The organism is Hymenobacter actinosclerus, assembly GCF_900111515.1.
Lineage (GTDB): Bacteria > Bacteroidota > Bacteroidia > Cytophagales > Hymenobacteraceae > Hymenobacter > Hymenobacter actinosclerus.
The window spans coordinates 972,336-1,028,384 of record NZ_FOHS01000002.1; the positions used below are offsets into that span (position 1 = coordinate 972,336).

General features: G+C 63.3%; 54 protein-coding genes (2 of these 54 running past the window's edge). 40 read left to right on the top strand and 14 right to left on the bottom strand.

Annotation, left to right across the window (positions count from 1 at the left end; genetic code table 11):
• Nucleotides 1-867 carry the 3' portion of a LacI family DNA-binding transcriptional regulator gene (locus BMY67_RS10435; protein ID WP_092771156.1) on the top strand. It extends 171 nt beyond the left edge of the window, so the window shows 867 of its 1,038 coding nt (coding positions 172-1,038); the start codon falls outside the window, past its left edge; it ends in the stop codon at nt 865-867.
• A gap of 135 nt (nt 868-1,002) precedes the next feature.
• On the opposite strand, the gene BMY67_RS10440 is transcribed toward BMY67_RS10435, so the two are convergent.
• Nucleotides 1,003-2,925, bottom strand: a complete 1,923-nt coding sequence (locus BMY67_RS10440) for a glycoside hydrolase family 88/105 protein (protein ID WP_092771158.1) — start codon at nt 2,923-2,925, stop codon at nt 1,003-1,005.
• Between the two features lie 229 nt (nt 2,926-3,154).
• Nucleotides 3,155-5,494: a glycosyl hydrolase family 28 protein gene (locus BMY67_RS10445; protein WP_092771160.1), complete on the bottom strand. Its 2,340-nt coding sequence runs from the start codon at nt 5,492-5,494 to the stop codon at nt 3,155-3,157.
• A gap of 534 nt (nt 5,495-6,028) precedes the next feature.
• Between BMY67_RS10445 and BMY67_RS10455 the strand changes: the two genes are divergently transcribed.
• From BMY67_RS10455 to BMY67_RS10515, 13 genes are all read left to right on the top strand, one after another.
• Complete coding sequence (locus BMY67_RS10455; protein ID WP_092771164.1) at nt 6,029-8,809, top strand: D-alanine--D-alanine ligase family protein; 2,781 nt, start codon at nt 6,029-6,031, stop codon at nt 8,807-8,809.
• Between the two features lie 150 nt (nt 8,810-8,959).
• On the top strand, nt 8,960-9,745 hold the full coding sequence (locus BMY67_RS10460) for a PASTA domain-containing protein (RefSeq protein WP_092771166.1): 786 nt from the start codon (nt 8,960-8,962) through the stop codon (nt 9,743-9,745).
• Between the two features lie 130 nt (nt 9,746-9,875).
• Nucleotides 9,876-11,765: a hypothetical protein gene (locus BMY67_RS10465; RefSeq protein ID WP_092771169.1), complete on the top strand. Its 1,890-nt coding sequence runs from the start codon at nt 9,876-9,878 to the stop codon at nt 11,763-11,765.
• Between the two features lie 110 nt (nt 11,766-11,875).
• On the top strand, nt 11,876-12,175 hold the full coding sequence (locus BMY67_RS10470; protein WP_092771171.1) for a rhodanese-like domain-containing protein: 300 nt from the start codon (nt 11,876-11,878) through the stop codon (nt 12,173-12,175).
• 136 nt (nt 12,176-12,311) lie between these two features.
• Nucleotides 12,312-12,773 carry a MarR family winged helix-turn-helix transcriptional regulator gene (locus tag BMY67_RS10475; protein ID WP_092771173.1) on the top strand — a complete coding sequence of 154 codons (462 nt, stop codon included), beginning with the start codon at nt 12,312-12,314 and terminating at the stop codon, nt 12,771-12,773.
• A gap of 33 nt (nt 12,774-12,806) precedes the next feature.
• Nucleotides 12,807-13,244 carry an organic hydroperoxide resistance protein gene (locus BMY67_RS10480; RefSeq protein ID WP_092771176.1) on the top strand — a complete coding sequence of 146 codons (438 nt, stop codon included), beginning with the start codon at nt 12,807-12,809 and terminating at the stop codon, nt 13,242-13,244.
• 100 nt (nt 13,245-13,344) lie between these two features.
• Entirely contained in the window at nt 13,345-14,343 is a 999-nt protein-coding gene (locus BMY67_RS10485) for an NADP-dependent oxidoreductase (protein WP_092771178.1), read from the top strand.
• A 98-nt stretch (nt 14,344-14,441) separates the two neighbouring features.
• Nucleotides 14,442-15,599 (top strand): iron-containing alcohol dehydrogenase, encoded by a 1,158-nt coding sequence (locus BMY67_RS10490; RefSeq protein WP_092771180.1) that lies wholly within the window; start codon nt 14,442-14,444, stop codon nt 15,597-15,599.
• Nucleotides 15,600-15,622: 23 nt separating this feature from the next.
• Nucleotides 15,623-15,940 (top strand): putative quinol monooxygenase, encoded by a 318-nt coding sequence (locus BMY67_RS10495; RefSeq protein WP_092771182.1) that lies wholly within the window; start codon nt 15,623-15,625, stop codon nt 15,938-15,940.
• A 49-nt stretch (nt 15,941-15,989) separates the two neighbouring features.
• Nucleotides 15,990-16,670, top strand: a complete 681-nt coding sequence (locus tag BMY67_RS10500) for a type 1 glutamine amidotransferase domain-containing protein (protein WP_092771184.1) — start codon at nt 15,990-15,992, stop codon at nt 16,668-16,670.
• Nucleotides 16,671-16,815: 145 nt separating this feature from the next.
• Entirely contained in the window at nt 16,816-17,046 is a 231-nt protein-coding gene (locus tag BMY67_RS10505) for a hypothetical protein (protein WP_092771186.1), read from the top strand.
• A gap of 112 nt (nt 17,047-17,158) precedes the next feature.
• On the top strand, nt 17,159-17,758 hold the full coding sequence (locus tag BMY67_RS10510; protein ID WP_092771188.1) for a sce7726 family protein: 600 nt from the start codon (nt 17,159-17,161) through the stop codon (nt 17,756-17,758).
• Nucleotides 17,759-17,837: 79 nt separating this feature from the next.
• Complete coding sequence (locus BMY67_RS10515) at nt 17,838-18,074, top strand: hexameric tyrosine-coordinated heme protein (protein ID WP_092771190.1); 237 nt, start codon at nt 17,838-17,840, stop codon at nt 18,072-18,074.
• 86 nt (nt 18,075-18,160) lie between these two features.
• Here BMY67_RS10515 and BMY67_RS10520 read toward each other — a convergent pair whose 3' ends face one another.
• On the bottom strand, nt 18,161-18,748 hold the full coding sequence (locus tag BMY67_RS10520; RefSeq protein ID WP_092771192.1) for a Crp/Fnr family transcriptional regulator: 588 nt from the start codon (nt 18,746-18,748) through the stop codon (nt 18,161-18,163).
• Between the two features lie 228 nt (nt 18,749-18,976).
• Between BMY67_RS10520 and BMY67_RS10525 the strand changes: the two genes are divergently transcribed.
• Together BMY67_RS10525 and BMY67_RS10530 are read left to right on the top strand one after the other, a co-directional pair.
• A complete protein-coding gene (locus BMY67_RS10525) occupies nt 18,977-19,288 on the top strand; it encodes a cupin domain-containing protein (RefSeq protein ID WP_177189782.1) in 312 nt (103 codons plus the stop codon).
• Nucleotides 19,289-19,433: 145 nt separating this feature from the next.
• Nucleotides 19,434-19,790, top strand: a complete 357-nt coding sequence (locus BMY67_RS10530) for a hypothetical protein (protein ID WP_143069776.1) — start codon at nt 19,434-19,436, stop codon at nt 19,788-19,790.
• Nucleotides 19,791-20,061: 271 nt separating this feature from the next.
• On the opposite strand, the gene BMY67_RS10535 is transcribed toward BMY67_RS10530, so the two are convergent.
• Together BMY67_RS10535 and BMY67_RS10540 are read right to left on the bottom strand one after the other, a co-directional pair.
• Entirely contained in the window at nt 20,062-20,679 is a 618-nt protein-coding gene (locus tag BMY67_RS10535) for a TlpA family protein disulfide reductase (RefSeq protein ID WP_245744991.1), read from the bottom strand.
• Nucleotides 20,680-20,924: 245 nt separating this feature from the next.
• The gene (locus BMY67_RS10540) at nt 20,925-21,293 is read right to left on the bottom strand and encodes a hypothetical protein (protein WP_092771198.1); all 369 of its coding nucleotides are present in this window, start codon (nt 21,291-21,293) and stop codon (nt 20,925-20,927) included.
• Between the two features lie 441 nt (nt 21,294-21,734).
• Between BMY67_RS10540 and BMY67_RS10545 the strand changes: the two genes are divergently transcribed.
• The 10 genes from BMY67_RS10545 (at nt 21,735) to arsB (ending at nt 29,649) form a co-directional block, all read left to right on the top strand.
• The gene (locus tag BMY67_RS10545; protein WP_245744993.1) at nt 21,735-22,052 is read left to right on the top strand and encodes an ArsR/SmtB family transcription factor; all 318 of its coding nucleotides are present in this window, start codon (nt 21,735-21,737) and stop codon (nt 22,050-22,052) included.
• Between the two features lie 73 nt (nt 22,053-22,125).
• Complete coding sequence (locus tag BMY67_RS10550) at nt 22,126-22,941, top strand: sulfite exporter TauE/SafE family protein (protein ID WP_092771200.1); 816 nt, start codon at nt 22,126-22,128, stop codon at nt 22,939-22,941.
• 94 nt (nt 22,942-23,035) lie between these two features.
• Nucleotides 23,036-24,391: an MBL fold metallo-hydrolase gene (locus BMY67_RS10555; RefSeq protein ID WP_092771202.1), complete on the top strand. Its 1,356-nt coding sequence runs from the start codon at nt 23,036-23,038 to the stop codon at nt 24,389-24,391.
• An 81-nt stretch (nt 24,392-24,472) separates the two neighbouring features.
• Complete coding sequence (locus tag BMY67_RS10560; RefSeq protein WP_143069777.1) at nt 24,473-24,811, top strand: rhodanese-like domain-containing protein; 339 nt, start codon at nt 24,473-24,475, stop codon at nt 24,809-24,811.
• 4 nt (nt 24,812-24,815) lie between these two features.
• The gene (locus tag BMY67_RS10565) at nt 24,816-25,463 is read left to right on the top strand and encodes a class I SAM-dependent methyltransferase (RefSeq protein WP_092771206.1); all 648 of its coding nucleotides are present in this window, start codon (nt 24,816-24,818) and stop codon (nt 25,461-25,463) included.
• A 21-nt stretch (nt 25,464-25,484) separates the two neighbouring features.
• The gene (locus BMY67_RS10570; protein WP_143069778.1) at nt 25,485-26,045 is read left to right on the top strand and encodes a YeeE/YedE family protein; all 561 of its coding nucleotides are present in this window, start codon (nt 25,485-25,487) and stop codon (nt 26,043-26,045) included.
• A gap of 12 nt (nt 26,046-26,057) precedes the next feature.
• Nucleotides 26,058-26,681, top strand: coding sequence for a class I SAM-dependent methyltransferase (locus tag BMY67_RS10575; RefSeq protein ID WP_092771208.1), 624 nt, complete (start codon nt 26,058-26,060; stop codon nt 26,679-26,681).
• Between the two features lie 21 nt (nt 26,682-26,702).
• Entirely contained in the window at nt 26,703-27,113 is a 411-nt protein-coding gene (locus tag BMY67_RS10580; protein WP_092771210.1) for a DUF6691 family protein, read from the top strand.
• 44 nt (nt 27,114-27,157) lie between these two features.
• On the top strand, nt 27,158-28,219 hold the full coding sequence (locus BMY67_RS10585) for a c-type cytochrome (RefSeq protein WP_092771212.1): 1,062 nt from the start codon (nt 27,158-27,160) through the stop codon (nt 28,217-28,219).
• Nucleotides 28,220-28,527: 308 nt separating this feature from the next.
• Entirely contained in the window at nt 28,528-29,649 is a 1,122-nt protein-coding gene (arsB, locus tag BMY67_RS10590; protein WP_092771214.1) for an ACR3 family arsenite efflux transporter, read from the top strand.
• Between the two features lie 6 nt (nt 29,650-29,655).
• On the opposite strand, the gene BMY67_RS10595 is transcribed toward arsB, so the two are convergent.
• Entirely contained in the window at nt 29,656-31,701 is a 2,046-nt protein-coding gene (locus BMY67_RS10595; protein WP_092771216.1) for a HelD family protein, read from the bottom strand.
• A gap of 289 nt (nt 31,702-31,990) precedes the next feature.
• Between BMY67_RS10595 and BMY67_RS19485 the strand changes: the two genes are divergently transcribed.
• Entirely contained in the window at nt 31,991-32,281 is a 291-nt protein-coding gene (locus tag BMY67_RS19485; protein ID WP_092771218.1) for a CsbD family protein, read from the top strand.
• A gap of 146 nt (nt 32,282-32,427) precedes the next feature.
• Here BMY67_RS19485 and chrA read toward each other — a convergent pair whose 3' ends face one another.
• Together chrA and BMY67_RS10610 are read right to left on the bottom strand one after the other, a co-directional pair.
• Nucleotides 32,428-33,624 carry a chromate efflux transporter gene (gene chrA, locus BMY67_RS10605; protein ID WP_092771220.1) on the bottom strand — a complete coding sequence of 399 codons (1,197 nt, stop codon included), beginning with the start codon at nt 33,622-33,624 and terminating at the stop codon, nt 32,428-32,430.
• Between the two features lie 235 nt (nt 33,625-33,859).
• Nucleotides 33,860-35,182, bottom strand: a complete 1,323-nt coding sequence (locus BMY67_RS10610; protein WP_143069779.1) for a hypothetical protein — start codon at nt 35,180-35,182, stop codon at nt 33,860-33,862.
• Between the two features lie 350 nt (nt 35,183-35,532).
• Between BMY67_RS10610 and BMY67_RS10615 the strand changes: the two genes are divergently transcribed.
• From BMY67_RS10615 to BMY67_RS10645, 7 genes are all read left to right on the top strand, one after another.
• On the top strand, nt 35,533-36,075 hold the full coding sequence (locus tag BMY67_RS10615) for a c-type cytochrome (RefSeq protein WP_092771697.1): 543 nt from the start codon (nt 35,533-35,535) through the stop codon (nt 36,073-36,075).
• A gap of 209 nt (nt 36,076-36,284) precedes the next feature.
• Nucleotides 36,285-37,280: a copper-containing nitrite reductase gene (nirK, locus tag BMY67_RS10620; protein ID WP_245744994.1), complete on the top strand. Its 996-nt coding sequence runs from the start codon at nt 36,285-36,287 to the stop codon at nt 37,278-37,280.
• Between the two features lie 52 nt (nt 37,281-37,332).
• Nucleotides 37,333-38,112, top strand: coding sequence for a formylglycine-generating enzyme family protein (locus BMY67_RS10625; protein WP_177189783.1), 780 nt, complete (start codon nt 37,333-37,335; stop codon nt 38,110-38,112).
• Between the two features lie 6 nt (nt 38,113-38,118).
• A complete protein-coding gene (locus tag BMY67_RS10630; RefSeq protein WP_092771228.1) occupies nt 38,119-38,736 on the top strand; it encodes an SCO family protein in 618 nt (205 codons plus the stop codon).
• A 198-nt stretch (nt 38,737-38,934) separates the two neighbouring features.
• The gene (locus BMY67_RS10635; RefSeq protein ID WP_092771229.1) at nt 38,935-39,339 is read left to right on the top strand and encodes a group III truncated hemoglobin; all 405 of its coding nucleotides are present in this window, start codon (nt 38,935-38,937) and stop codon (nt 39,337-39,339) included.
• Nucleotides 39,340-39,574: 235 nt separating this feature from the next.
• Nucleotides 39,575-41,083, top strand: a complete 1,509-nt coding sequence (locus tag BMY67_RS10640; protein WP_092771231.1) for an SDR family oxidoreductase — start codon at nt 39,575-39,577, stop codon at nt 41,081-41,083.
• A gap of 216 nt (nt 41,084-41,299) precedes the next feature.
• Nucleotides 41,300-41,884 carry an MliC family protein gene (locus BMY67_RS10645; protein ID WP_245744996.1) on the top strand — a complete coding sequence of 195 codons (585 nt, stop codon included), beginning with the start codon at nt 41,300-41,302 and terminating at the stop codon, nt 41,882-41,884.
• A 128-nt stretch (nt 41,885-42,012) separates the two neighbouring features.
• Here BMY67_RS10645 and BMY67_RS10650 read toward each other — a convergent pair whose 3' ends face one another.
• The 3 genes from BMY67_RS10650 to BMY67_RS10660 all read right to left on the bottom strand — a co-directional run bounded on the left by BMY67_RS10650 (nt 42,013) and on the right by BMY67_RS10660 (nt 48,225).
• The gene (locus BMY67_RS10650) at nt 42,013-43,923 is read right to left on the bottom strand and encodes an ABC-F family ATP-binding cassette domain-containing protein (protein ID WP_092771233.1); all 1,911 of its coding nucleotides are present in this window, start codon (nt 43,921-43,923) and stop codon (nt 42,013-42,015) included.
• A gap of 287 nt (nt 43,924-44,210) precedes the next feature.
• Nucleotides 44,211-45,860 (bottom strand): amidase, encoded by a 1,650-nt coding sequence (locus BMY67_RS10655; protein WP_092771235.1) that lies wholly within the window; start codon nt 45,858-45,860, stop codon nt 44,211-44,213.
• A 202-nt stretch (nt 45,861-46,062) separates the two neighbouring features.
• Nucleotides 46,063-48,225: an AsmA family protein gene (locus BMY67_RS10660; RefSeq protein ID WP_143069780.1), complete on the bottom strand. Its 2,163-nt coding sequence runs from the start codon at nt 48,223-48,225 to the stop codon at nt 46,063-46,065.
• A gap of 187 nt (nt 48,226-48,412) precedes the next feature.
• Between BMY67_RS10660 and BMY67_RS10665 the strand changes: the two genes are divergently transcribed.
• From BMY67_RS10665 to BMY67_RS10675, 3 genes are all read left to right on the top strand, one after another.
• The gene (locus BMY67_RS10665) at nt 48,413-49,012 is read left to right on the top strand and encodes a 2'-5' RNA ligase family protein (RefSeq protein ID WP_177189784.1); all 600 of its coding nucleotides are present in this window, start codon (nt 48,413-48,415) and stop codon (nt 49,010-49,012) included.
• A 103-nt stretch (nt 49,013-49,115) separates the two neighbouring features.
• Nucleotides 49,116-49,577, top strand: a complete 462-nt coding sequence (locus tag BMY67_RS10670; protein ID WP_092771242.1) for a hypothetical protein — start codon at nt 49,116-49,118, stop codon at nt 49,575-49,577.
• Between the two features lie 176 nt (nt 49,578-49,753).
• Nucleotides 49,754-50,779: an N-acetylmuramoyl-L-alanine amidase family protein gene (locus tag BMY67_RS10675; RefSeq protein ID WP_394333359.1), complete on the top strand. Its 1,026-nt coding sequence runs from the start codon at nt 49,754-49,756 to the stop codon at nt 50,777-50,779.
• A gap of 120 nt (nt 50,780-50,899) precedes the next feature.
• On the opposite strand, the gene BMY67_RS10680 is transcribed toward BMY67_RS10675, so the two are convergent.
• Nucleotides 50,900-51,241, bottom strand: a complete 342-nt coding sequence (locus tag BMY67_RS10680; protein ID WP_092771246.1) for a hypothetical protein — start codon at nt 51,239-51,241, stop codon at nt 50,900-50,902.
• 136 nt (nt 51,242-51,377) lie between these two features.
• Between BMY67_RS10680 and BMY67_RS10685 the strand changes: the two genes are divergently transcribed.
• The 3 genes from BMY67_RS10685 to BMY67_RS10695 all read left to right on the top strand — a co-directional run bounded on the left by BMY67_RS10685 (nt 51,378) and on the right by BMY67_RS10695 (nt 54,443).
• Nucleotides 51,378-52,688 carry a cystathionine gamma-synthase family protein gene (locus tag BMY67_RS10685; protein ID WP_092771248.1) on the top strand — a complete coding sequence of 437 codons (1,311 nt, stop codon included), beginning with the start codon at nt 51,378-51,380 and terminating at the stop codon, nt 52,686-52,688.
• A 122-nt stretch (nt 52,689-52,810) separates the two neighbouring features.
• Complete coding sequence (locus BMY67_RS10690) at nt 52,811-53,374, top strand: hypothetical protein (RefSeq protein WP_143069781.1); 564 nt, start codon at nt 52,811-52,813, stop codon at nt 53,372-53,374.
• A gap of 334 nt (nt 53,375-53,708) precedes the next feature.
• Complete coding sequence (locus BMY67_RS10695; RefSeq protein WP_177189785.1) at nt 53,709-54,443, top strand: DUF3667 domain-containing protein; 735 nt, start codon at nt 53,709-53,711, stop codon at nt 54,441-54,443.
• 79 nt (nt 54,444-54,522) lie between these two features.
• Here the strand turns inward: BMY67_RS10695 and BMY67_RS10700 are convergent, their stop codons facing one another.
• Nucleotides 54,523-55,494, bottom strand: coding sequence for a deoxyhypusine synthase family protein (locus BMY67_RS10700; RefSeq protein ID WP_092771254.1), 972 nt, complete (start codon nt 55,492-55,494; stop codon nt 54,523-54,525).
• A gap of 125 nt (nt 55,495-55,619) precedes the next feature.
• Nucleotides 55,620-56,049: the 3' portion of an ATP-dependent protease subunit HslV gene (hslV, locus tag BMY67_RS10705; RefSeq protein ID WP_092771256.1), read on the bottom strand. The gene runs 107 nt beyond the window's last position; only the last 430 of its 537 coding nucleotides appear in the window; its start codon lies off the right edge, out of view; its stop codon occupies nt 55,620-55,622.

Here is a 56,049-nt window from a genome sequence, read left to right on the forward strand (position 1 = left end):
GGCAGTGCCAGCCGCGCCATCGGCGTGATTCTGCCCCAGATTGCCAACTACTTCTTCTCGCAGGCCATCAACGGCATCGAGGCCATTGCCTACAACCAGGGCTACCACGTCATCATTTTCCAGAGCCAGGAATCGTACGAGCGCGAAATAGCCAACGTCGAGCAGGCCATGTCGCGCAAGGTCGATGGGCTGCTGCTCTCCCTATCCAGCGAAACGTCCGACGTCAGCCACCTGCAGGAGGTGCTCGACCGCAACGTGCCCATTGTGCTCTTCGACCGGGTGTCGGCCGATTTGAACGTAACCAAAGTGGTGGCCGACAACTTCGGCGGGGCCTTTGCTGCCACCGAACACCTGTTGCAGGCCGGGCGCCGACGCATTGCCCACCTTACTATTCAGCCCTGGCTCAGCATCACGCAGGAGCGGCTGGCCGGCTACCGGGCGGCCCTGGAAAAGCACGGCGTCGAGTTCGACGAAACGCTGGTGCGCTACGGCACCTTCGGCCCCGACGAGGTGGGCCCGATGGTGGATGAGCTCATGGGTTTCGACAGCCCGCCCGACGCCTTCTTCACCGCCTCCGACCGCCTGGCCGTGGGCTGCCTCAAGGCCCTGCGCCAGCGCCACCTGCACATCCCGGCCGACGTGTCGCTCATCGGTTTCACCAACCTCAACGTAGCCGAATACCTCGACCCGGCCCTGAGCACCGTGGTGCAGCCGGCCACCCAAATCGGCCAGATAGCCGCCGAGCGCCTCATCGACCAGATTGAGCGCAAGCACCGCGCCAAGCCCATCGAAACCGTCGTCATCCCCACCGAGCTTATCGTGCGCGCCTCCAGCGGTGAGATGGTGAACGGTGAAATAGGGAGATAGTGAAACTATCTGTCATCCTGAGCGGAGCGAAGGACCTTATGGCATTGGAACGGGTCGTTGTTTCGGCCGGTCTAATGTGATAAGGTCCTTCGCTCCGCTCAGGATGACAGATAGTTTCACCCTTTCATCATCTCCCTATTTCGCCTTTAGCAGCCAAGTGGCCAGGTCGCGGGCGGCCTGGAAGTTGTCGAACGAGGCCGGAATCTTGCGGCCGTCGACGTACTCGTTGTACAGCCACGGGTCGCCCACGGCAAACACGCGCCCCTTGCCCACGTTGGCGGAGGCCATGATAACGTGCCCGTTCTGGGTTACCAGCGGCTGGGCCGGGGCCTGCAGGGCCAGCGGGGCCAGCTCCTTGATGTAGGCTGAGCGGGCCGTTTTGAACACTGGGCCGCCGGCCGGCAGCGCCACTCGCCCCTGCTCGAACTGGCTGCCCTTCACCATGTTCAGGTTCAGCGGCTCGAACTCGATGCCGAAGGCCCGGGCCAGCGTGTTGAAGCGCGGGATTTCGCAATTGCTGGTGTCGTTGGCCATCAGCACCAGCGTGCCGCCGGCCTGCACCCATTTCGTAAGCACGGCCACATCGGCGGGCCGCACGAAGCTAGGGGCGGGCGTTTCCTTTTTGGTGTCGGGGTCGACGATGATGTACACATCGACGCCCTTGAGGCTGGCGGCGGTGGGGGCCGTGGGCAGCATCGTGGTGCAGGCGCCCAGGTCGCGCAGCTGCTGGCCCCAGAACCAGAAGCCGCCGTGGGTACGGTCGGCCCAGGTGTAGTGCCAGGTTTCGGGCTGACCCGTGAAGGGGCTGGGGCGCAGCTCGTGGTTGAAATAGTTGTCGAGGACCACGGTTTTGCCCTGACCCGGCGTGTTGGCGGCCACTTCTATCTCTACGCTGGCCAGAATAAACGGCCCCACCCCCTTCAGGTCGTTCTGGCGCAGCGGCTCGGTGAGGTAGTACTCGAAGCTGCCGTCGCGGTAGGGCTTGCCGCCCAGCCCGCCCACGCTCACGGTGCCGTTGAAGGCCAGCGCGCCGTTTTCTTCGGCCACGAACTGCTTCAGCAGGCCATCGTAGCCGCGGCGGGCGGCGGTGGCGTACTGCTTATCGAGGTAGCCCAGGCGTACGCCTTTCTGCAGAAAGTACACGAACATGCTGCTGCCCGAGGCCTCCTGGTAGTTGCCCTTCCGCGTGGCCTGGTCCAGCACCAGCGCCCAGGTGCCGGTGCGGGCGTCCTGGTACTTCACCAGCGCGGGGGCCAGGCGCTGCACACTTTTGATAAGGGCGGCCCGCTGGGGGTGGTTTTGCGGGAAGTAATCCAGCACATCGACCAGGGCCATGGCGTACCAGCCCAGGCCCCGGTCCCAGAAATTGGCCGACTGGCCGGTGGTTTTGTCGGCCCACTGCTGGGTGCGGCTCTCGTCGTAGCCGTGGTAGTAGAGGCCGGTTTTGGGGTCGCGCAGGTTCTGCTCAATCAGGGCAAACTGCTTCGCAATGTCGTCGAAGCCGGCGGGCTGGTTGAACAGCTGGCTGTACTCGGCATAGAAGGGCTCGGCCATGTACAGGCCGTCGAGCCACATCTGATTGGGGTACACCTTTTTGTGCCAGAAGCCGCCCGCCTTGGTGCGGGGCTGCTCCTGCAGCTGCTGGCGCAGCTGCCCGGCCGCCTTGCGGTACTTCTCGGCCTGGGGCACCGACATTTGCGCCAGCGTGAGCAGGGCGTGGCCGGTGGTCAGGTTGTCGAGGTTGTAGTCGTCGCGCTTGTAGGTGCGGATGCTGCCGTCGGGGCGCACGAACTGGTCGAGGTCCTGCTGAATGTAGGTGAAGTAACGGGCGTCGCCGGTGCGCTGCCACACCCGCTCCAGGGCCTTCAGCATCAGGCCCTGCTCGTAGTCCCAGCGGGCCGTTTTGCGGTTGCCGATGAGGATGGAATCGGGATGCCAGCTGATAAAGGCGTCAGCCATGCGTTGCGACATCGGCTGGGCCGCGGCGGGCGTCGGCTGGGCCTGGGCCGCGGTGGCCGTCAGCAGCAGGCCGGCAAAGAGCAAGGAGCGGAAGGACATAGGGCGAGTGGAAGTACTGTTCAGGGATTTCGGGCTTTCGTAGCACCCCACCCCCCGGCCCCCTCCCCTCCGGGAGAGGGGGAGCCTTTGCAGGAGCTGTTAGCTGACAGCTGTTAGCTAATAACCTTCGTTCAGCATGAAAAGCTAGCAGCTAATAGCTAGTAGCTAACAGCTAAATCGTCAGGCTCCCCCTCTCCCGGAGGGGAGGGGGCCGGGGGGTGGGGTGCGACTACCGCTTGCTTACCGTTACCGTTTTTTTGGCCACCTTCTCCCCCATTTCCACCCCTTTTTTGGCGGCTTTCAGGTCGGTGTTGCGCAGCGTCACGGCCTTGCTACGGGCGCCGCTTACGCGCAGCAGCAGCTCGGCGCCGGCCGGGTAGCGCAGGATATCGAAGCTGATGTGCTGGCTGTTCTGCACTTCCAGCACGGGGCTGGTGTCGGCGGGCAGCAGCGTCAGGTTCTGGAAGCGGATGCCGCTGGCCTCCTGGCACACCAGGCCCGTGCGGGCGCTGATGACGGTGTTCTGAATTTCGATGTCCTGCACCGGCATTTCGGGCAGGCCGCGCACCATAATGCCGGTGTTGGCCCCGCGGCAGATGACGTTGTTGATGCGGAAGCGGCGAAACTGGGGCGTGCCCGCGTTCAGGGGCTCGGCCTTGATTTCGGGCAGGCCCTGGGCCTCGCCGTTGGTCTGCACGGGGTCTTTGGCGGCATAGTACATATCGAACAGGATAGCCTCGCCGGCAATGTCGGTCATGTCCACGCCGTCGATGAAAATATCCTCCACCACGCCCCCGCGGCCGCGGGTGGTTTTAAAGCGCAGGCCCACATCGGTGCCGATGAAAGTGCAGTTGCTCACGTACAGGTTGCGCGCCCCGCCCGACATTTCCGAGCCAATCACGAAGCCGCCGTGGGCCTGGTACACTTTCGTGTCGCGGATGATGAAATTCTCGGTAGGAATGCCGCGCCGGCGGCCTTCCTCGTCGCGGCCGCTTTTGATGCAGATGCCGTCGTCGCCCACGTCGAACGTGCAGCCCTCCACCAACCCGTTGCGGCACGATTCGAGGTCGAGCGCGTCGGTGTTCTGGCCGTACCAGGGGTTGCGGGCCGTTACGTTGCGCACGGTAATATCGGTGCACAGCAGCGGATGGATGGTCCAGGCCGGCGAGTTCTGGATGGTGAAATCCTCGAGCAGAATCTGCTTGCAGCGCTGCAGGCTGAGCATGTTGGGCCGCAGAAAATCCTTGAACCCGGCGTACTGGCTGAAGTCGGGCTCCTGGCCGGCTTTCAGCGTCCAGGGTTTGTTTAGCGTCGAGCCCTTGAGCGAGCTGGCCGAGGGGTACCAGGTAGTGCCCTTGGCATCGAGCACGCCGCCCGATTTGACGAGGCGCTGCCACTGGCCGGGGTTGAGCTTTTCCTTCTTCACCATGCGCCAGGCGTCGCCGGCTCCATCAAACGTGCCCTGCCCGGTGATGGCAATGTTTTCGAGGTCGAAGCCCGAAATAGGCGACTGGTTGCGCACGGCGTCCTCGCCTTCCCAGTTGGTTTTTATCAGCTGAAAATCGGAAAGCCGGCTGCTGAACTGCACCAGCGCGCCGCGCTGCACGTGCAGATTGACGTTGCTTTTGAGCTGAATAGGGCCCGTGAGCCAGAGGCCACGGGGCACCAGCACCACGCCGCCGCGCTGGCTGCAGGCCTCAATGGCCTTACGGAAGGCCTCGGTGTTGAGCGTCTGCCCGTCGGCCACCGCGCCGTACTTGGTGATGTTGAAGGTGTCCTTGCGGAATGTGGCCTGCAGCACGACCGGCAAATCGAAGGCGTACTTGCCGGCGAAGGCCAGCGGCTGGAGGTGGCGGGCCAGCGGCAGGTTGAGCTTTTTCACATCCTGGGCCACGAGCTGGGCCACGCGCTCGGCGCCGTAGGCTGAGAAGTGGGTGTTATCGAATTTAGAGTTGTCGGCCCCGTTCTGGTAGCTCCAGAACAGCGGCTTGCTGCCGGCGTCGCCGAGCTGGCTGTACAGCGCCCAGCTGGTTTCGTGCAGGTCGATGAGGGGTACTTTCTGGGCCTGGGCCACCTGCTTCACCACGCCGGGATACTCGCCGTGGTCGTCCTTGCGCTGGCCTTTTTCATCAAAATAGCGGCGCCCGACGGGCGTGAGCAGCACCGGGTTGGCGCCCTTGGCGCGGGCTTCCTGCACGTAGCGGGTCAGGTTCTGGCGGTAGGCCGTTTGGGGCGCGGCGTAGCGGGCGGTGTCCTCCTGCTTGCTGTCGTTGTGGCCAAACTGAATGAACACCCAGTCGCCGGGCTGCAACTGCCCGAGCACCTTGGCCCAGCGGCCCTCGTGGCGGAAGTTGCGGGTGCTGCGCCCGTTCATGGCGTGGTTCTGCACCCGCACGCCCGCATCAAAATACTGCCGGAAATACATGCCCCAGCCGCGCTCGGCCTTGTCGAGGGGCTTGTCCGACATGGTCGAGTCGCCGACGAGAAAAATGGTGGGCTTGCGCTCATCGGCGGCCGGCCGGAAGGCCAGTAGCATGGCGACCAGCAGCAGGAAGCTAAAGTATTTCATAGAGCAGAGAGTGGGTTGGCGGAAGAGCTGAGTGAGGGGCGCAGGGCGCGCTGTATCCCGGCAAAAAAGTATTTTACCAAGATGCCGCCCCAGTTCGCCAGCGGCGGGCATTACCTAAGGATAGTCTATTTGGCGGCACCGGGGCTGCTTTCGGGTCGCATTTTTTGCGCAATCGATGTCGGGAACGTTGCCAGCAACCAGTTCGCCGGCCAGGATTCTTTATTATTATTACAATGGCAGTCCCGGTTTTGGTGGTTTAACTGCTGAATCAGCAAACTCAAATACCGTCTGAAATTGCACTAACCGCCTGAGCAATATCTACCGGCAGCTACAACCGGCCCTCATTCCACCACGCTTGTGCTGCGCTGAAGGGCTGTTACCAGCGTCGGAGTGGCTTAGCACCCGCACCCGCACTGGGTGGCAAGCGAATGCGAGCCCCTGCCCCCCTTTTCAACGCCCTGGTCCGCTATATTATCCGTTTCCTGACAGCCACTCTTTCACCCCATCCCCCCAAAGCCGTACCTTTGCCCTCGTATGAAAATAGGCATCTTCTTTGGCGGCCCGTCGCGGGAGCGGGAAATTAGTTTTGCGGGTGGCCGCACGGTGTACGACAACCTCGATAAGGCCCTGTTTGAGGCTGTGCCGGTGTTTGTCGACAGCAGCGGCAACTTCATTCTGCTCAACTGGGAGTTCATTTACAAGGGCACCATCCGCGACTTTTACCCGCCCGTGTCGGCGCTGCCGGCCAGCCGCGTGCCGGTGCAGCTCTACTTCGAGAGCCTGGGCGAGCTGAGCCCGGAGGAGCAGGACCGCATTATCAGCGAAGTAGGCCGCCGCGTGGAACCACGCGAGCTGGCCACGCTCATCGACTTCGCCTTCCTGGCCCTGCACGGGCCGGGCGGCGAAGACGGGGCCGTTCAGGGCCTGCTGGAGTGGTACGGCATCCCGTATTCGGGTTCCGGAATCCTGCCTTCGGCTTTCGGTATTGATAAGGTGGCCCAGAAGAAGCTGCTCAAAGCCCTGGGCCAGCCTACGCCCGATTTCCGGCTGATTACGGCCGAAGAGTGGGACGCCGCCGACCCCGAAGCCACGCTAAGCTACCTGGTGCGCGAGCTGGGGTTGCCGCTGGTGTTCAAGGCCCCGCGCCAGGGCAGCAGCATCGGCATCAGCATCCTGCGCGAGGCTGACGTAGCTCAGTTCGCGGCGGCCATCGAGCGGAGCCTGTTCCGCAAAACCGTCACGCAAACCGAGTGGCAGGCCCTGAGCGACGCCCAGAAAATCAGCTGGCTCCAGCGCCTGGTCGACATCCGCGAAGGCATCGGCCTGCCGGTTATCCTTGAGTTGCCGGTTGCCAGTGACCAGTTGTCAGTTGCAGATGAACCTTCTTCGACCGCCAACCGGCAACCGGCAACCGGCAATCGGCAACTGATCTACCGGCCCGAGGAGTTGCTGGACGCGCTGAACGAGCGGCTGGCGACGGCCGACAGCGTGCGGCTGACGAGCGTGGAGGGCGAGAGCCAGGTGCTGGTGGAGGGCTTCGTGCAGGGGCGCGAGTTTTCGTGTATCGTGCTCGAAGACCCCAATGGCCAGCCGCTGGCGCTGCCGCCGACCGAGATTGTGAAGGGCGAGGAAATGTTCGACTACCGCTCGAAGTACCTGCCCGGTCTGGCCCGCAAAATCACGCCCATCGACCTGCCCGAGGCTGATATTGAGCGCATCCGCCAGCAGGCCCAGATGATGTTTGCCACCTTCGGCTTCCAGGTGTACGCCCGCCTCGACGGCTTCATCCAGGCGGCCGACGGCACCATCTTCCTCAACGACCCGAACACGACCTCCGGCATGCTGCCGGCCTCGTTCTTCTTCCACCAGGCGGCCGAAATCGGCCTCAACCCCAGCCAGTTCCTCACCTACCTGATTCGCACCTCGCTGGCCGCCCGCCGCCGGGCCGGACTGCGGCCGGTGAAGCTAGCGGCGCAGCTGGCCCGCCTCGATGCGGCCGTGGCCGCGCGGGCCGCGGGCGAGCAGCAGCGCATTAAGGTAGCCGTGATTATGGGTGGCTACTCCTCGGAGCGGCACATTTCGGTGGAGAGCGGGCGCAACATCTACGAGAAGCTCAGCTCCAGCGTCAAGTACGAGCCGGTGCCGGTGTTCCTGACCGGCAGCAGCGCCGAGTTCCGGCTGTACGTGCTGCCCATCAACGTGATGCTCAAGGACAACGCCGACGACATCCGCGAGAAAATCGAGCACCACGAGGCCGGACACGAAACGCACCCCATCCTGGCGCGCATCCGCCAGGAAGCCCACAGCATCACGAGCACTTACGCCGGGCAGACCGCTACGCAGCCGCGCCAGGTGTCGTTCGAGGAGCTGGCCGGCATGGTGGATGAGGTGTTTATTGCCCTGCACGGCCGCCCCGGCGAAGACGGCGCGCTGCAACAGCGGCTCGAAAAGCTGGGCCTGCCCTACAACGGCTCGGGCGTGGCCAGCAGCCAGGTTACCATCAACAAGTTCGACACCAACCGCCGCCTGCGCGAGGCCGGCCTGCGGGTGGCCGGGCACCGCATGGCCGCCCGCACCGAGTGGGAAGCCGACGCCGAAAGCTTCTTCCGGGCGCTGGAAACCCAGTTCCCCTACCCCTTCATCGCCAAGCCCGCCGACGACGGCTGCTCGTCGGCGGTGAAAAAAATCAAGAACCGCGCGGAACTGGAGGCCTTCACCCACCTCATTTTTCGCGACCAGGAAGACCTGCTGCCCGCCGACGCCACCACGCTCAGCCTGGGCTTCAAGGAGGAATTCCCGCGCAAGGAGGCCTTCTTGGTGGAAACCCTGATTGACCGCGACGGCGCGGCGCACTTCCTGGAAGTAACCGGCGGCCTGCTCACGCACTGGGGCCCGGATGGCGAGCTGGAAATCGAGGTGTTCGAAGCCTCGGAGGCCCTGGCCACGGGCGAGGTGCTGAGCCTGGAAGAGAAGTTTCTGGCCGGCGAGGGCCAGAACATCACCCCGGCCCGCTACGCCCCCGACCCCCAGGAGCGCCAGCGCATTTCGGAAGAAGTGAAAAAGGAGCTGCGCCGGGTGGCCGAAATCCTGCAGATTCAGGGCTACGCCCGCATCGACGCCTTCGTGCGGGTGCGCTCGAACGGCGAAGTGGAGGTACTCATCATCGAGGTGAACTCGCTGCCCGGCATGACGCCCGCCACCTGCATCTTCCACCAGACGGCGCTGGCCGGCTACACGCCCTACCAGTTCATCGACCGGATTCTGGAGTTCGGCAAGCAGCGCACCGAGCAGCAGCAGGCGGTAGTGGCGGGCTAAGTGGATGGATAAAACAGGGTGTCATGCTTCGACTCCACTCCGTTGCGCTTAGCATGACACCCTATTTTATCCACTCTACCTCACACCGTACCAATCCTCTACCTTTGCCCTCCTACTTCCTAGCTCCTAACTCCTAGCTTCTCTATAATAATGTCCTTTCTCCGCTCCGATACGCCGGCCGATTTGTTCAAGCACCTGCTCATTATTCTGGTGCTCGTGGGGGCGCTGGTGTTCGGGTTTTTCCAGGTGTATCTGCCTATCACGACCAACCACGGCGAAACCATTGTGGTGCCCAAGGTAACGGGCATGAACCAGGCCGACCTGGAGGACTACCTCGACGAGCGCAACCTGGATTACCTGATCGACGACAGCACCTACAACGCCGGCCTCAAGCCCGGCACGGTGCTGCAACAGGAGCCCAAGGCGGGCGAGCAGGTGAAGGAAGGCCGCAAGCTCTACGTAACGGTGTCGATGAAAAACCCGCCCGTCATCAAGATGCCCAAGCTCACCGACGGCTCGGTGAAAAACGCCCAGATGATTCTCAAAAGCTACGATCTGGTAGTCGGTCAGCTTAAATTCGTGCCCAATATTCAGAAGGATGCCGTGCTGCAGCAGTCGGTGAACGGGAAGGCAATTGCGGCCGGCGACCCCATCACCAAAGGCACCCGCGTGGATCTGGAGGTGGGCGACGGGCTGGGCAACCAGGAATTTCCGGTGCCCAACCTCGTGAACATGCCCGCCGATGAGGCCACTACCCTGCTCGTGGGCCAGGGCCTGCAGGTGGGCGAAATATTCTACCAGCCGGCCCGCAACGGCGAAACCGACGGCACGGTAGTTAAGCAGCGCCCGGTGCCCGGCGCCGGCAGCACCATCCGCATGGGCCAGCTCGTGGATTTGTGGGTGGCCGGCTCCGGCCCCCTGAAGGGAGTAGAGTAGTTTCGTCAGCGGTCAGCTCAAAAAAACAGGGTTCGTTGCACGCCAGCGGACCTTGTTTCGTTTATTGGCGTACTGCTGAGCGCAACAGGTACCCGTTGCGCCGCCCGCAACCCGCTTTTTTTACCAATCTATGAATTACTGCTACCGTTTTCTGCCGGCCCTGGCGCTACTGCTGAGTTCCTTTCCTGGCCAAAGCCAGCAGTTGCGGCCGCTGGGCTCGGAGCCGGCCCATGCGTTGGTGAATGAGGCCGGCCCGGCCCGGCGGGCGGTGGTGCTGCCGCTGCCGTTTTTCGATGATTTCGCGCGCCAGCCCGAGGGCCGGCCCGATGCCCAGCGCTGGGAAACCACGGGCGGGGCGCTGGTGAACAACCGCTACCCGCGCCGCCCGATTTCGCGCAACGTGGCCACCCTCGACGGCCTCGACGGGCAGGGCCGGCCCCGCGGCGCCGTCGGGCGCATCGGCGACGCCGATTCGCTGACCTCGCAGCCCATCGACCTGAGCGGACTGCTGCCCACCGATAAGATTTATCTGAGCTTTTTCTGGCAGGCCGGCACCCGGCGCGGCCGGCCCGAGCCCAGCGGCACCCGCCCCATTGCTCTCTATGTCGAGTTCAAGGACAAAGACAAGAATTGGAACGAGGTATGGCGGCTGAACAGTCCGGGCGATACGACCAACTTCCGCTTCAAGGCCCTGCCCATCGACCAGGCGGCGTACCTGCACGGCGGTTTCCAGTTCCGGATTCGCACCAGCGGCTACCTCTACAACGCCCGCGACGCCTGGAGCGTGGACTATGTGCGCCTCGACCGCAACCGCTCGGCCACCGACTCGACCTTCCGCGACATTGCCACCAGCCAGCCTTTGCCCAGCGCCCTGCGCCGCTATACGGCCATGCCGGTCAACCAGTTCAACGCCAGCCCCACCCGCGAGCTGGCGTCGCGCACCGCCACCACGGCTGTTACCACGGCCAACAACCTCGATGGTGGCCCCGCTCCTACCCCTATTACCTGGCTGGGCCTGCTCGATGTGCTGCCCGATAACACCAGCTCGCGCTTTCTGCGGGGCAACGCCTCGCTCGATGCCGGGGCCCGGCAGTACCCGATAATGGGCGAGGCCAGTGTGGCCGCCGTGCCCGTTACGCCCGCCGCCAAGCAGCTGCGGCAGCGGCTTATCCTTATCACCAACGAAACCGACCCGCGCACGCTCGCCAACGACACCATCAGCCGCCGCACCGATCTGAGCGACTATTTTGCCTACGACGATGGTACGGCCGAGGCCTCGCTGAGCCTGGCGCCCGCCTCCACCGGTCCGCCCAGCTACTACGCCCTGCGCTTCGACCTCAACCAGCCCGACCAGGTGCGGGCCCTGCGCCTGTACCCGGTGCTGACCACGGCGGCCGGCCGCACGCTCACGGCCGCCATCTGGGATTCGGCCGCCGTCCGGACCAACGGCATACTCTTGCCCGGTGCCCAGCCCAAGGCTACCAAAACCTTTACCGTGCCCCTCACGCTGCCGGCTGGTCAGTCTTATATAGAGGTGGTGTTTGACGTGCCGGTGAAAGTGAGCGGCAGCTTCTTTGCCGGCTACGGCCAGGCGCCCACGTCGCAGTTCGTGGAGTTCGGCTACGACCTCAACAATGCCTCGCCCCCTAATTACCTGTACTCCGGCGTGCAGGGGGCCCTGGCGCCCTTCAACCCCGCCACCAACTACAGCCCGGCCGGGGCCCTGATGCTGCGGCCGCTGATGGGGGGCAGCGTGGTAACCGCCTCCGCGCCGGCCGACGTAGCGGCCCGCTACCTCCTGGCCCCTAACCCCACACCCGACGGCCGGGTGCGCGTGCCGGGCCCCTACCGCCAGGCCACCGTGCTCGATGCGCTGGGCCGGGTGGTGTGGCAGCAGCCCGCCGCCGAGGCCGGCCGCCCCGAATTGCAGCTGCCCCTGGCTGCCGGCCTGTATTTCGTGCGCCTGCTACTGCCCGACGGCCAGGTGCTGACGCAACGGCTGGCCGTGGGTGGGCGGTAGTCTCGAAATGGGATAAACGCTTTTTGTCTGGTTTTTTTGCTATTGTTGCGCCTGAACTCTCACCGCCCTCCTTTCCATCCGGGGCTTTCCACTGCTCTTGCTGCTTTGCTATGACCGACATTACGGCCGATGAATTGAAAGACCGCCTGGCCCAGGGTACCGCGCCCGTTATCATTGATGTGCGCGAAACCTGGGAAAACGAAGAAAGCCGCATCGACGGTAGCCGTAACATTCCGCTGGGCGAGCTGCCTGGTAAAGTAGAGGAGCTGGAAGACCTGCGCGACCAGGAAGTAGTTGTGCATTGCAAGGGCGGCAGCCGCTCGGCCACTGCCAAAGCGTTTTTGCAGCAGCAGGGCTTTACCCAGGTCCGCAACCTGATTGGCGGAATCCAGGGCTACCAGAAAGCCTAGCGGCACCACCGCCCTGCTTCTTTGTTGACAGATTATATAGTTGATCAGAAACCACTTACGGCTTCTGGTCAATTCTTTTCTATTAATTAATTGCACACAATTAAAACTTATGCAATTAATTTACGTTCTACTTACCATGGCTGACTCTTCCCACCCTTTGCCGTCCGACACCCCCAACCCGCTGTTGCGGCTGGAAAACCAGCTGTGCTTTCCGCTGTACGCCGCTTCCCGGATGCTCACTAAGGCCTACCAGCCGCTGTTGCTGGAGCTGGGCCTCACCTACCCGCAATACCTGGTGCTGCTGCTGCTTTGGGAACACCAGGAGCTAACGGTAAAGGAGCTGGGCGAGCACCTGCTGCTCGATTCGGGCACGCTTACTCCGTTGCTCAAGCGCATGGAGCAGCGGCAGTGGCTTCGCCGCCGCCGCGCCCCCCACGACGAACGGTCAGTTATTATCAGTCTGGAGCCGGCGGGCGAGGCGTTGCGCGGGCCGGCCTGCCGGATTCCGGAGCAGCTGCTGGACCGCCTGGGCATGCCGGAGGCCGAATTCATTGCGCTGCGCACCCAGCTCAACCACTTACTTACCCGGCTGCAATAGCCTTTTCTTTCTCTCTTTCTTTCTTCAGTACCCATGAAACTCACCAACAAAGTATTCACGGCCCAGGCCAAAGCCAAAGGCGGCCGCGACGGCGCCGTAACCACCAACAACGACGTGCTGAACCTCACGCTGAGCACGCCCAAGGAAATGGGCGGCCCCGGCAAAGCCGGCGCCACCAACCCCGAGCAGCTGTTCGCGGCCGGCTACGCTGCCTGCTTCGAGGGTGCCCTCGGCGTAGCCGCCCGCCAGGCCGGCGTGAAGCTCCAGGACGTGACGGTGGAAGCCCTCATCGGTTTCGGCCAGGCCGAAGACGGCGGCTACGGCATCTCGGCCGACCTGCACGTGAACCTGCCCGGCTTCGAGCAGGCCCAGGCCGAGCAGCTGGTAGAGGCCGCCCACGGCATCTGCCCCTACTCGCGTGCCACCCGTGGCAACATCGAAGTCAACCTGACGACGACCACCGCCGCTTAAGTAGCTGTCAGTTTTTGGTTGTCAGTTGTCAGTTGTCAGGCCAACGGCTCATTGATAACTGACAACTGACAACTAGCAACCGACAACTAAAAACTATCCTATGAAAACCAACACCATTCTGCTCGCCAGCCGCCCCCAGGGCGCGCCCACCGAAGCCCAGTTCCGGTTCGAAACCCGCGAACTGCCCGCGCTGCAAAGCGGCGAAGTGCTCCTGAAAACCCGCTACGTGAGCGTGGACCCCTACATGCGGGGCCGCATGAGCAGCGCCAAATCGTACGTTGAGCCCTTTAAGGTGGGCGAGCCCATAGCGGGCGGCGTAGTGGCGGAAGTAGTGGAAAGCCAGGCTGAGAACCTGCCGGTGGGCCGCCTGGTGGTAGGCAACCTGCCCTGGCAGGAGTTCAGCGTGGCGCAAGCCAAAATGCTCCAGCCCCTGCCGGCCGAGGGCAAAGCGCCCGCCAGCTACTACCTGGGCCTGCTGGGCATGACCGGCCTGACGGCGTACTTCGGTTTGCTCGACATCTGCGAGCCCCAGGAAGGCGAAACGGTGGTAGTGTCCGGCGCGGCCGGGGCCGTGGGCATGGTGGTGGGCCAGCTGGCCAAAATCAAGGGTGCCCGCGTGATTGGCACGGCCGGCACCGACGAGAAAGTGGCCTACCTAAAGGAGCTGGGCTTCGATGAGGCCATCAACTACAAAACCGCCGACGTGCCCAAGGCCCTGGCCGCCGCCGCGCCCAACGGCGTAGACTGCTACTTTGACAACGTGGGCGGCCCCATCACCGACGCCGTGTACGACCTGCTCAACAAGCACGCCCGCATTGCCGTCTGCGGCCAGATTTCAACCTACAACGCCACCGAAGTACCCACGGGTCCGCGGCCCGAGGGCAAGCTGCTCAAAACCAGCAGCAAGCTCCAGGGCTTCATCGTGAGCGACTACCACAGCCGCTGGCCCGAGGGCTCGCGGCAGCTGGCCGAGTGGTACGAGCAGGGCAAGCTGCAATTCGAGGAAACCGTTACCGAGGGCTTCGACCAGATTCCGGCCGCTTTCCTGGGCTTGTTTGAAGGCGACAACACCGGCAAGGCCGTAGTGAAGGTGGCCTAGCGGCTCCTGCTACTGCTTTTCAACTTTTGGCGGCCCCGCGGGGCGGCCCCGGGCATACGCCGCCGGCCCGCACAACGGCGCGCCTTTTCCCCTGACTCATGAAGAATTTTCAGTTCTATAATCCCGTTCGTATTCTCTTTGGCAAGGGCCAGATTGCCGCCCTCACGGCCCGGATTCCGGCCGGCGCGAAAGTGCTTATTACCTACGGCGGCGGAAGCATCAAGCAAAATGGCGTCTACGACCAGGTGAAGGCCGCGCTGGCCGGCTTCGAAACCGTCGAATTCGGCGGCATCGAGGCCAACCCGCACTACGAAACGCTAATGCGGGCCGTGGAGCTGGGCCGGGCCGAGCAGGTCACGTTCCTGCTGGCCGTGGGCGGCGGCTCGGTGCTCGATGGCACCAAGTTCATTGCCGCCGCTATTCCGTTTGAGGGCGCCGAGCCCTGGGACATTCTGGCCAGGAAAGCCAAAGTAGCCCGCGCCGTGCCGTTCGGGTCTGTGCTCACGCTGCCCGCCACGGGTTCCGAAATGAACTCGGGCGCGGTGATTACCCGCGTGGCAACCCAGGAGAAGCTGGCCTTCAGCTCGCCGCTCACCTTCCCGCAATTCTCGGTTCTCGACCCCGAAACCTGCTTTACCCTACCTCCGCGCCAGATTGCCAACGGCATTGCCGACGCCTTTACCCACGTGCTGGAGCAGTACCTCACCTACCCCATCAACACGCCGTTGCAGGACCGCCTGGCTGAGGCCGTACTGCTGACCCTGATTGAGGAAGGCCCCAAGGTGCTGGCAAATCCTACGGATTACGACGCCATGGCCAACTTCATGTGGAGCGCCACCAACGCCCTCAACGGCACGCTGGCGGCCGGCGTAGTTACCGACTGGAGCACGCACTACGTGGCCCACGAGCTGACCGCCCTGCACGGCATCGACCACGCCCGCACCCTGGCCATTGTGCTGCCGCCTATGCTGCGCTACCGCCAGGCCGGCAAGCTCGAAAAGCTGGTGCAGTACGGCCAGCGCGTCTGGAACATCAGCCAGGGCACCGACGAGGAGCGCGCCGAAGCGGCCGTGCAGGCCACGGTGGCTTTCTTCGAGCAGCTGGGCATCAAAACTCGCCTCGCCGACTACGAAGTGGGCGCCGAAACCATTGGGCACATTGTGCGGCGCTTTACCGAGCGCGGCGTGAAAGACCTGGGCGAGCGGCAGGATTTGCAGGTCGCCGACGTGGAAAAAATTCTCACCCTGGCCCTGTAAGCCGCTTTTCTGCTACTGTTTCAATGGACACTTCTTCCTCTACCATCATCTGCGTAGCCGCCGAGTGGCGCGTGCAGCCGGGGCACGCGGCCGAGGTGCTGGCACTCATGCAGCAGGCTGCCGCCGCCGTGCGCCGCCGGGAGCCGGGCAACCTTGTGTACACCGTGCACGTCGACCCCGCCGACGAGGCCCACCTGTTCATGTATGAGCAGTACGCCGGTCCCGAGGCCCTGCAGGCCCACATCGATTCCGAGCATTTCCAGCAGATTGTAGTGGCCCAGATTGTGCCCCTGCTGGCCGAGCGCAGCGTTGCGCGCTACGTCCTGGCCCCCACGCTGTAGGCCGTTTGCCTTACCGCGCTTTATCATTTTCCCTTAAAATCTGATTCCCATGAAAATTCTGATGGTGCTCACCTCGCACGCTGCCCTTGGCAACACCGGCGAAAAAACCGGTTTCTGGCTCGAAGAATTCGCCGCGCCCTACTACGTGTTCAAGGATGCCGGCGCCACCCTCACGCTGGCCTCGCCCCAGGGCGGCCAGCCCCCGCTCGACCCCAAGAGCGACGACCCCAGCGCCCAGACCGACGCCACCAAGCGCTTCAAAGCCGACCACGAGGCCCAGCAGGCTCTGGCCTCGACCGTAAAGCTGGCCTCAGTTTCGGGGGCCGATTACGACGCCGTGTTCTACCCCGGCGGCCACGGCCCGCTCTGGGATTTGGCCGAGGACAAGAAGTCGATTGAGCTGATTGAGAGCATGTACGCCGCCGGCAAGCCCGTGGCCGCCGTGTGCCACGCGCCCGGCGTGCTGCGCCACGTGAAGGCCGCCAACGGCGAGCCGCTGGTAAAAGGCAAATCGGTGGCCGGCTTCACAAACTCGGAAGAGGAAGCCGTGCAGCTGACTAAGGTGGTGCCTTTCCTGGTGGAGGACATGCTGAAAGCCAACGGCGGCAACTATTCGAAAGGCGCCGACTGGGCCCCCTACGTCACCCAGGCCGGCAACCTCATCACGGGTCAGAACCCTGCCTCCTCGGAGCCGGCCGCCGAAGCCCTGCTGAAACTGCTTAAAAAGTAAGCGGCTGCGTTTGCAACCCTACAACGGCCCCGCCCACTCCTACCGGAGTGGGCGGGGCCGTTTTTTTGAACGGCTTCGGCCGGCCGCCGCCGCATAACTGCGCGCATCTTTCTATATTTCCTCCGCGTACCCGTCCTTCTGAGCTATGAGTAAGATTTTAGCGGAAATTGACCAGGCCCTGGCCTCCTTCGATTCCGACAGCGGCCGTCCGGTGGCCATTGAACTGGGCGAGCGAAAGTACACTCAGCTGGTGCTCGATGTGGCCCACCTCTACGAAAACGACGGCCTGACCCACAACACCGGCCGCCCCCTGGCCTACAAGGGCCTCGAAATTCTGCGCGACGATACGCACCGCGACCGGGTGCGGGTTATTTAGTTTGAGCTGCAAGCCGCAAGCCGCAAGCTGATGTTCAACGTTGGCTTGTAGCTTGCGGCTTACAGCTTGCAGCTTGCGGCTTGCGGCTTGTAGCCTGTAGCTCAACCCTAAAATGAACGACGCGGATATCCGCCCTTTGCTGTACCCGCTGCTGACGGGCGGGGTTTTTATTGACGAGCTGCCCACCGGCACTACCCGCGCCGATGTGGTGCACATCACCGAGCAGTTCATGCACGGCTACGAGCTGAAGGGCGACGCCGATACGCTGCAGCGGGTGCCCCGGCAGCTGCCCTGCTACGGCCGGGCCTACGATTTCGTCACCTTCGTCGTCACCGAGAAGCACCTGGCCAGGCTGCTGCCGCTGCTGCCCGAGTGGGTGGGCGTGCTGGTAGCTTCGCCCGCCGGTTTGCACCTGCACCGGCCGGCCCAGTACAACGCCACCGTCGAGCGGCCCGCCGTGGCCGGGCTGCTACGCGTGTCCGAAATCAAGCAGTTTCTGCTGGCCCAGGGCCTGCCGGGTGTGAGCGTGCTGCGCCGCCGCGACATTCTCAGCTTCCTGCGCACCACCCGCCTGGTTTCGCTCTCCGACCTCGCCCACTTCGTGCGCCGCCAGCTGCTGAGCCGCTACGAGGAACGGCTGCTGATGCGGGCCGAACGCAAAGCCGAGCGCGACCGGGTTGCCAGCCGGCGCAAGCGGCGCCCGAAGCACTGATTTTCAAAGTATCTTGACGACGCCCGCGCCCGGCATTCAGCCGCAGCCTGGCCCTTCCCACTCACTTTTTTTCCTGCCCATGGACGCCGTAACCCTGGTTCCGAACAACAGCCTGCTCACCGCTACGCCCGAAGAGGGCCGCCAGCTAGCCGTGCGCATGAGCCGCCTCATTGTAAAAGCCACCCAGCCTGATGCGCAGATTCGCGAGCAGCTGCGCGAGGTGTACGCCAGCGATGCGGCCATGCTACTGGCCGTTACCCACACGGTGGCCATCGAGTTTGCCACCATTGCCGCGGCCAACAATTACTGGCGCTAGAAGCCGGCCCGGCGCCGGACCTGCCTCAGCTTAAGCTCTTCTCAACAAGGCGGAGGGCGCGGAAAGGCGGGCCCGGTGGCGAGGCATCAGAGCACAATTTTCCCGTCGCGCAGCGCCAGTTTGCCCTCCAGCTCCAGTTGCTTGACGGTGCGGATGACGGTTTCGACGCGCAGGCCGGTGAGGTCGGCCAGCTCCTGGCGGGTTAGGGTAACGAGGTAGCTGGGCGGGCTGCCGGCCTGGCGCTTGAAGTAGTCCAGCAGCGTGAGGAGTTGGTGAGCAGCGGGGTAGCTCGACATCTCGCAGGCCTGCATCGACTTGTATTCGAGGCGCTTGGCCAGCGTAGCGAACAGGCGCTGATGAATGTCGAAGTTCTGGCGCAGTAGCTCCAGCAGGGCCGGGTAAGCCAGGCGCAGCAGCACGGTGGGCTGGCTGGCTACCGCCGAGGCGGGGTACGGAAACGCCCCGAACAACGGCGGCTCGCCCAGGCTCTGCCCGGCCTGAAAAATGCCCTGCAAAAACTCGGTACCGTCCTCGATGCGGTTCACCATCCGCATTTCGCCGTGCAGAATCTGATAGTAGAATTGAGCTGGCTCGCCCTCGTCAAACAGGATTTCGCCTTTGGCTAAGCTCTTCTGGGTGGCCCCGAACTGCTCCAGAATTTCAACTTCTATCATCCGGCTTTTAGGTGTTGGAAAGCCTCAAAGCTCGCCACTCCTTGGCAAACAAGCTAATTCATGGGGTTTGACGCCCCCGGGCGCCGGGCGCGCCGCCCAGAAATAGGGGCAGCGTATGCGCCAGGTCATAAAGGGGCGGGGGCGAGGGCGGCAACCTTTGCCTACGCAACGGCCACTGGCCCCCTGCCGGCGGGTTGCCGGCTCCTTTTCCCCCCCAAGCATCAGTTTATGCACGCTCCTATGAAATCCGGCAGCCTTCTCAACGGCCGCCACCAAGCCCTCGGTCCTCAGAAAGGCCACGTGCTGCTCAACAAAGACGGCCAGCGCATTATCTATAAAACCCTCGAAGCCGGCGAAACCATGCCTACGCACCACCACGACGGCGGCGACGTGCTGGTCGTGGTGCTGGCCGGCCGGCTGTCCATCACCCAGGAAGAGCAGACGGTAGATGTGGAAGCCGGCGACTACGTGATTTTCCCGGTGGGGGCGCCGCATTCTCTGGTCTGCCACGAGGCGGCCCGTATTGTTATTTACCGCTAGGCGCGGGGCGGCCAGCCCAGCCCCGGCCGAGGGGCCGACGCTCACCCAGCCGGCCGCTTCGACGAAACCGTAACCAACCTCACGCCCGCCCAGCTGGCCACCATTGTGGCCCGTCAGCGGGCGCACAACTTTCAGCTTACCAACAATGAGCTGGGCGGCACGGCCCCGGTGCGCGATGAGCGCGGCGTGGTGCGGCACGTGGAGCTGCAAGCTGCGCGTGGTGGCCCGCTCCTCCAGCGGCCAGGAGGGCGTGCAGCGCATCCCGTTCGTGGTGCGCAACGGGCCGGCCATTACGGTGCTGGGCCTCAGCCCCGACGATATAGTGTCGGATGTGCTGCCGCTGACGGTAACGGCCTACGGCAGCGAGCGGACCGATTCGTTCGTTATCAAAGCCTCCGAAACACCGCAGAGCGTGCCCGCCTGGGTGTGGGCCAGCATGCTGGTGTTTCTGAGCTGGGGCGCGTACTACCTGTTCACGGCCCTGAGCATGCCTGCCACCTGAGCCGCCCTGTAAGCTGCTTGGGTTAACCAGGCACGCTGTAGCGACGCCATCCTTTTAAGCTAACTCAACAATCAGCGCCGCCACGCTCCCGCAATTGCCGGGACGTGGCGGCGCTGATTGTTACGGCACCAAACTGAATTTTACAGCAATTTTCAGGTTGCTGTACCGGGTGTTGCGTCTCTACATTCCGTACATGAACTCAAAATTTGCCCCAGGGCACGGCCTGACTCTACCCCGGTATTAGCCGGGCGACGCTGCTGGGTGAACGAGGCTAGTTCTTTGCCGGCCGCGTCAGGTTTTCGAGGGCCGCTTTGAACTCGGGCGTGTCGTACTCGGCCATGCCATCGTGGCGGGCTACTACCTGCCCGTTAGGGTCGAGGATGATGGTTGACGGGATGGAGTTCGAGTCGAACGGCGCGGCCAGCGGACCCAGGGGGAAATACGCCGGGAACGTGTAGCCCTGGCGCTTGAGCATGGCCTGGGCCTTGGCCGGATTCTCATCCAGCGAAATCATCACGAAGGCCACCTTTTTAGGGTCCATTTTCTTGTACAGGGCGTGGATGCCAGGCATTTCGGCCACGCAGGGCGGGCACCAGGTGGCCCACAGATTCACGAACACCGCCTTGCCTTTCAGGTCGCTCAGGTTTACGTGTTTGCCATCGAGCGTGAGCAGCGGCAGGTTGTGCGGGTAGGCCGCGCCAGCCGCCGCTACTATGGGCGTAGTGGCGGTTTCGGCCGGCGCTAACTCAGCCGGCGCATCAGCGTTCCACAGGCCCGTAGCCAGCAGTCCGCGCTGCAGCGTGCCCATGACCGGCGTACGTAGCGGGGTGAACAGCACAAGGGCAAAAAGGGCCAGCGGGAGCCACGATATGAGAGTTTTACGATTCATAATCAGGTAATTCAAAAGCGAGACAACAAAGGATTGAAAGGGGGCCGCGGAGCAAACCCCGACCACCGGCCGGGCAAGTTTACCGGGCCGATGCAGCAGAAAAAGGGGCTCAGGGCACTGTCGTGCAGATGCGCCGGGCGCAGTAATACTGGCCCGCAGCTGGGCGGGCGTAAAAAAGCCGGCTACTGCCCCGGCAAATGAGAGCAGCCAACCGGATGTTGCACCCGGCTCCAAATTGCGTTTTCCTACGAGAAACGAACGGGCGGGGCCTTGTTGGGGTGATTGGCGAAGACCTGCGCCGGGCCGCTGGCAGGGCCGCGGGCGGGCGCAATACCGGCTGCATCGGCCGGGAACAGCAGCCCGAAAAACACGGCTGCAAAACTGCCCGGAACCAGATGCAGTGGGGGCAGCTTGGCTTTCACGCTTTGGGCGTAGTCGGCCGGTGGGCTGGCCTGTACGGCTGGCACCTTCTTTTTGCAGAATCCGGGGCGGGCCGGCTCCGGGCGGGTGTTGTAGCTGGTTGCGGTGGCCCTGGCCCGGGCGGGCAGCGGCTGGCAATGCAGGAAAAATCCCGCATAGAGCAGCAACAGCAGATGGGCCAGTAAACGGGGCATAGACAACGGAACCGCAGGCAAAGGTGCGCACATTTTCAGCAACCGGCCGGCAGCAAAGCCACCAGGGGCCGCAACGCAGTGGCAGCCGACCGCACACAAAGCGTGCCGTTACCGGCGCAGCAGGTGGCAAATCAGGCTCCGTCCGGAGTCGCCCCTAACCGCTGTAACGCAGCCCCATTGCTGGGCAGCATTATCAATTAAACGGACGTTTACTACCGTCGCTGGCTACTTATGAGTCTATTAATGAAGCCAATTGGCTGGCGAAGTGATAAGTACTTGCTGTGAGTTAAACAGCCATCTATTCCAGCTTAATGCATTAACTATCAGAGCAAAAGACAACCGCTATTAACTAAAAGCTAATGGCTAAGCCTTGCTTTATGGAACCAAACCATACTGCCACGTTGTATACATGAACAAATGAACATACCTTTGTGGCTTCCTATGAATACTCCCACTGCTCCTGCCGACCTGAACCTGACCACCGAGAAGATGGAGAAGGTGGCCTTCATTCTTAAAACCACGGCCCACCCCACGCGCATCGCCATCGTGCAGCTGCTGGCCCAGCAGGAAAGCCTGTCGGTGACCGATATCAGCGAGAAGCTGCAAGTCGAGCAGAGCCTCCTCTCCCACCACCTGACGGGCATGAAGCTCAAGGGTATTCTGGGCAGCCAGCGCGACGGCAAGAACATTCTCTATTCGCTGAAAATGCGCGAGGTAGTCGACGTGATTCAGTGCCTGGCCGGATGCACTTTTCTGTAAGAGGTCCGGCCTTTTTTTAGGCCGAAATACATGAATACTCCTTCATACCTACATACGTTCTGCCGCTTCCCGCATGCTCCCCTACTTCGGCTATTTCTCCGCCATCTTCATTGGCCTTTCGCTTGGCATTATGGGCGGCGGCGGCTCTATTCTCACCGTCCCGGTGCTGGTGTATCTGATGGGCGTGAGTCCGGTGCTCAGCACGGCGTACTCGCTGTTCGTGGTAGGCTCGACTTCGGTGGTGGGGGCGGCGGGCTACTTCCGCAAGGGCCTGGTTTCGCTGAAAACGGCGGTTATCTTTCTTATTCCGTCGCTGCTGTCGGTGTTTGCGGTGCGCAAGCTGCTCATGCCGGCCATCCCGCACGAGCTGTTCACGCTGGGCCGCCTCGTGTTCACCAAAGACCTGCTGGTGCTCGTGGCGTTTGCCGTGCTGATGGTGGTGGCCGCTACTTCCATGATTCGCAGCAAGCAGGCCGAGGTGGTGCTGGATGAGGACCTGCACCGCCAGCAGGCCTTCAACTATCCGCTCATTCTGGGCATCGGCCTGGTGGTGGGGGGCCTGACGGGCTTCGTGGGCGCGGGCGGCGGTTTCCTCATTATTCCGGCGCTGGTGCTGGGGGCCCGCCTGCCCATGAAACTGGCCGTGGGTACCTCGCTGGCCATCATTTCGCTTAACTCGCTTATAGGCTTTACGGGCGATTTGAGCGCCGGCACGCCCATCGCCTGGGGCTTTCTGCTGGGCTTTCTGGCCTTCGCGCTGGCCGGCATTGTGCTGGGCACCTACCTGGCCCGCTTCATTCCGGGCGCCCGGCTCAAACCGGCTTTCGGCTGGTTCACGCTGGCCATGGGCACCTTTATTCTGCTGCGCGAGCTGGTGTTCACGCCCTAGGCTCCGGCCCGCCCGGGTTATACCAACCTGCTGATCCAGCGCATAAGTCAACCCGCTTTTTTGCGACTTTCTTCATTCCCTAATCACCCCTACCATGAAAATCGAACAGTTTGAAGACAAGGGCCTGGCCCACTTTGCCTACGCCATCCTCAGCGAGTGCGCCCGCGAAATCGTGCTCATCGACCCGGCCCGCGACCCACAGCCCTACTACGACTACGCCCAGAAGCACGACGCCAAAATCGTGAGTGTCATCGAAACCCACCCGCACGCCGACTTCGTAAGCTCGCACCGCGAAATTGCCGAGCACACGGGCGCCACTATCCGCGTCAGCAAGCTATTGGGGGCAGATTATGCGCACGAGACGTTCGATGAAGGCCAGGCGTTTACCAGCGGCAAGCTCACGTTTCGGGCCCTGAACACGCCCGGCCACTCGCCCGATTCCATCACCATCATCCTCAGCCGCGAGGGCCGCGACGTGGCCGCTTTCACCGGCGACACGCTGTTTATCGGCGACGTGGGCCGGCCCGACCTGCGCGAGAAAGCCGGCAACCTGACCGCCAGGCGTGAGGAGCTGGCCCGCCAGCTGTACCACTCGCTGCGCGACAAGCTCATGCCGCTGGCCGGCGACGTGCTGGTATACCCGGCCCACGGCGCGGGCAGCCTCTGCGGCAAGGCCCTGAGCGGCGCCAACAGCAGCACCATCGCCGATGAAAAATTCGGCAACCCGATGCTGCGCGCTATGAGCGAGCAGGAGTTCGTGCGGGAGCTGCTGGCCGACCAGCCCTTCATTCCTAAATACTTCGGGCACGATGTGGCCCTGAACAAGGCCGGCGCGCCCGCCTATGCCCCCAGCGTGCAGCAGGTGCCGCGCCTGAACGCCGACGCCAGGCTGACTAGCGGCGTGCTGGTAGTTGATACCCGCCCCGAAGCTGAGTTCAAGCAGGGCCACGCCGGGGGCGCCCTCAACATTCAGCAGGGCGGCAAGTTCGAAACCTGGCTGGGCTCGATTATTGGCCCCGACGAGCCGTTCTATCTGGTAGCCGCCGACGAGGCCACGCTGGAAAACCTGATCAGCAAAACTGCCAAAATTGGTTACGAAGGCCTGATTGCAGGGGCCCTGGTGGGCTCGCCGGCCACTGAGGCGACCCTGCCGAAGCTCGACGTGGAGCAGTTCCGCCAGCACCCCGCCGACTACACCATCGTGGACATCCGCAACCGGGTGGAGCACCGCGACGAGCCTATTTTCGAGGGCGCCATCAGCATTCCGCTGCCCGAGCTGCGCGAGCGGGCCCACGAAATTCCGACTGGTAAGCCCGTGGTGGTGCATTGCGCCGGGGGCTACCGCTCGGCCGCCGGCGCCAGCATCGTGGCCCCGGTGCTGCCCGGCACCGAGGTGCTCGATTTAGGCGAGGCCGTGAAGTCCTTCCAACTGGCCGGCGCGGCTCACTAACGCACCGTGCCGAACGCTATTTCGCGGCGGCGGCCGCTCCTGGTGGCCGCGCTGCTCTTTCTTCTCTTCTTTGGTCTTCTCATGCTGAATTTCTTTAAATCCTCGCCCCCGGCCTACCAGAACCTCACGCCCGCCCAGTTTGCCGAGGCCCGGCGCCGGCCCGGCACGGTGCTGCTCGACGTGCGCCGCCCCGACGAGTTTGCCGGCGGCCACCTGCCCGGCGCCATCAACATCGACGTAACGGCGCCCGACTATGCGCAGCGCGCGGCGGCGCTGGATAAAACCCGGCCCACCTACGTGTACTGCCGCAGCGGCGCCCGCTCGGCCAAAGCCGCCGAGCAACTCACCAAGGCCGGTTTTGCCAACGTGGCCAATATGCTGGGCGGGGTGCTCGACTGGTCGGAGCCGCTGGAGCGCTAGGCAGATGGCAACTCCGACTGCTACCGGTGCCAAGCAGCACTGGGAAACCGTGTACGACACCCGCCAGCCTCATCAGGTTAGCTGGACCCAGGCCGTGCCCGCCACCTCGCTCGAATTTATCCGGGGCTTCGCGCTGCCCCGGCAGGCCCCCATCATCGACGTGGGCGGCGGCGACAGCAGGCTGGTAGATTATCTGCTGGCGGAGGGCTACGAGAACCTGACGGTGCTTGATATTTCGGGGGCGGCGCTGGGCCGGGCACGGCAGCGGTTGGGGCCCGCCGCCGCCAGCCGCGTGCAGTGGCTGGAAGCCGACGTGCGCGACTTCAGGCCACCCCAGACCTATGCCCTCTGGCACGACCGGGCCGCGTTTCATTTCCTGACGGCCGCCCCCGATGTGGAGCGCTACCTGGCGCTGGCCCGGGCGGCGGTAGTGCCCGGCGGCTACCTCACCATGGGCACGTTCTCGCCGGCGGGTCCCACCGCGTGCGGCGGGCTGCCCATCCGCCAGTACAGCGAGCAGCAGCTAACCGAGCAGCTGCACCGGGGTTTCCGGAAGCTGCGCTGCCGCACCGAAGACCATCTTACACCGTTTCAAACCACCCAGAATTTCCTTTTCTGCTCCTTCCGCCGCCAATTGGTGGCCTCGGTCTGAGCTTACTTTTTCTGCTTTCTCATGTTCGAATTACTTCGTCAGCCCTGGCCCTGGTACGTGGCCGGCCCGCTGATTGGCCTGACGGTGCCGGCGCTGCTACTCATTGGCAACAAGGCGCTGGGCATCAGCTCCTCGCTGCGGCACGTGTGCGCCGCCTGCGTGCCCGCGGGCATTCCGTTCCTGAACTACAACTGGCGGGCCGAAAGCTGGAACCTGTTTTTCGTGCTGGGCATCGTTCTGGGCGGCTTTATCGGCTACCAGGTGCTGGGCCACCCCGAGGTGGTGGCTATTTCGGCCGAAACCGTGCGCGACCTGAAGGCGCAGCTGCACCTGACCGACTTTTCGGGCCTGCTGCCTAAAGAGCTGTTTGCCCTCGAAAACCTGGGCAACTGGAAGGGCTGGGTGTTTCTGGTGCTGGGTGGCTTTATGGTGGGTTTTGGCACGCGCTACGCCGGCGGCTGCACCTCGGGCCACGCTATTTCGGGCCTTTCCAACCTGCAATGGGTGTCGCTGGTAGCCGTTGTAGCCTTTTTCGTCGGCGGCCTGCTGATGACCTGGGTGTTGTATCCCCTCATGTTTTAACTCCCCTACCCCATGAGCCCAGCCTCGCTGCCCGCCACCGCAGATTTTTGGAATGAGCGCTACGAAAGCGAGCAATACGCCTACGGCACCGCCCCCAACGCCTATTTCCGCCGCCAGCTCGACCTGCTGCCGCCCGGCCGCCTGCTGCTGCTGGCCGAGGGCGAAGGCCGCAACGCGGTGTACGCCGCCCGGCGCGGCTGGCAGGTAACGGCCATCGATTTCAGCGACGAGGCCCGCGCCAAAGCCCAGCGCCTGGCCGTGGCCCAGGGCGTGCACCTTAACTATCAGGTGGCCGACCTGACCGACCTGAGCTGGCAGCAAACCGGTGCCTACGACGCCATCGGGCTGATTTACGCCCACCTGCCCACCGCCGACCGCCAGGCCGTGCACGCGGCCGCCGCCAGCAGCCTGGCGCCGGGCGGGCATTTGCTGCTCGAAGCCTTCAGCCCGCGCCAGCTGGGCCTGCTCTCGGGCGGCCCCAAAACGGCAGATTCGCTCTACGAGCCGGCCGATTTGGCCACTGACTTCGCCGGCCTCCAGGTGCTCGAAAACCGGGAGCTGGGCGTGGTGCTCCACGAGGGCAGCTTCCACGCCGGTCCGGCCCAGGTGGTGCGCCTGCTGGCTAAGCGGGCCTAACTTCTTCCCTTATTCTTTATCATGAAAAACCTGAAATACCTGGTGCTGGGCGTGCTGTTCGGCATTATTCTCACCAAAAGCGAAGTCGTGAGCTGGTGGCGCATCCAGGAGATGTTCCGCTTCCAGAGCTTTCACATGTACGGCGTTATCGGTTCGGCCATTGTGGTGGGGCTGCTTTCGATTCAGCTCATCAAGCGCAACCACCTCAAAACCATCAACGGCGAAACCATCCGCATTGCCGATAAGAAGTACAGCCACGGCGTCTGGATTGGGGGCACTATCTTCGGGCTCGGCTGGGCCCTGACGGGCGCCTGCCCCGGCCCCATGTTCGCCCAGCTGGGCAGCGGCGTGGCCGGCGCCGCCGTCCTGATTCTGGCCGCCCTGGCCGGCACCTGGACTTACAGCGCCCTGCGCGAGCGGCTGCCGATGTAAGCCCCTGGCGGCGGCGGCAGCCAGTCATTTAGCCCCCGCCTGCCATGGAACCAGCGAAGCAACACCTTGGAGCGAGCCTTTCGGGATTGGTGCGGGTGTTGCTGCTGCTGACGGCCCTGCTGGTGCTGGTGGTGGCCATCGTGCTGACCCGCTACTACGGGCCCGGTCCGGCGGCAGACCCGGCGCGGGCGGCGGCCGATGAGGCCCGCCAGGGGCCGCCGCTGCCCGGCAGCTACCACCGCCCGGCCACGCCCGCGCCCGATACGGCCACGATTCCGCGCACGGCGGCCGGCCGGCAGATTCGCTACGGCCGCGCCCTGGTTGCCCATACCGCCCGCTACCTGGGGCCGCAGGGCTCGGTGGCCCAACTCAGCAACGGCATGAACTGCCAGAACTGCCACCTGGACGCTGGCACCAAGGGGTTTGCCAACAACTACCTGGCCGTGGCCGCCACCTACCCCAAGCTGCGGGCCCGCTCGGCCACCGTGGTAACAATGGAGCAGCGGGTGAACGGCTGTCTGGAGCGCAGCCTCAACGGCCGGGCGCTGGCCGACAGCAGCCGCGAGATGCGCGCCATTGTGGCCTACCTGAACTGGCTGGGCCAGGGCATTCCCAAGGGCCAGAAGGTGTACGGCACCGGCCTCACCCCGCTCGCCTACCTGCCGCGCGCCACCGACCCGGTAATTGGCAAGGCGGTGTTTGCCACCAAGTGCCAAAGCTGCCACGGCCCCGAGGGGCAGGGCCAGTTGCTGGCCGACGGGCGCGAATACCAGTATCCGCCGCTGTGGGGGCCGCACAGCTACAACGACGGGGCCGGCCTGTACCGCATCAGCAACCTGGCCAGATACGTGAAGGCGGCCATGCCCTTCGGGGCCACCTTCGACCATCCGCAGCTGACCGACGCGCAGGCCTGGGACGTGGCGGCGTTTGTGAACTCGCAGCCGCGGCCCCACCTGCAAACCCCGCACGACTGGCCCGACATCAGCAAAAAGCCCGTGGACCATCCCTTCGGCCCCTACGCCGACGCCTTTTCGGAGCGCCAGCACAAGTACGGCCCCTACCAACCGATTGCCGACGCCCGGCCCGGGTCGTCGGCCGCCAACTAACCGGCCGGCTCATCCTAGTCCGGAGCAGCGGCTGGCAAACCGGCGGCCGGTGCCAACCCAGCCGCAGCCTACAGGTGCGTTTTTCTTTGGCCCGGCACTATACCGGCGCTCCTGAACTGGCTTGCTTACCGAAACCAACCGGCTGCCAGCGTAAATTCGACCCGGTTTAGCGGCTGCTTTGGCGGTAGTACCACACCGCCAGTGCATTTATTACCGACGGCCATACTCTGAGGGGCTGGTTGCCCTGCTGCCAGGGCATGCTGCCACCTTCCGGGCCTTGGTCTTTTTGCTTACTCCGTCATTCAGTTATGCCCCCGCTCCCCCCCCTACCGGCCGCGGCCGCCCCCGTTACGCTGGCTCAAAAGAAGCTCTCCGGCCTCGACCGGGGCCTGACGCTGTGGATATTTCTGGCCATGGGCGTGGGCCTGGGCCTGGGTTACTTCGTGCCGGGCATCAATGCCGTGGTCAACTACTTTTCGGTGGGCACCGTGAACGTGCCGCTGGCTGTGGGGCTGATTCTGATGATGTACCCGCCGCTGGCCAAGGTGAAATACGAGCAGCTGCCCACGGTTTTTCGTAACACGCGCATCATCGGCCTCTCGCTGGCTCTGAACTGGCTGGTGGGGCCGCTGCTGATGTTCTTTCTGGCCATCTGGCTGCTGCCCGACAAGCCCGAGTACATGATGGGGCTGATTCTGATTGGCATTGCCCGCTGCATTGCCATGGTGCTGGTGTGGAACGAGCTGGCCGACGGCAGCCGCGAGTACGCCGCCGGGCTGGTGGCGCTCAACTCCATTTTCCAGGTGCTGTTCTACTCGGTGCTGGCCTGGCTGTTTATCACCGTGCTGCCGCCGTACTTCGGGCTGGAAGGCTACGCGGTGAACATCAGCATTGGCCAAATTGCCCAAAGCGTGCTCATTTACCTGGGCATTCCCTTCGCGGCCGGCTTTCTGTCGCGCACCGTGCTGCGCCGCCTGAAGGGCGACGCCTGGTACGAGCAGGTGTTTATTCCGGCCATCAGCCCCCTCACCTTAATCGCGCTGCTGCTCACCATCGTGGTCATGTTCAGCCTCAAGGGCGAAACCATTGTGCAGCTGCCGCTGGATGTGCTGCGCATTGCCCTGCCGCTGGCGCTGTACTTCGGCGTTATGTTTCTGCTCAGCTTCGCGGCCGGCAAATACCTGGGCGCCAGCTACGCCGAGAACACCTCCATTGCCTTCACCGCCACCGGCAACAACTTCGAGCTGGCCATTGCCGTGGCCATTGGCGTGTTCGGCCTGAACTCGGGGCAGGCCTTCGCCGGCGTTATCGGCCCGCTCATCGAAGTGCCCGCCCTTATTGCCCTGGTGAACGTGGCGTTCTGGCTGCGCCGCCGCTGGTACCCGGCCACGGCCCCCATCGTGCCGGCCGCGCAACCAGCTGATGCATAAGCCTACTCAGGCCACGAACGTGGTAAGCTCGCCGGTGTAGGTGAGCGTGAGCTGGTGCATGGCGCGGGTGCAGGCCACGTACAGCATGCTCTTGTCTACCTCCGTCCGGTAGTTTTGGGCGGATGCAAACGGCACAATCACCTCATCAAACTCCAGCCCTTTGGCCAGGTGGGCCGTGGTGATGATGACGCCCTCCTGGAAAGAGGACGATTCGTCGGTGAGCAGGTGGACATTAGGGCCTTGTAGCACCTCGTATACCTGCTCGGCCTGCGGCAGGGTTTTGCAGATGATGCCCAGCGACTGATTGCCCGAGCCGTGGAAGGCTTCCAGCAGCTGCTTAATCGTGTCCAGCTCGGCCTGCGGGCTGGGGCAGCGCACCAGGGCCGGCGCCGGGCCGTGCCTTTCCAGCGGGATGATGTGGGGGTTGGGCACGATGCGCTGCGCGAAGGCGGTAATTTCCAGCGTGGAGCGGTAGCTGCGGTAGAGCCGCACCACATCGGCCTGCGGAAACACCCGCTCGATGGTTTCGGCCGACGACGCGCTGTAGGGGTTCACCGTCTGGCTCACGTCGCCCAGAATGGTTTTGCGGCAGGTGAACACGCGCGAGAGCACGGCGTACTGCACGGGCGTGTAGTCCTGCATTTCGTCAATCAGCAGGTGCTTTACGTGGGCGTAGGTGCTGATGCCTTCCAGGCGGATGCGCAGGTAAATCAGGGCAAACACGTCGGCGTACTCCAGCGGCGCGCCCGGCTCCAGCCGCAGCAGCTCGGGCCGGCCCACCCAGCGGTAAAAGTCGCGGTAGATGTCGAGCACGTTGTGGAAGCGGAACATGCGGTTGAGGGCCTCGCCAATCGTGCCCTTCTCGCGGCCGCTGAGCTTGCGGCCGGCGGCGTGGCGCACGTAGTCGCGTACATCCTGGGCCACCAGGGCAAAGCGCCCGAGCAGCGGCACGCGGTGGTAGGTGCGGAATTTCTGCTCGATAATGGCCTTGGGAACCACCGTGCTGCCCACCCGCAGGTCCTGAAACCGGAGGTAGCTGTTCTCCATGTGCAGCAGGTACTGGTTGAGCTGGCTCAGGAAATCGAACGACGACTTAAACCGGATTCGCTCGATGAAGGCCGGGTCGTGCTGCTCCAGCAAGGCCGAAACCTGCTCGAAAAAGGTCTGGAACCGGTAGCGGTTTTCGAGCAGGTCGGCCGCCAGCTCCTCCATCACCAACTCCGGAATGTGCTCCTCGCCCAGCTCGGGCAGCACGTTGGAGATATAGTCGGCAAATACCTTGTTGGGCGAGATGATGAGGATGTCGGAGGCGGCAATGGTTTCGCGGTAGCGGTAGAGCAGAAACGCAATGCGGTGCAGGGCAATGGAGGTTTTGCCCGAGCCGGCCACGCCCTGAATCACCATCACCGCCGCCTCCTCGTTGCGGATCACCGCGTTCTGGTCGCGCTGAATGGTGGCAACGATGTTCTTGAGCTTGTCGTCCGACGATTTGGCCAGCTCGCGTTGCAGCACGTCGTCGTGGATGTTCACGTCGCTGTCGAGCATGAACTCCAGCCGGCCGTCGCGGATTTTGTACTGGCGCCGGAGTTCAATGGTGCCGCGCACCGTGCCGGAGGGCGTCGTGTAAAACGCCTCACCCAGCTCGAAATCGTAGAACATCGATGAGATGGGCGCCCGCCAGTCGTAAATCAGGTTGGTGCGCCGCTGCTCGTCGAAGAAGGAGTAGATGCCGATGTAGACCGGCGCGGCCGCCTGGCCGGCGGCGGCGAAATCGAGGCGGCCAAAGTAGGGCGACTGGCCCAGCTTGAGCAGCTTGCGCTTGCGGGTTACGGCGGCCTCGCCCGTGAAGGCCATGCGGTTGATGGACTGGCCGGCGGCTACCATATCGGCCTCGTCCATGCCCGACTGGTGCTCGTGGATGTACTCCTTTTTCTCGCGCAGCTCGTCGGAAAACTGCTTCACCGAGCCATCGACCCGCCGGATGGCCAGCGTGAGCTGCTCCTTGATTTCTTCGAGGTATTCTTTCTCGTCTTGCAGGGTTTCGTTCGTCACGGCCGGGCGCTTGGGGAATGAAGCGCAAAGGTCAGCGCAATTTCCGGCCTATGGAAGCCGCGGCCGCTTTTATCCGGCACACCGGCCGGCTGCGGGCCGGCTGCCTGGCCCCGACCTGACGAACATCATCCTGGGGGGCGGGTAATAGTCAAGGCACCGGGGCGGGTGGGGCGCCACCTTTGCTGAACTTCAGACGCCCAGCACCAGTATTGGTCTGAGGCTTTATTATTCACTTTTAAATTCGATCAAGATGACGTGTGAAACCCGTAAAAAAGCAACCGGTAAAGTATTGCTCACTTCCCTGGCCGGCGCCGGCGTAGGAGCAGTGGTGGGAATTCTGCTGTACTCCAAGCGGAGCACGGAGCGCCGCCGCCAGTTCCGCGACTTCCGCACCGACCAACGGCTACGCCTGCAAGGCGACTGGAAGCTGCTCAAAGACAAGCTGCAACAAGCCTACACCCACCTTACCGACGAGGACTTAACCTATGTGGAAGGCAGGGGCCACGAGCTGATGGAGCGCCTGAAAACCAAGCTCGGCAAGAGCAAGCGCAAGGTTTTCAAGCTGCTGAAAACGCTGTAGGGCCAGCCCACAAGCCGACCTTTAAAGGCAGCGCCAGCTTGCCAGGGCATCCCTCTGGTCTGTCAGGCCCCCACGGAACGGCACCAATCCCTGAGCGGATGAGGTCGTTTCGTGGGGGCTGCTGTGTTTGGTTGTTGAATGCAGACTTACAACAGGCCGGCTTGCTGCAAGCCCAGGCCCAGGGCCGCCCCGCCCAGTACCAGCCAGGCCGAGTTGATTTTGTAGCGCAGCAGCAGGATGCCGCTGCCCAGGGCCAGGGCCAGCGTGGGCAGGTCGAGCAAGGCCGTGCGGGCCAGCGTGGCCGAAACGGCCGCCATCAGGGCCCAGGACGCGGCATTGAGGCCATCGAGAAAAGCCCCGGCCAGCGGCGACTGGCGCAGCTGGCGTACCAGCTGACTGCTCAGCCCCACAAAGACAAAGGCCGGCAGAAAGATGCCCGTGGTGGCCACCAGCGCCCCGCGCCAGCCCTGCAACACGTAGCCCACGAAGGTGGCGGTGGTAAATACGGGCCCCGGCGTCACCTGCCCCACCACCACCGCGTCGAGCAGCTGGGCCTGGGTGAGCCAGTGGAAACGCTGCACCAAATCGGCGTCGAGGAAGGCCAGCAGCACGTAGCCGCTGCCGTAGAGCACCGAGCCGATTTTGACAAAGGCCAGCCCCAGCGGCAGCAGCCCCAGCGGAGCAGCGGCCCCGGCCGCAGAAGCGGCCCCCGGCCCCAAACCCAGCAGCAGCGGCAGCAGGGCCATGGCGGCCACCGCGCCCACCAGCAGCACCAGGGCCGGCGGTACTCTTTTGTGTTCCAACGTTGGCCAGCGCAACACGCCCGTAGCCGCGCCCGCCCCGAAAAGCAGCAGCAGCTCGTTTACGCCCAGCAAACTCAACGCCAGCCCAACCAGCGCAATAAGGCGCAGCGCCCAGGTACTGAGCGCCGATTTGCCCAGGCTCCAGAGCGCCTGCGCCACCACGGCCACAATAACGGGCTTGACGCCGTACAGCACGCCCGACATGGCCGGCAGCGTGCCAAAGCGCACGTAGGCCCAGGCAAAAACCATCACGATAAGCATGGCCGGCACGATAAAGCAGGTGCCGGCCACCAGCAGCCCCGCCCAGCCGCGCCGCTCGTAGCCGATATGAATGGCCAGCTCGGTGGAATTGGGCCCCGGAATGAGGTTGGCCGCGCTCAGCAAATCCAGAAACTGCTGCTGCGTAAGCCAGCCGCGGCGGCGCACTACCTCTTCCTCCATCAGGGCCACGTGGGCGGCCGGCCCACCGAAGGCAGTGGCGCCCAGCCGCAGAAACAGCAGGGCCAGCTCGGCGAGGGAAGTAGGGGGTGGCAGCAGCATACGATGGTTGTTCGGAAGCCGGCAAGCTAAGGCTTGCCGGCCAGTATTGCCACTTAGCCCGATAGCAGCAGTGCCTACATGCCGCCCCTCCCCGACCTGCTTTCCCTCCCGGAGCACGCATGCCTTTTGGGACATTGCTGGATGGGCTGAGTGTGCCCCAGGCAAACAGAAAGCAGGAACCCGGGCATCTTTCGACCTGATAATGCGGGCTTTATCCGTTCAGGCCGCCTTCGTTTTATCGATTGGCAGCGGTATCGGCACTGCCATTAGCGGAGACAGGCGAGTGGGCTGCGTATTGAGGCAGCGGCTGCGCACCAGGATCCGTTGAGGCCGGGGCCCGGGCCGCCCTGAGCGCCAGCAGCAGCGCCCCGGCGGGCAGCAGCAGCGTAGCCAGCAGTAGCACCGTGTGGTAGGATGGGATGAAGCTCCAGTCGAGCCAGAGCATCAGGCCCTGCAGAAACAGCAGCATCTCCGTGAGCACAAAGCCGGCCAGCAGCAGCCAGGCCCCCAGCCGGGCCACCCGGCCGCGCAACGAGAGCAGCCCCTGCCCGTGCAGCAGCGCCAGCAGCGTGAGCGTGGTGGCGCCCAGCGTAACCAGGTGCACAAACCCAATCACGAAGTTGCGCACCGTAAACGACATAACCGCCACGTAGGGCACGGCCACGGCCGCGTGCACCAGCGCTTTAAAAGCCAGCGAGCCAATACCAAACGCCCACAGGCCGCGCAGCAGTGGAGCAAGCCGGGCGGTAAGCTGCTGCAGGGCCGGCCACACGGCCCGCAGCCACTGCACCACGCCCAGCAGCTGCAACAGCACACCCAGCGCCGTAACCGCATAAATGGCAGGGTGCCGCTCGGCCCAGGCCACGGCCAGGCCATAGGTAGGCAGCAGGCTGCAAAGCAGCAGAATGAACGCCTGCCGCAGGCGGGGCCGGTTCAGGGGCAGCTGCTGCTTTTCGAAGTACGCCACTACCAGCCCCAGCGTGCCGAACATAAACCAGCCGTTGAGCTGCCCGTGCAGGAAGAACTGAATGGCCAGGTAAAACAGCGTCATGTTGGGCGGCTTCGAGCTCATGATGATGCCCAGCGCCCACAGCCCCAGCGTAGACAGCACGATGCTGCCCAGACCCGCCAGCAGGTACGGCAGGGCGACCGTGCCGGCCAGCCTGCGGCGCAAATCGGGCCAGAGCAGGGCCACCGCCACGTACGAAAGCAGCACGTGCAGCGAGGTAGCGGCAATGGAGCTGGCCGAATAGCCCTGCAAAGCAAACAGCACGAAAATGGCCACTACCGTAAGCTGCGTGGCCCAGAACAGGTACGTGTAGACCCGCCGCGCCGGCCCGGCCAGCAGCACGTAGCCCGTAAACAGCACCAGGTACACCCAGCCCAGCATGGCCCCGTGGCTGTGCGCGTGCATGATGTTGCGGTACTCCACACCGGGCACTTCCCACAGGAAAATATAACGCATCAGGGCCCCCAGCAAGGCTGCCACCACCAGGTTGATAAGCGCGACTTGAACCCACCGACGAGCTGGCGGCCAGGAATCAGGCAGTAGTTGCATGCGGGGCGGGGTAGGTTGAGAGACAGTAGCTGTAAAACTATCGGGTTTGGGAGGGCGGACTTCTGATTTCTATCAAGCGGGCATATGATTTCTGTCATAAGAAGCCGCCACCTGGCAGCCTAGATTTGAGGAGCTGACGGATGAGCTTTTCCTCAGCCCTTGATTTCGTGCGCAGCAACGCCCGGATGGCCGTTTTCCGCTCCGTTTCCCGCTTCCTTCTGCGCGCCACCACCTGCCACCAGCGGCCCGTCGCCGCCACCGGCACAGCCAGGCAGCGGCGGGCCGGGGGCTTATTTCTTCCTCCGCTATCCTGTTTTTTTTTCATTCACCTTTTTCCCATTCATCACACTATGGCATTTTCAATCACTCCCACCTCCCTCCGCTCGCTGGTTCTGGCGGCGGCGCTGCTAGCGGGCGGCGCTTCTTTCAGCGCCTGCGGCGGCAGCGACGCCCCGGTCGAGGACACGACGGCCACCTCGGGCAGCATCTACGACTCGCCGGCCGGCAAGGAAGCCATGGCCAAGGCCGATGCGGCAACAGAAACCGGCGGCGCGGCCAGCGGCATTTTCACCGCCGACCAGGTGAAGCTGAGCCCCACCGTCGATAAGGCCATGGCCGGCAAGGGCAAGGCCATTGCCGAGCTCAAGTGCCAGTCGTGCCACAGCATGGGCGCCAACCGCGTGGTAGGGCCCGGCTGGGCGAACATTACGGAGCATCGCCAGCCGGAGTGGATTATGAACATGATAGTCCACACCGACAAGATGCTCGACACCGATCCGGAGGCCCAGAAAGCCCTGGAGCAGTGCATGGTGCGCATGCCCAACCAGGGCCTGTCGGAAACCGAGGGCCGCGAGGTGCTGGAGTACATGCGTACGCTGGTAGCCAAAAACTAACCCTCTCCTGCCGGACGCCCTTCCGGCTGGCCGGCTCAACTGGCCAGGCAGCCGGAAGGGCCATTCGGGAATTTATGCGGCCGCCGCTTTGCCGGCATGCGCCCGGGTAAAGTCCTCCCTTTCAACTTCACAACTACCCGAGTATGCGTCTCCCAACAGATTTCTCCCGCGCCCGAACCGGCCTTTTGGCAACGGCTCTTTCCGCATCCGTGCTCCTGTTTTCCTGCCAGGAAGCCGGCAAAGACAAGGCCGCCGACACCACCGCAGTCGACCTGAATGCCCCGCTGACCGGCACCGTTACGGCCGAGCTCACCGACGCCCCGCTGGTGCCCAAGCCCCTCACCTACAACACGCCCAAAAAGGTGATGGTAGAGCTGGAGGTGATAGAGAAGGTGATGAAGATTTCCGACGACACGGAGTACACGTTCTGGACTTTCGGGGGCAAGGTGCCCGGCAAGTTTATCCGGGTGCGGGTCGGCGATTTGGTTGATTTCACCCTGAAAAATGCGCCCGACAGCAAGGTGGTGCACAACATCGACCTGCACGCGGTGAACGGCCCGGGCGGCGGCGCCGAAGCCACCAACGTGGCGCCGGGGCAGAGCGCCAACTTCCAGTTCCGGGTGTTGCAGCCCGGCCTGTTCGTGTACCACTGCGCCACCGGCCCGGTGGGTATGCACATTGCCAACGGCATGTACGGCCTGATTCTGGTGGAGCCCGCCGAGGGCCTGCCGAAAGTCGACCGCGAGTTTTACCTGATGCAGGGCGACTTCTACACCAAGGGCAAGTTCGAGGCGCAGGGCCTCCAGCCCTTCGACGAGGAAAAGGCCATCAAGGAGCAGGCCGACTACGTGCTGTTCAATGGCCGCGTGCGCTCAACTACCGGCAAAAACGCGTTGCAGGCCAACGTAGGCGAAAACGTGCGCCTGTTCGTGGGCAACGGCGGCCCCAACCTGGTATCGTCGTTCCACGCCATCGGCGAGATATTCGACAAGGTGTACATGGAAGGCGGCAGCGCCGTGAACCACAACGTGCAAACCACGCTCATTCCGGCCGGCGGCTCCAGCGTCGTCGAAATGTCGTTGCAGGTGCCGGGCGTGCTGAACCTGGTGGACCACTCGATTTACCGGGCCTTCAACAAGGGCGCCATTGCCCAGATTAAGGTGAGCGGCGCCGAAAACCCGGCGGTTTTCAAGCGCAGCAAATAAGCGGCGTGGTAAGCGGTTTTGCCCGGTTGAAGCACTTGACAGGATGGAGAACATGAAGCGTTTTGTATGGCTGATTCTGCTGCTTACTGCTTCCGCCGGCGCTTTCGCCCAGGCCGGCCGGGCCGGGGCCAAACCCATGCATACCGTGGCCAAAGGCGTATACGAGCCGTTTTTTCGTACCGCCGCTACCCTACCCGTGCCGGTGGCTGCGTTCCGGCTCGATGAGTACGCGGTGACGAATGCCGAGTTTATTGAGTTCGTGAAGCAGAACCCGGCCTGGCGCCGCTCGCGGGTAAACCGGCTGTTCGCCGACAAAAACTACCTGCTCCACTGGGCCACCGACACTACCCTGGCCCCGGCCAACGCGCCGCTGCTCCAGGCGCCGGTAGTCAGCGTGTCGTGGTTTGCGGCGCAGGCCTACGCCAAATGGCAGGGCAAGCGCCTGCCCACCGTGGCCGAGTGGGAGCTGGCCGGCAACGGCACGCCCCGCCACATCCGCTTCCACTCGCTCACCGACTACATCCTCGACTGGTACAAGCGGCCCAACCCGAAAGTGCTGCCGCCCGTCAGGTCGACCTACGTCAACCAATACGGCCTCTACGACATGCACGGCCTGATTTGGGAGTGGACCTTCGACTTCAACAGCTTCGTGGGCTCCACCGACTCCCGGGGCAACACCACCGACGAGGTGCAGGCCTTTTGTGCCGCCGGCGCCGTGAACGTGAAAGACAAAACCGACTACGCCGGCTTCATGCGCTACGGCTACCGGGGTAGCCTGAAAGGCAATTTCTGCATCCAGAACCTGGGCTTCCGCTGCGCCAAAAGTATTTAACTACCTATGAAACAACTTCCTCTGCTGGCCGCCGCTTTTCTGCTGCTGGCCGGCTGCAACCCTTCTCCGGAAGAAACCGGCAAAGCGGCCCCCGGCCCGTCGGTTGCCGCCGCGCCGGCCCAGCCGGTTTCCGGTCTGTCGTCGGAAAGCGTGTACCAGCTGCCCGACACCTTCCAGACCCAGAACCGCCAGCCTTTTCTGCTGCCCGAGCTGGCGGGCAAGCCCACGGTGCTGGCCATGGTGTTCACCAACTGCGGCTACGCCTGCCCCCGCCTCACCGACGACATGAAGGCCATTGAAACCAAGCTGGCAGCCTCCGCCGGCCAGGTCAACTACGCGCTGGTGAGCTTCGATGTGGCCCGCGACACAGCCGAGCAGCTGAAACGGTACGCCACCGAAAAAAACCTGGGCAACAACTGGGTGCTGCTTCACGGCTCCGATGAGGCCGTGCGCACCCTATCGGTGCTGCTGAATGTGCCGTACGAAAAGACCGAGGACGGCAATTTCTCCCACGCCAACAAAATCATCGTGCTGGACCAAAACGGGGTGCCGCGCTTTCACCAGGAAGGGCTGGGCACGAATCCGGAGGCAACCATCAGCCAGATCAACGCGCTGCTCAGGTAAGCCCGAAAGGTCGGGCCGGGCGACTGCCGCCGAGCCTGCCGAAGGGGCCGGCTTTCTGGCAGATACCTGGTGGCTATGATGTACGTCATGCCCGGCAAGGCGGCGCCCGCCGTAATCTTGCAGTACCCGCCGCTACCCGCCGCTACTCAGCCCGGGCCCGCGGCAGGGCCTGTTTCGCCATCCTAATTCCCCCCGTTCATGCAGAGTCCGATCTTATCCGACATTACCAACCAGGAAGATATCCGGCGGCTGATTGACGCCTTTTACACCGTGGTGCGCCAGGACGAGCTGCTCGGGCCCGTTTTCGCCGCCCGTATTCCCGACGGGCACTGGCCCACCCACCTCGATACCATGACGCGCTTCTGGACGGCCGCCCTGCTGGCGCAGTCGGCCGGCTACCGCGGCAACCCCGGCGCCAAGCACCTGTACCTGCCCATCGGCCAGGAGCATTTCGAGCGGTGGCTGGCGCTGTTCGGCGAAATCGTGGACGGTATGTACTCCGGAGAAAATGCTACCGAAATGAAGCTGCGCGCCCGGAAAATGGGCGACCTGTTCCAGGCCAAAATGGCCATGGCCCGCCAGGGCGGCCTTTCGATTCTGTAGGCCGCTGCCGCCGCCCCGCCGTTGGTTTAGTCCCACCCGCCAGGAGCCTTTGTATCCGGGCCGCAGGATTTCTATCGGCCCCTCATGCGGCCTTCTGATTCTTAGCTTTTTAAAAGCGATAACCTCCGTCCCGGATTAGGAGTTGAACTGCAAGCAGAGCCGGCCAGCCGGCCGGCTCTGTGGCTGCCGGCACGTACGCCCCCAGCTACTGGCTTTCCGCTAACAGCTCAACGCAATGCACATCCTGCTCACCGGGGCCACCGGCTACATCGGCCAACGCCTGCTGCCGCTGCTCGTCGAGGCCGGCCACCACGTTACCTGCCTGGTGCGCGACGCCCGGCGCTTCGAGTTTCCCGAGCGGCTGCGCGCCGGCATCACGGTGGCCGAGGGCGACCTGCTCCGGCCCGATTCGCTGGCCGACTTGCCGCTTGATATCGACGTGGCCTATTACCTGGTACACTCCATGAGCGGGCACGACAAGGATTTTTTCCGGCTGGAGCAGCAGTCGGCCCGGCGCTTTGCCCGCTACCTCAACCGCAGCGCCTGCCGGCAGGTCATCTACCTGTCGGGCATTGCCAACGACCGGGCCCTGAGCGTGCACCTACGCTCCCGCAAAGCCGTGGAAAAAGTGCTCCGCCGGGTAGAAACCGCCCAGCTGACGGTGCTGCGGGCCAGCATTATTATCGGCTCGGGCTCGGCCTCCTTCGAGATTATCCGGGATTTGGTGGAGAAGCTACCCGTGATGATAACGCCCCGCTGGCTGAACTCGCGCTGTCAGCCCATCGGCATCCGCGACGTCATGTTCTACCTCACGCAGGTACTCGACAACCCCGATTGCCTGGGCTGCTCGTTTGATATCGGCGGGCCCGACGTGCTCACCTACCGCCAGATGCTGCTGGGGCTGGCCGAGGCGCGCGGGCTGCGGCGCTACATCCTCACGGTGCCCGTGCTCACGCCCCGGCTCTCGTCGTGGTGGCTGTACCTGGTTACGAGCACCACCTTTTCGCTGGCCCAGAGCCTGGTCGAAAGCCTGCGCAACGACACCGTGGCCGACCCCGCCCGCAGCATTGCCGCCGTGGTGCCCCACGCGTGCATGAGCTACGACGCGGCCGTGCGGCTGGCCTTCCAGCGCATCGAGCAGAACGAGGTGGTGAGCAGCTGGAGCGACGCGCTGAGCAGCGGCGTGATGGAAAAGCAGTTCATGGACCACATCCAGATGCCCCAGTTCGGCCTGTTCCGCGACCGGCAGACGGTATGCTTCATGCGCCCGCCCGAGCAGGTAATCCAGAACGTGTGGAGCATTGGCGGCGAGCGGGGCTGGTATAAGGTCGACTGGCTCTGGCGCATCCGGGGGCTGCTCGACAAGCTGGCCGGCGGCGTGGGCCTGCGCCGGGGCCGCCGCTCGCCCACCGACCTGCGCGCCGGCGACCCGCTCGACTTCTGGCGCGTGCTGGTGGCCGACCGCGCCAACGGCCGCCTGCTGCTCTACGCCGAAATGAAGCTGCCCGGCGAGGCCTGGCTGCAATTCCGCATCCTGCCCGACCCCCTCAACGACGACGTGCACATGCTCGAACAGCTGGCCGCCTTCCGCCCCCACGGCCTGGCCGGCCGGCTCTACTGGTACGCCATGGTGCCCTTCCACTCCATCATTTTCAAGGGCATGATTGAGAATATCGTGCACTACGGTGAGCACGTGCCCTGGCCCCGCCAACCCACCCCGCCTCAGCCAAAACCAGCCCCATAGTGCGGCTCCGGAGTTAGCATGCGAGGGCCTTTGGCCTCGTAATTGCTCTTCGGAGTAAGCTTTCTGAACTGGCTTGTTTCCCGAAGCGTCGGCCTGAGGCAGCTGCGAAAAACCACCGCTCAGTAGCTTTTCCAATAACGCTGTATCAGGCAAAAATTCGCGGCATAACCAACAAAGTCTGCAATAAAACCAACAAAAATCATCTAAATTCTGAAAATGAAAACGACTCTCCTAACTATCATGCTGGCAGCTTCATTTCTGGCAGTCGGCTGCAACCAATCCTCGCCCGAAACTACGACTGCCACGGCTACCACCACAACCGAGACAACAGCCACCTCGTCTGACAATATTGTCGGCAACTCGCTGACCGACAAGGAAGGTAATAAACTGGATATGTCTTTTGATAATACCAAAGGCACTGCAACGATACAGTTCAAAGGAGAAACCGCCGAGCTTGTCAGCGAAAAGCCTGCCTCCGGGATATGGTACAAGAACGACCAGTATGAGCTGAGGGGCAAAGGCAACGACATCCAGCTTAAAAAGAATGGCCAGCTTATTTTCGAACACGAGGACGAAAAAGTTGACATAGAAGCCAAGGATGCAAAAGGCGCTGTCCTGAATATGACTTTCAATAACACCGACGGAACCGCGAAAGCGTACCTGAACGGCGGCGAGCAAATTGACTTAACCGAAGAAAAATCCGCGTCCGGCATCTGGTATAAAAACGACCAGTATGAGCTAAGCGGCAAGGGCGATAAATACACCCTGAAAAAGGACGGAAAAACCGTATTCGAGAATTAATCCGAGTCTCGTTGCCGTTGCGTAAAGCAGTTGTCCGACATTCGTATTTAACTAATTATTAACAAAAAAAAGCCCCGCTCGAAGCACGTAGCTTCGGGCGGGGCTTTTTGCACCGATAAATAATCCGTTTACATTTCGGCCAGCATTTCCCAACGGTCGTTGAGCTGGGCCAGCTCTTTTTTCACCTGCTCGAATTTGAGCGTGGCGTCCTTGAGCTGGGCGGCGTTGTCGTAGATCTTGGGGTCGGCCAGCTGCTTCTCGTATTCGGCCAGCTCCTTCTCGCGCTCGTCGATTTTCTTCTCCACTTCGGCCAGTTCCTTCAGGGCCTTTTTCTGGTCGGGCGAGGGGGTTTTGGCGGGCGTGTGGTCGGCTTTGGGCTCCTCTTTGGGCAGGGGCTTGTTGGCCGAGGGGCTGGGCAGGCCGGCTTTCTTGGCGTCTCGCTCGCGGTCTTCCTGCCACTGCTCGTACTCGGCGTAGGTGCCGGGGTACTCCTTGAGCTGGTAGTCCTCGATAAACCAGATTTTATTGGCCACATTCTCCACGAAAAACCGGTCGTGGCTGATGACGATGTAGGTGCCCTCGTACTGCTCCAGCGCCTGAATCAGGATGTTGACCGACTGCATGTCGAGGTGGTTGGTCGGTTCGTCGAGCAGCAGGAAGTTGGCCTCCGAAATCAGGGTTTTGGCCAGCGCCACGCGGCTTTTCTCGCCGCCTGAGAGCACCTTGATTTTCTTGTAGACCTCCTCGCCCGAGAACAGGAACGAGCCCAGCACCGAGCGCAGCTCCATTTCGTTGCGCTTCGAGCCGGCCTCAATCATCTCCTGCAAAATCTCGTTTTCGATGCGCAGGCTTTCGAGCTGGTGCTGGGCGTAGAACGACATGATGACGTTGTGGCCCAGCTGGTGGTTGCCGTTGGTGGGCGCCTCCTGGCCCGCTACCAGCCGCATGAGCGTGGACTTGCCCTTGCCGTTGGCCCCGATAAGCGCGATTTTGTCGCCCCGCTCGATGTGCACGTTGGTGTCGCGGAAGATGATTTTCTCGCCGTACTTCTTGCCCACGTGCTCCATCCGCAGAATATGGCGGCCGGGCTGCACCGTGAAGTTGAACTTCATGTTCACCCGGGCATCGGCCGAGGCTACGTCTTCCACGCGCTCCAGCTTGTCGAGGGCTTTTACGCGGCTCTGGGCCTGCTTGGCCTTGCTGGCCTTGGCCTTGAAACGCTCGATAAACCGCTCGGCCTGCTTTATCTGGGCCTGCTGGTTCTCGAAGGCACCCTTCTGGATGGCGTTGCGCTCCTCCTTCTCTTCGAGGTAGTAGCTGTAGTTGCCGGCGTAGGGCACCAGCTTGCCACCGGCCACCTCCACGGTAGTATTGGTGGTGCGGTCGAGGAACTCGCGGTCGTGGCTCACGATAATCACCGCGCCCTCGTAGCCGGCCAGGTAGTTCTCAATCCACTTGATGGAGGGCAGGTCCAGGTGGTTGGTGGGTTCGTCGAGCAGCAGCAACGAGGGTTGCTGGAGCAGGATTTTGGCCAGCATCACCCGCATCCGCCAGCCGCCCGAAAACAGCTTCAGGGGACGCTGCAGCTCCTCGGTCGTGAAGCCCAGGCCCTCCAGGATTTCCTCGGTGCGGGCTTGCATGGTGTAGCCGCCCAGCCGCTCGAACCGCTCCTGGGCGTCGGCCAGCTTCTCTACCAGCTCGTCGGAGTAGTTGGTTTCGAACTCCAGCAGGATTTCGTCAATCTTCTTCTGAATATCGAGCGCCTCGCCGAAGGCCTGCATGGCCACATTCAGGATGGACTCGTGCGAGTCGTAGCTAAGCAAATCCTGGTTTAGAAAGCCCAGGCTCACGTCCTTGCTCATCGAGATGGAGCCGCCATCGGGCTTGTACTCGCCCACCAGAATGCGAAGCAGCGTGGACTTGCCCTTGCCGTTGAGCCCAATCAGGCCAATTTTATCCTTGGGCTTGATGTGCAGGCTGGCCTTGTCGTAGAGCGTACGGGAGCCGAAATGGAAATCGAGGTCGGAAATGGAAATCATCTACTATCTATGCGGAGGAGCTATGAAGCCGCAAAGGTACGGGTTTGCCGGCAGGCCACCTTATAGGTTTTGCTGGGTTCCTTCCCAGCCTCGTTTTCATCCGTCTTAGCCCACTAATAGCGCACCGCTCAGCCCAGACCAACCAAACGGTCAGGCCGGGTGCATGCTAGCAGGTGTGGGCGCTTAACGAAAAGGGAGGTTGTGCTTCGACAAGGGCAGCATAACCATTTGATAGCCGCAAGAGCATCCTTGGCTTAGTATCCATACGCGCTAGTTAGGAGGCTCCCCTACCCTACGAACGGCCCCTTAAACTGCGGGGCGGCGCGCTTCTTCGAGACCTGCTCGTAGGCGTAGGCGAAACCCAGCAGCGGGCCCTCCTGCCAGGGCGCGCCCACGAACGACAGGCCCACCGGCAGGCCGTGGGCCTGGCCCATCGGTACCGTTACGTGCGGGTAGCCGGCCATGGCGGCCGGCGACGAGAAGCCGGGGCCGCCGCCCGAGTCGCCGTTAATCAGGTCGATGCAGCGGGCGGGGGCGTTGGTGATGGCCACGATGGCGGCCAGGCGGTTCTTCTGCAGCACGCCGTCGAGGGCGGCACGGGCCCCACCCTGCGACTTTTTCAGGGCGGCCAGGTAGGCGGGCGTTTTCAGGTCGCCGAGCTTCTGGGAGGCTTCCAGAATTTCCTGCTGGAAGAAAGGCATGGCCTTGTCCTTGTGCTCGGTGTTAAATTTGATAACGTCAGCCAGGGTTTTTACCCCCGCGTTGGCGGTGGCCAGGTATTGGTTTACGCCGTCCTTGAATTCATAAAGCAGCACGTCGTACTCGGCCTGTCCGAGCGGGTCCGTCAGCTTCTCCACTTCCACCTCTACAATGGTAGCGCCCTGCGCCTTGAGTACCTCCAGGGCTGCCAACAGCAGCGGCACGGCCTCCGACGAACCCGTGAGGTGGCCTTTTTCCACGCCCAGGCGCTGGCCTTTCAGGGCATCGGTTTTCAGGAAGGTGGTGTAGTCGGGGGCCGCTTTGCCGGTGCCGGCTTTCGTGGCCGGGTCGCGGGGGTCGGGGCCGGCGAGCGGGCCCAGCAGCAGGGCCGCGTCGTGCACGGTGCGCGTCATGGGGCCAGCCGTGTCCTGGGTGGCCGAGATGGGGATGATGCCGGTGCGGCTCCAGAGGCCCACCGTGGGTTTCACGCCCACCAGCCCGCTGCACGAGGCCGGCGACACGATGGAGCCGTCGGTTTCGGTGCCGATGGCGGCGGCGCAGAAGCTGGCCGAAGCCGCAGCGCCCGAACCGGCCGACGAGCCGCTGGGCGTGCGGTCGAGGATGTAGGGATTCTTGGTCTGGCCGCCCACGCTGCTCCAGCCGCTGGTGGAGCGCGTGGAGCGGAAGTTGGCCCACTCGCTGAGGTTGGTTTTGCCCAGCACCACGGCTCCGGCCGCCCGCAGCTTCTGCACAATAAAGGCGTCCTGCTTCGCCTTGTGGCCAGCCAGGGCCAGCGAGCCAGCCGTAGTGGGCTGCTGGTCGGCAGTATCGATGTTGTCTTTGAGCAGGATGGGAATGCCGTGCAGTGGGCCACGGATTTTGCCCTCCTTGCGCTCCTGATCGAGGGCGTGGGCCAGGTCGAGGGCGGCGGGGTTGGTGAGCAGCACCGCGTTCAGCCGGGGCCCCTGCTTGTCCAGCGACTGGATGCGGTTGAGGTAAAGCTCGGTGATGCCGCGCGAGGTCATTTCGCCGTGCGTCATCTTGGCCTGTAGCTCGGCCAGCGTGAGTTCAAGGAGCGCAAAATCGGCCGCTTCGGGCGCCGTTTCGGGGTTGGCGGCGGCCGCAGCTGCTTCGGCGGGCTGCTGCTCGGCCGAGGGCGAGGAGCAGCCCGCCAGCGAGAAAACGGATAAACTCAGGCCAGTGAGCGAGCCTTGACGCAGGAAGATTCGACGGTTCATAAGGGAGCGGCTTTATGCCGTCAAGATAAGTCGGGCAGTCGGATTAACGGGATCTTCGGAGCAGAAAAAAGCTTCCCCATCTACATATTACGCCTGTTACCCGGTAAGGCGCAGGCAGGACCAAACCAACGCCTAGCATCCGCATGAAAAGGGTGCTGAGAAGGCGGGCAGACACTGGGCACAAAGCGCGAAAAACGACGGGTTAATCTGACTCGCTCAGCTTTTTGGCCAGCGGCGCGGGCACGCCGGCACTATTGAGCAGCCCACTAACGAGGCCCTGGCGCCAAAGAGTAAACACCGAGTAGCGCCGCTCACGCCCCGAGTGCATGTTACCGGGTTGCAGTGGCTGCCCAGGTTTACGGGGGTTGTTGTCGCGAATAAAAAGGCCGTTGATAACCGTGGTTTCCAGGCGGTGCAGCAGGCCGGGCTTGTTCTGGCGGTTGAGGCGCTGAAGCTTGAGGTCGGCGTAGCGGGCCTGCATGGTCCCGCGGGCCGCCTGCTGATCGAGCTGCATCCGGAAGCTGATGTGCTGAATCCGGCCGCGCCGGAAACGGATGCCGCGGGTAGGGATGGTCATGGAATTGAGCAGGGAAAGCGAGGCCGGCCCGAACGTGCCACTGATGGTGTGGCGGCCGGCCGGGTCGAGCATGTTGGCCCGTAGCTGCACCCGCATCCGGCACTGCCCCTGCAAAAGGGCGCTGGCCGTGCCCGTCAGCGGGCGGCGGGCACTCATCCGGGCCGGGTCGTTGCTCACATTGTGCAGGGTGCCCGCAAAATCGGTAATCTGAATAATGCCGGGGCGGGCCTCGCGGGGGGCACGGTATCGGCTCGTAATAGTGGCCCCCACTACCCGCAGCCGCTCCATGGCAAACCGGAACGGTACTTTTCGGAAGGCCTCGGGCGTCACGTGCGATAGGTTGGGGTTCTGAGCAAACCGGCCGTCGCTCTGGGTGCTCACGCGGGGCCCGCTAACGGTCAGGCTAGTGGCCCGAAGCTCCTGTTGGTTGGCCGCCGCCCCGAAATCGAGGCCCGCCAGGCGCAGCTCGGGCACCTTTACCGTGAGGTGAGCCGCCTGGTGCCCTTTGCGCCGGGCCAGCGCCACCACCGACATAGTGGGCAGCACCAGTACCCGGCGCAGCGTCAGCTGCTGCCGGCGCGTGTCGGCTTGCAGCTGGCTCCAGCTCAGGTGGTAGTAGGGGGCATCGAGGCTAAGCGTGGCCGGACCGGTGCGCAGCTGCCAGTGGCCGGCGTAGTAGATGCGGGGCACCGGGGTGCGGGGCAGCACCTGCAGGTGGTGGCCGGCCAGTTGCACCTGGGTTATGGTGGGTGCCTGGGGCAATCCGGCTACCCGTAACTGGCCCCCGCCCACCCAAATCGTGCTTAGCCGACACTCGCTTAGGTAGGGCGCCAGCAGCTCGTGCAGCGGCGGCGGGGGCGTAGCAGGCAGCGTGCAGGCCACCTCGGGCCGGCGCAGCCCCAGCGAATCGGCCCGGAAGCGGCCCCGGCTCAGGGCCGCCGCATCGAGGCCGGTGAGCGTGAGCTGGGGCAGCGTCAGGCGCAGGCGCAGGGCCGCGCTGCGTTGCGGGCCAATGGGCTGCGCCGGATTCACCACCAGCGAATCGAGCACCAGCTGGCGGGCTTTGGTGGAGAAGCGCAGGCGGCGCAGATGCACCGCATGGCCGGGCACCCGAACGGCCAGCCCCTGGGCCCGGCCTGCCACGGTCGCCGCCCCGCCCACCCGGGCCGAATCGGACGTGCCATCAGCACTCAGGCGCAGGTCGCGCGCCGTCAGGTCGGCGTGGGCCAGGTTGATTTGGGGCTGGGTGGCGGGTCCGCAGCGGCCGTGCAGGTGGCGCACCGTGAGGTAGCCCAGCCGCAGGCCCGCGCCGGGCAGGCGGGCATAAAGTGGTTTGTCCGAACCGTCTCCGGCTGGCAGCGGGCCCAGCACTACGGCCAGCGAATCGAGCCGTATGCTATCTACTGGCACCTCCCGGCCCCGCAACAGCGCCCACAGGCCCAGCCCGCGCAGCCGAAGCTTGCCCAGCGCCAACTCGGCGGCCGGCAGCGAGTCGGTGGGCCCGGCCGCGCCGGTGGTAGTAAGATGCACGGCCCGCAGCTCAACCCCGCGCTGCCACAGGCTGGTATGCAGCTGGCCTACCCGCAGCCGATAATGGCCGTGGCTGGCTGTGCTCACCTTTTCTTCGAGGGTACGGCGCAGCCAGGGGTCGAGCAGAAAGGTGGCGCCCAGCCAGGCTGCCAGCCCCAGCCCCAATAGCCCGGCCAGCAGCCACCGGCCCCAGGGGCGGCGCGGGGCGGGAGCCTTGGCGGCAACGGAGACGGGGCAGCAATGGCAGACACGGCCCAACTTACGAGGGTCGAGTTAGGAAAGATTATGCGACTCACTTTTCCTGAACCCCGCGCCGCTGCACTTGTTGTCTGCCTAAGCCCACAGGGCCATGCACACCCCGGCGGCCACCCGACTGTCGGCAGTTCTCCGTAGTATTGGGGGCCCGCTTTGCCCCCGACTGGCCGTGTTCTTACCTGCTTCGCCGATGCTCGCCATAACCTCGCTGCTCAACCCGCAGAACGCCGACCGCATCAACTCCATTATCCGCAGCCTGGAAACCGAGTTCGGCCTTGATGACGTGCAGGCTACCCCCGACCCGCACATCACCTACCAGCTGGCGGGCGTGCGCAAGGGCGCGGCCCTGCGGCAGGTGCTGCGCGGCGTGGCCCGCAACACCAAGCCCTTCGTGGCCCACACCACCGGACTGGGCATTTTTCCGGGCCCCAACCCGGTTATCTACATTCCGGTGCTGCGCTCCGATGCCCTCAATCAGCTCCATCACCGCATCCGGCAGGCCACCGCGCCGCTGTGTTTGCGCACCGATAAGTTCAGCGGGCCCGACTGCTGGCTGCCCCATATTTCGCTGGCCCTGCACGACACCACGCCCGAGCTGCTGGGTCCGGTGATGCAGTACCTCAATCAGCAAACCTTCGATTTAAAGCTGACCATCAGCAACCTGGCCATTTTGCGCCAGGAGGACGAAAAGTTTACAGCCGAGAAAATTCTGCCCTTCGAGGGCCATAAGCACGACCCAGCCCCATCGTTGTTCGACGCCGAAAACCAACCGCTTCCGGGCTGCAACTAGCTGGTCGGCAGTTTATTTGCCGGCACCCGCCCGCCAATTAACCCCGGGCGTGCAAAACTGCCCGCCAGCCCCGACCTTTGCCCTTCACCAACTTTCCTGCCCTATGTACCCTACCCTGCTACTCATCCACTCCTGGTCGCGCTGGCTGGTGCTCATTTTTGGCCTGATTGCCATTTTCCGTGCCTTTTCGGGCTGGCAGAACCGCCGCCCCTACCTGGGCGCCGACAACGGCATGGCCGCTTCGTTCGTGGGCTCGATGCACCTGCAGCTGCTGCTGGGCCTGATTCTGTACTTCATCAGCCCGGTGGGCGCCAAGGCCTTCGAAACGGCCGGCAGCGCCGTCATGAAAGATGCGGGCAGCCGCTTTTTCGCCGTCGAGCACCTGGTAGGCATGCTCCTGGCCGTGGTCGTGGCGCAGGTTGGCCGCATCGTTTCGAAGAAAGCCGTTGACCCGGTCGTCAAGCACAGAAAGGCCTTCATCTGGTTCACGGTAGCGCTGGTTATTGTGCTGCTGATGATTCCGTGGGGTATCTGGAACCCGGCCCGGCCAATGTTCCGCTTTTAGCGGCGCGGGCTTCGTTGCCTTTTAGCACCCGTGGCGCTCCGCGCCGGACTGCCCGCGGGTGGTCCGGCGCGGAGCGCCCGTTTTATCCGTTTGCTGGGCCAGTGCCCGGCCGGCGGTTTACTGCCCGGTTTTTGCGGCCGGGCCCGGATCTGGTTTCGTCTGTTAAGTTGCTGCTTTTGCGTTTCGTTGTTTTCTTCTGCCTGTTCTGCCTTTTTACCATCCCCGGTTTCAGCCAGCGCGGCCCCACGGCCGTGGCCCGTTCGGGCGAGGGAGTCCACGCCCTGCTCCGCCGTAACGGCCTGGCCGAGTCGCGGCACTTCCTGCAGTTTTTAAGCCTGAATCGGGGCCGCCTGACGGCCGGCAATGGCCTGATGGCGGGCCGCACCTACCGCCTGCCGGCCCGCGGCAAGTCGGCAGCGGCCGCCCCGAAAGCGCCGGCCCGGGCCTCGGCCAGCAGCTCAGCTTCGGTGCTGCACGCGCCCATCTTCGGCCCCAAACACAGCCGGGTGCGGGTGCTCGACCGCTCGATGCGTGGGGCCGTGTACTACCTTTCGCCCGGCCATGGCGGCCCCGACCCCGGCGCCGTTGGCAAGTACGGCAAGCATCGGCTGGCCGAAGACGAGTACGCCTACGACGTAACCCTGCGCCTGGCCCGGGTGCTGATGGAGCACGGCGCCACGGTGTATATGCTGATTCAGGACCCCAACGACGGCATCCGCGACGAGCAGTTTCTCAAAATCGACTACGACGAGCTGACGTATCCGCACCAGCGCATTCCGCTCAACCAGCTGGCCCGCCTGCGCCAGCGCATCGCGCAGGCCAACCAACTGCACGCCCGCCACAAGGGCGCCTACCAGCGGCTGTTGTCGCTGCACGTCGACAGCCGCAGCCAGGGCCAGAAAATCGACGTGTTCTTCTACCACCACGCCAACAGCGCGGCCGGTTTGCGCACGGCCCGCAGCATCCACCGGGTATTCACCAACCGCTACGCCCGCGCCCAGCCCAACCGCCCCTACTCGGGCAACGTGCTGCCCCGCAGCTCGCTCTACGAGGTGCGCACCAGCCACGCCCCGGCCGTATTTATGGAGCTGGGCAACATCCACAACTCCCGCGACCAGCCCCGCTTCCTGCTCCCCGACAACCGCCAGGCCCTCGCCAACTGGATTTACGAGGGCCTGCGGGCGGATTTCAAGGGGCGCTGAGTTGCCTTTGTTCGATTGCTAGCCGGGAGTCCCAGGGCTGAAGCCCTGGGACGTAGCGGGTCAGCCGAAACGCTGATTAGCCCAGGGCTTCAGCCCTGGGACTCCCGGCTGGCAGCTAACCTACGGATTCATCAGCAGGAACAGCAGATTGTGGTACAGGATGCCCTGTTCGCCGTCGTGGATGCCGTCGAGGCCGGCGTCTTCGAGCAGGGCTTCCACTTCTTCGTAGTCGCGCAGGAAGTCGGTTTCGGGCTCCAGCTCGCCTGGGATGAGCGTGTGGGTGAGGTAGCGGCGCTGGGACTCGATGGTGATGTAGAGCTTCTGGTGCTCGGTTTGGGCGATGAGCAGGGCAGGGCAGGGAATCAGGATTTCGTCGCCGTCCTCATCCTCGCCGCGGGTGTAGACAATGGTTTTTTCGGCGTCGGCGGTGTGCTGGAGGAAGGTGTAGGTGTCGAGGGACATAGCGCAGCGGAGAGGGTCGGTGGTAGTCCAAGGTACGTGGTTGGGGCCGGAAATGATGGGTTTTCGGGGAAGGTTAACAGAATCGGTACCTTTGGGCTACCCACAATTCCTTCCCACCCTTCTTTTCTCACCCCCCATGACCAACCCCACCGACCACGCCCACATTGGCGGCCAGCGCCTGAACCCCGAGAGCCTGATGATGAGCTACGGCTACACGCCGGCCTGGAGCGAGGGCGCCATCAAGCCCCCGATTTTCCAGACGTCCACGTTCGTGTTCAAGAATGCCGAGGAGGGCAAGGCCTTCTTCGAGCTGGCCTACGGATTGCGTCAGCAGGGCCCCGATGAGGAAATGGGCCTCATCTACTCCCGCCTCAACAACCCCAGCCTCGAAATCCTCGAAAACCGCCTCACCCTCTGGGACGAAGCCGAGGAGGCCGCCACCTTCGCCTCGGGCATGGCCGCCATCAGCACCACCCTGCTGGCCCTGCTGCAGCCCGGCGATGTAGTACTGCACTCCGAGCCCGTGTATGGCGGCTCCGATTACTTCCTGAAAAATGTGCTGCGCAAGTTCGGCATTGAGGCCGTGGGCTTTCGGCCCAGCGCCAGCCCCGAAGAAATGCAGGCCCAGGCCGCCGCTATTGCCCCCGGCCGTTTGGCCATGGTGTACGTCGAGACGCCCGCCAACCCTACCAACCACCTCATCGACCTCGACGCCTGCTCCGCCCTGGCCCGCCAGTACAGCACGCCCGACAAGCCCGTGCGCTTCGTGGTCGATAACACCTTCCTAGGGCCCGTGTTCCAGCACCCGCTCAAGCACGGCGCCGACGTGGTGCTGTACTCGGCCACCAAGTTTCTGGGCGGCCACTCCGATTTGATTGCCGGCGCCGCGCTCAGCAGCCACGCCCTGATGAAGGAAATCAAGGCCATGCGCACGTTCATGGGCACCATGTGCGACCCCAACACCGGCTGGATGCTGATGCGCAGCCTCGAAACGCTGAAGCTGCGCATGGAACGCGCCGCCCAATCGGCCCAGGTAATTGCCGACTGGCTGCGCGAGCACCCGCTGGTCGAGCGCACGCATTACCTCACCCACCTCGAAGGCAACCCCGTGCAGCAGGATATTTACCGCCGCCAGTGTCTCTCGCCGGGCTCCATGATTTCGTTCGACATCAAGGGTGGCGAGGCCGAAGCCTTCCGCTTCCTCAACGCCCTCAAGCTCATCAAGCTGGCCGTGAGCCTGGGCGGCACCGAAAGCCTGGCCGAGCACCCCGGCACCATGACCCACTCCGACATCACGCTGGAAGACCAGAAGGAAATGGGCATCACCCCCCAAATGATTCGCCTGAGCATCGGCGTGGAAGACCCCCAGGATTTGATGTTGGACTTGGGTCAGGCCTTTGAAGCCGTGGGCGTGCCCAAGGAGGTGCGGGTGGCAGAAATGGCGTAATCCGCCGGCCTCTCTGGTACTTAACGTACCCTGGTTCCTCGTTAAACAATTTGGGCCTAAACAATTTAAAATTGTTTAGGCCCAAATTGTTTAGGTTCACTAACGCACTCCAATCCTCTATCATGGATACGCTCCCACATCGCACGCGCCTTAGGCTTTCGCAGGAAATGATGGCCGACTGGCTGGGCGTGCCCCGGTCGAGTCTGGCCCTAACGGAGCGGGGCTATCAATCGACTACCACGGCTATGGGGGTGCAGCAGACGCGCCTAATGCTGGCCGTCCAGGGCCTCGTGTACGACGGCGCAGGGGGCAGCTTCCCAGCCCCGTTGGCTCTGCCCGAACCGTTACCGGATGCGAAAGAGCTGGAGTACCGTCTGCGCCAGTGTCGGGCGAAGATGCAGCACCTGGAGTTACAGCTGACCATCCTGCACCGTCGGGCCGACCCATACTTGGCCCGATTGGCGGCGGTGCCAGCCCTGCGGGCTTACCCCGGCCCCGTCGCAAACCCGGAGGATGAAGCCGATTGGCTGACCATTTTTGAGCTGGAGGCCCGCAAGCAGCTCCGCGAGAAGTGCGGAGCCACGGCCCGGCTGCTGCTCGAAGCCCGCCTCGCCGGCCTGCAGCGCGAAGCCGAGGTGTTGGCCGAAGCACTGACCTCCTCTACCGCCCCAGAGCCGCTTCCGTAACCCACGCCGCCCTGCTTGTGCTCCGGCAGCAACGCCCCCGAGAATATAGGCAAAAGGCCTGCTGCTGAAGTTCAGTGGCGGGCCTGTTTGTATGGGTCCTCAATTCGAGTAGATTTACAGCTGAACCCCGTAATCTTCTCTTATGCAGCCGACTCCTACCGTTAACAGTACTCAGGAGCTTGAGTTACTACCTCCAGCGCATAGTTCGGCGCCTGTACCTACCCCGGCTGCTACGACGCACGGCTCGGCCCACTGCCTGAACTGCGGCCACACGGTGCCCGACCGGTTTTGCGGGCGGTGCGGGCAGGACGCCCACCACACCCACCGGCTCACGATGGCCGACATGCTGCACGACATTCCACACTCCATCTGGCACATCGATAAGGGCATTCTGTACACGTTGAAGACGATGATTTTCCGGCCCGGCCACACCATCCGGGAGTACTTGGCGGGCAAGCGCATCGACCATTTCCGGCCCCTGTCGCTGCTCCTCATCATCACCAGCACACTAGCGCTTTTGACATCGGTGCTGCACATAAGCGCCGCTCCTCGCGAGCCAGGTATTCCTGACAGCGTGTGGCAGATGCAGGAGATAATACTGACAGTTTACACCAAGTACATAAGCTGGTTCCATCTGGCCATGGTACCGGTTATGGCCCTATTCGCCCGCTTATTTCTGCGGCGTGGCGGGTTTAATTACGCCGAATGTCTGATTATCGCGGCGTTTTTAACGGCTATCCTCAACTTCTTCGCCCTGCTGTTTCTACCTGTTACCTACACTTTTTCTGGCACCCTACTAGTGCTGAAATCTAATCTTGTATTAGGAGCCTTATCCTACGCCTACGCCGCTTGGGCGTATGGGAGAATGCTTTCCCATACTAAAATGAACTGGCTGGGCCGCCTATGGCGCGGCTTTGCCTCTTACGCTCTGGGCCATGTGGTTTCTTTTCTTATGCTCTATGCCCTCGTTTTTGCTCTCAACTGGTCTACTTTCAAGAAAGCCTTACAGCTAGAGAAACAACAGCAAGCTCAAAGCCAGCAACAAGATACCCCGCCCAGGACGCAGTAATAGCAGCCAGCTTACCACTAACGCAAAGAGCCCGCCGCTGAATCCAGTGGCGGGCTCTTTACTAAGCATTAAGCGGCAATTATTGCCCCAGCACGATGGCAAATACCAGCGGCGCCACAATGGTGGCGTCCGACTCGATGATGAACTTGGGCGTGTCCTGGCCCAGCTTGCCCCAGGTAATTTTCTCGTTGGGTACGGCGCCTGAGTAGCTGCCGTAGCTGGTCGTCGAGTCCGAAATCTGGCAGAAGTAGCCCCACAGCGGCACGCTGGTGCGGCCCAGGTCCTGGTGCAGCATGGGCACCACGCAGATGGGGAAGTCGCCGGCAATGCCGCCGCCAATCTGGAAGAAGCCGACCGGGCTGGCTTCGGTGGCCTGCTCGGTGTACCAGCCGGCCAGGTAAATCATGTACTCGATGCCGGTGCGCACGGTGTGCACGTTCTTGATATCACCCGTGATGACGTGGCCGGCGAAGATGTTACCCAGCGTGCTGTCTTCCCAACCGGGGCAGATGATGGGCAGATTTTTCTCAGCGGCGGCCAGCATCCAGGAGTGCTTGGGGTCAATCTGGTAGTACTGCTCCAGTTCGCCGCTCAGCAGAATCTGGTAGAAGAACTCGTGAGGGAAATACTGCTCGCCGGCCTTGTCGGCCTTCTCCCAGAACTTGAGCACCGAGTGCTCCAGGCGGCGCATGGCCTCCTCTTCGGGAATGCAGGTATCGGTTACGCGGTTCATGTGGCGCTCCAGCAGGGCCTGCTCGTCGGCGGGCGTCAGGTCGCGGTAGTTGGGCACGCGCTCGTAGAAATCGTGGGCCACCAGGTTGAAGATGTCTTCTTCGAGGTTGGCGCCGGTGCAGCTGATAATCTGCACTTTGTCCTGGCGGATGAGTTCGGCCAGCTGAATGCCCATTTCGGCGGTGCTCATGGCCCCGGCCAGGGTAATCATCATCTTACCGCCATCGGCCAGGTGCTTGTTGTAGCCCTCGGCCGCATCGATAAGCGCAGCGGCGTTGAAGTGGCGGTAGTGGTGCTTGAGGAAGTTGGTGATTTGCATTGTTGAGGTTGTCAGTTGTTCGTTGTCAGTTGTTAGGTATGCGGAGGCTAGTTATGTTGACTGTTGTTGCCCTCCTTCTAAACCAGAACGGCCTAACAACTGACAACGAATAACTAACAACTACGCTATACCGGTTCCTCAATCATGAGGTTGTGGTTGGTGTAGATGCAGATGTCGGCGGCAATATGCAGGGCGTCTTCCACCATTTGACGGGCCGTGAGGTGGGGCGCGTGCTTTTTCAGGGCCAGCGCGGCGGCCTGGGCGTACATCGAGCCCGAGCCGATGGCGGCCACATCGTTGTCGGGTTCCAGCACGTCGCCGGTGCCGGCGATGATGAGCAGCTCGTCCTTGTCGCAGACTATCATCATAGCTTCGAGCTTGCGCAGGTACTGGTCTTTGCGCCACTCCTTGGCCAGCTCGATAGCGGCGCGGCGCAGTTGGCCGTTGTAGCCCGAAAGCTTCTCCTCAAACTTGTCGAGCAGCATAAAGGCATCGGCCGTAGAGCCGGCAAAGCCGGTGACTACTTTGCCGTCGTGCAGCTTACGCACCTTGCGC

Excerpts from the sequence above, each read along its gene's own strand:
- BMY67_RS10440 (WP_092771158.1), bottom strand. The coding sequence starts at position 2,925 with ATGTCCTTCCGCTCCTTGCTCTTTGCCGGCCTGCTGCTGACGGCCACC.
- BMY67_RS10445 (WP_092771160.1), bottom strand. The coding sequence starts at position 5,494 with ATGAAATACTTTAGCTTCCTGCTGCTGGTCGCCATGCTACTGGCCTTC.
- BMY67_RS10455 (WP_092771164.1), top strand. The coding sequence starts at position 6,029 with ATGAAAATAGGCATCTTCTTTGGCGGCCCGTCGCGGGAGCGGGAAATT.
- BMY67_RS10460 (WP_092771166.1), top strand. The coding sequence starts at position 8,960 with ATGTCCTTTCTCCGCTCCGATACGCCGGCCGATTTGTTCAAGCACCTG.
- BMY67_RS10465 (WP_092771169.1), top strand. The coding sequence starts at position 9,876 with ATGAATTACTGCTACCGTTTTCTGCCGGCCCTGGCGCTACTGCTGAGT.
- BMY67_RS10470 (WP_092771171.1), top strand. The coding sequence starts at position 11,876 with ATGACCGACATTACGGCCGATGAATTGAAAGACCGCCTGGCCCAGGGT.
- BMY67_RS10475 (WP_092771173.1), top strand. The coding sequence starts at position 12,312 with ATGGCTGACTCTTCCCACCCTTTGCCGTCCGACACCCCCAACCCGCTG.
- BMY67_RS10480 (WP_092771176.1), top strand. The coding sequence starts at position 12,807 with ATGAAACTCACCAACAAAGTATTCACGGCCCAGGCCAAAGCCAAAGGC.
- BMY67_RS10485 (WP_092771178.1), top strand. The coding sequence starts at position 13,345 with ATGAAAACCAACACCATTCTGCTCGCCAGCCGCCCCCAGGGCGCGCCC.
- BMY67_RS10490 (WP_092771180.1), top strand. The coding sequence starts at position 14,442 with ATGAAGAATTTTCAGTTCTATAATCCCGTTCGTATTCTCTTTGGCAAG.
- BMY67_RS10495 (WP_092771182.1), top strand. The coding sequence starts at position 15,623 with ATGGACACTTCTTCCTCTACCATCATCTGCGTAGCCGCCGAGTGGCGC.
- BMY67_RS10500 (WP_092771184.1), top strand. The coding sequence starts at position 15,990 with ATGAAAATTCTGATGGTGCTCACCTCGCACGCTGCCCTTGGCAACACC.
- BMY67_RS10505 (WP_092771186.1), top strand. The coding sequence starts at position 16,816 with ATGAGTAAGATTTTAGCGGAAATTGACCAGGCCCTGGCCTCCTTCGAT.
- BMY67_RS10510 (WP_092771188.1), top strand. The coding sequence starts at position 17,159 with ATGAACGACGCGGATATCCGCCCTTTGCTGTACCCGCTGCTGACGGGC.
- BMY67_RS10515 (WP_092771190.1), top strand. The coding sequence starts at position 17,838 with ATGGACGCCGTAACCCTGGTTCCGAACAACAGCCTGCTCACCGCTACG.
- BMY67_RS10520 (WP_092771192.1), bottom strand. The coding sequence starts at position 18,748 with ATGATAGAAGTTGAAATTCTGGAGCAGTTCGGGGCCACCCAGAAGAGC.
- BMY67_RS10525 (WP_177189782.1), top strand. The coding sequence starts at position 18,977 with ATGCACGCTCCTATGAAATCCGGCAGCCTTCTCAACGGCCGCCACCAA.
- BMY67_RS10530 (WP_143069776.1), top strand. The coding sequence starts at position 19,434 with ATGAGCTGGGCGGCACGGCCCCGGTGCGCGATGAGCGCGGCGTGGTGC.
- BMY67_RS10535 (WP_245744991.1), bottom strand. The coding sequence starts at position 20,679 with ATGAATCGTAAAACTCTCATATCGTGGCTCCCGCTGGCCCTTTTTGCC.
- BMY67_RS10540 (WP_092771198.1), bottom strand. The coding sequence starts at position 21,293 with ATGCCCCGTTTACTGGCCCATCTGCTGTTGCTGCTCTATGCGGGATTT.
- BMY67_RS10545 (WP_245744993.1), top strand. The coding sequence starts at position 21,735 with ATGAATACTCCCACTGCTCCTGCCGACCTGAACCTGACCACCGAGAAG.
- BMY67_RS10550 (WP_092771200.1), top strand. The coding sequence starts at position 22,126 with ATGCTCCCCTACTTCGGCTATTTCTCCGCCATCTTCATTGGCCTTTCG.
- BMY67_RS10555 (WP_092771202.1), top strand. The coding sequence starts at position 23,036 with ATGAAAATCGAACAGTTTGAAGACAAGGGCCTGGCCCACTTTGCCTAC.
- BMY67_RS10560 (WP_143069777.1), top strand. The coding sequence starts at position 24,473 with ATGCTGAATTTCTTTAAATCCTCGCCCCCGGCCTACCAGAACCTCACG.
- BMY67_RS10565 (WP_092771206.1), top strand. The coding sequence starts at position 24,816 with ATGGCAACTCCGACTGCTACCGGTGCCAAGCAGCACTGGGAAACCGTG.
- BMY67_RS10570 (WP_143069778.1), top strand. The coding sequence starts at position 25,485 with ATGTTCGAATTACTTCGTCAGCCCTGGCCCTGGTACGTGGCCGGCCCG.
- BMY67_RS10575 (WP_092771208.1), top strand. The coding sequence starts at position 26,058 with ATGAGCCCAGCCTCGCTGCCCGCCACCGCAGATTTTTGGAATGAGCGC.
- BMY67_RS10580 (WP_092771210.1), top strand. The coding sequence starts at position 26,703 with ATGAAAAACCTGAAATACCTGGTGCTGGGCGTGCTGTTCGGCATTATT.
- BMY67_RS10585 (WP_092771212.1), top strand. The coding sequence starts at position 27,158 with ATGGAACCAGCGAAGCAACACCTTGGAGCGAGCCTTTCGGGATTGGTG.
- arsB (WP_092771214.1), top strand. The coding sequence starts at position 28,528 with ATGCCCCCGCTCCCCCCCCTACCGGCCGCGGCCGCCCCCGTTACGCTG.
- chrA (WP_092771220.1), bottom strand. The coding sequence starts at position 33,624 with ATGCTGCTGCCACCCCCTACTTCCCTCGCCGAGCTGGCCCTGCTGTTT.
- BMY67_RS10610 (WP_143069779.1), bottom strand. The coding sequence starts at position 35,182 with ATGCAACTACTGCCTGATTCCTGGCCGCCAGCTCGTCGGTGGGTTCAA.
- BMY67_RS10615 (WP_092771697.1), top strand. The coding sequence starts at position 35,533 with ATGGCATTTTCAATCACTCCCACCTCCCTCCGCTCGCTGGTTCTGGCG.
- BMY67_RS10625 (WP_177189783.1), top strand. The coding sequence starts at position 37,333 with ATGAAGCGTTTTGTATGGCTGATTCTGCTGCTTACTGCTTCCGCCGGC.
- BMY67_RS10630 (WP_092771228.1), top strand. The coding sequence starts at position 38,119 with ATGAAACAACTTCCTCTGCTGGCCGCCGCTTTTCTGCTGCTGGCCGGC.
- BMY67_RS10635 (WP_092771229.1), top strand. The coding sequence starts at position 38,935 with ATGCAGAGTCCGATCTTATCCGACATTACCAACCAGGAAGATATCCGG.
- BMY67_RS10640 (WP_092771231.1), top strand. The coding sequence starts at position 39,575 with ATGCACATCCTGCTCACCGGGGCCACCGGCTACATCGGCCAACGCCTG.
- BMY67_RS10645 (WP_245744996.1), top strand. The coding sequence starts at position 41,300 with ATGAAAACGACTCTCCTAACTATCATGCTGGCAGCTTCATTTCTGGCA.
- BMY67_RS10650 (WP_092771233.1), bottom strand. The coding sequence starts at position 43,923 with ATGATTTCCATTTCCGACCTCGATTTCCATTTCGGCTCCCGTACGCTC.
- BMY67_RS10655 (WP_092771235.1), bottom strand. The coding sequence starts at position 45,860 with ATGAACCGTCGAATCTTCCTGCGTCAAGGCTCGCTCACTGGCCTGAGT.
- BMY67_RS10665 (WP_177189784.1), top strand. The coding sequence starts at position 48,413 with ATGCTCGCCATAACCTCGCTGCTCAACCCGCAGAACGCCGACCGCATC.
- BMY67_RS10670 (WP_092771242.1), top strand. The coding sequence starts at position 49,116 with ATGTACCCTACCCTGCTACTCATCCACTCCTGGTCGCGCTGGCTGGTG.
- BMY67_RS10680 (WP_092771246.1), bottom strand. The coding sequence starts at position 51,241 with ATGTCCCTCGACACCTACACCTTCCTCCAGCACACCGCCGACGCCGAA.
- BMY67_RS10685 (WP_092771248.1), top strand. The coding sequence starts at position 51,378 with ATGACCAACCCCACCGACCACGCCCACATTGGCGGCCAGCGCCTGAAC.
- BMY67_RS10690 (WP_143069781.1), top strand. The coding sequence starts at position 52,811 with ATGGATACGCTCCCACATCGCACGCGCCTTAGGCTTTCGCAGGAAATG.
- BMY67_RS10695 (WP_177189785.1), top strand. The coding sequence starts at position 53,709 with ATGGCCGACATGCTGCACGACATTCCACACTCCATCTGGCACATCGAT.
- BMY67_RS10700 (WP_092771254.1), bottom strand. The coding sequence starts at position 55,494 with ATGCAAATCACCAACTTCCTCAAGCACCACTACCGCCACTTCAACGCC.